Origin of the sequence: Chelatococcus sp. GCM10030263 (assembly GCF_042666455.1) — a bacterium.
Classification (GTDB): Bacteria; Pseudomonadota; Alphaproteobacteria; order Rhizobiales; family Beijerinckiaceae; genus Chelatococcus.
Genome location: NZ_JBHTDB010000008.1, coordinates 229445 through 284864 on the forward strand (window position 1 = coordinate 229445; position 55420 = coordinate 284864).

Sequence of the window (55420 nt, forward strand, 5' to 3'; positions counted from 1 at the left end):
CTCAACGAATACAAGTCCGAGGCGTTCCAGCTGTTCGATGGCCTCATCGGCCGGCTGCGCGAGCAGGTGACGGCACAGCTCATGCGCGTCGAAGTGATGTTCACGCCGCCACCGGAAGCAGAGCTTCCGCCCATGGAAGCGCACCACCTCAACCCCTTCAGCGGTGAAGAGGAATTCGTCGGCGACGATGCCGATACGCTAGTTGCTCAGCGCCGGCCACGGGTTGCCGTCGATGCCTCCGACCCTTCCACCTGGGGCAAGGTCGGGCGTAACGACCCCTGCCCCTGCGGCTCGGGCAAGAAGTTCAAGCACTGCCACGGCCGTTTCGTGTGAGGCGGCCCGCCGGCTTCCTCACTGCATGATGCGCAGGGTGGAGGCGGTGACCTTGCTGGAGAGGGCGCGCATGCGCGCGTCATAGGCCGCCCAGTTGACGCGGCTCTTGCGGCCCCGCGCCAGAGCCTTGCGCCCTCCGCCGCGCCCGGCGACAACCGGATCGCCGAAGGTCGGCTTCGGCACCTCGCCCGTTACCGGATAGCCCTGGGCCGTGAGAATGGCGCGCACCCGCTGGCAATAGTCGACGGAGCGGTAGGAGAAGCGCGTCTCGCCGTGCCCGGCGCGATATTTCATCACCGTCGTGCAGACATCACCCTTGGCGAGCCGCCACGCCCCGAAGAGATAAGCGACGCCATAGCGGATATTCGTCGCGGGGTCGGCGAGTTCGGCGAGCGTGCCCCCGAAGCCGAGAAGGCGCGCCGTGGACGGCAGCACCTGCATCAGTCCCACTTCGCCATAGCTCCCTGACGCGCGCGGGTTATAGGCACTCTCGACCTCGGCAACCGCATCGGCGATCTGGGGCGGCAGGCCGGCACGCAGGGCGTGCTCCCGGACCATGACCCTGAGATCGAGCCGATCCGGTGTCGCGGGAGTGGCGGCCGGAGGCTTCGGCGGATCCTCGGCCAAGGCCGGGCTCGCCCCGACCAGGACGCTCAAGAGAACGGCACCGATCCGCAAGACGGCGACCGTCCACCGCGCAGGCGAGCCCTTGCCTGCCACAGGCCGTGCCATAGGTGCAAGGACAGCAATCGGGGTTCCGGTTTCGTCGATCCACATGGTCTTTCAACACGCCTCTGCGCAGAACAGGCCTCACAGCAACGCGGCTGGAACTGGAATGGTCCGGCTCGCGTTCACCGATGCGACGATTTCCGGCGCATGAAGCCGATGGCCGGCGAGTACCGCAACGAGCGGACCGGCGGTTTCTGCTCCTGGTCGGAAGGCTTCGCGCGCCTGGCGGACGAGCCGGAGGCCGGCTTTGTCAGACGACCTAGCGCGATCATAACAGAATGGGCCGGCTCTGCCTCGCTCTCGGGCATTATTCCGCATGGACCTGCGTCTTCACAGGCGGCGTCTCCCGCTGGCCGCGGCCAAGGATAACCACGCCAACGGCGACGGCGATGTGGCCGAGCGTGATCTGACGCCGGTCTGGGACGGCGCCATGCGGCTCGCCGTCATCGGCATTTTCATCATCATGCTGGGTGCCGCGCTGATGGTGACCCGCGATATCACCGCCCCTGTCGTTGCGGCGCTCATCGTCGGCAGCATTCTCGGCCCGCTCGTCGAACGTATGGCGCGATGGGGCGTTCCGCCTTTCGCCGGCGCCATTCTCGTCCTCCTCCTTCTGATCGCCGCCCTCTACGGCCTCGGGATCGCGTTCTCCAGCCAGCTCGCGATCTGGATGCAGCGGACGCCCGAGATCGGGGCCACCCTCCACGAGCGCTTCCAGGACCTGCGCGAGCCGCTCGGCGTTCTCAAACGGCTCGAGGACATGATCAATTCCCTGCGTGGCACCGAGGCCGGCGGCATCCCCGTCGATGTCCGCCAGGGCACCATGATCGAGACGGTGATCTCGGCGATGACCCCTGCCGTCACACAGCTCGTGCTCTTCCTTGGCTCGCTGCTCTTCTTCCTGGCCGGCCGGGCACAGATGCGACGCAAATTCATCGTCGGCTTCATGACCCGCGAGGGGCGGCTGCTGGCGCTGCGCGTCGTCAGCGATATCGAGCGGCGTCTGGGCGCCTATCTCGGCACGGTGACCGTCATCAATGCAGGCCTCGGCATCATCACCGCTTTTCTGATGTGGGTCTCCGGCCTGCCCAACCCGGCCCTTTGGGGCATGCTGGCCTTCGTGCTCAACTACATCCCGTTCCTCGGGCCGATCCTCATGCTGGTCGTGCTCTTCTTCGTGAGCGTGCTGAGCTTCGCCACGCTGGCGCACGCGCTTCTCCCGGTCGCGCTTTATTTCGCCGCGCATATCCTGGAGGGGCAGATCGTCACGCCGAACATCGTGGGGCGGCGGCTCACCTTGAATCCCTTCCTCGTCTTTCTGGCGCTCGCCTTCTGGACGTGGATCTGGGGACCGATCGGCGCCTTCATGGCCGTCCCCCTGCTCGTCGTCGGCGTCGTCGTGGTCGATCAGCTCATGCCGCGCGAAGAGGTCGCGCTGCCCGGCTGACCGATACACGGCGACGCATGTCAGAACATGGAGAGCGGCCAGATGCGCTTCGGTGCCGCCTGAGCGGGTGCCGTCTCAGGTGTCGGTTGCGGCCGTGCCGCGAGTTCCGCCCGCTGGTCGGCCCCTGCGGAGCCGCGCTGCGGCGGAAGCGGCACCGCGGTTGGCGCGGCAGCAGTTCCACCCGTCGCGGCCGGCTTCGATGCTTCGGACCACGAGAACACGCGCCGGAGGAGAGACGGCTTCTCGCCCGGCCCGGCCGCAGCCGAGGCGAGGATGGGGGCCGGTGCCTCTTCCGCCTTGATGGCTTGGGTGACTGGGGCGCTGTTCAAGGCTGCGCCTGCTGCGGGCTGGACGGCCGCGACCGCCGTCGCAGGCGCCGCCGCCCTGCCGCCGTCATCGAGCACGATCTCCTGCGGCCCCGCTTCCAGCGCTTCCGGCCGGCTCACTTCGAGCTGCTTGGCCGGCCGTGCCGAGGCGAACATCATCGCCCGTCCGCTTCCGTCGTCAGCCGAGGAGGAGGCCGTGCGGAACTTGGGGTTCTGACCGCCGTCCTGGTAGACGAGGCGGATGGCCGGAACGCCTTCGCGCACGAGTTCCGCAACTTTCGCCTCGTCCTGGCGCTCCTTGGCATTGACCGCCGCGGCGACCGCCTCTTCCTCGCGCAGCGGCGGGCAAGTGGCGACCGGATCGAGGCGCAGGCCGTTGGCGGAGACGGCATTGAAGACGTAGCGCCGGCCGCACACGCCGACCTTGGGCTCCTCGCGCGTCACCTCGAAATAGTCGGAGCCGCGCTTGAGCATCCGCCAGAAGGCGATGTTCGGGTCTTTGCGGTGCTTGGCGAGGTTCTCCGGCGTCATCCGGAACGGAAAAGCCTGGAACTGGAAGGACCGCTGGCCGCCGGCGAAAGCCTCGCGGGCGACGGCGTAGATCTCGGCGATCTGCTCGTCGGTCATGGAATAGCAGCCACGCGAAGAGCAGGCGCCATGGACCATGAGGAAGGAGCCGGTAAATCCGTTCGCGCGGTCGTAGGCGTTCGGGAAGCCGGTATCGAACGACAGGAAGTAGTTCGAGTTCGGATTCATCTGCGCCGGCGTGATCGTATAGAAGCCCTCCGGCGCCTGGCGATCGCCTTCGCGCACCTTGGGGCCGAGCTGGCCGGACCAGCGACAGATCGGGTAGCTCTTCAGGAGCGCGTATCGGCCGGAATTGTCCTTCTTCCAGATCTCGAGCTCCGCCTCCTTCTTATAGGCGCGGATGAGGATCGGAGCGCTCTTCGTCATACCCTTCTCGGACATGAGTGCGAGCGTAGCCGGAGGGACGGGTACATAGGCCCGGGCGCTGCGCCCATAGTTGCCTCCCTCCTGGCAGGAGGCGAGCCCTAGCCCCACGATCACGAGCATGGCGACGCGCATCAACATCAGGCACCCATTATCTTGGCGGGATGAAATTTGCCGGTTGATAAGTTTTACGCCCTCAGCCTTACCCTAATCTTACCGAAAGACGGCGGCAGGAGGGCGCAGCTCCGAAGACGGACGCCACGCAAGTTGACCCCAGCCGCGGCGATCTTGCCGCAATTGCGCGGGTTTCACAACTGTCTGCCGATGGCGAGGAATTTCTCGGCGCGCAAACGACGGACATCTTCAGGGGCGAGCCCGGCGAGATCCTGCAGGCCTGCGGCGATTGCATCGCCCGTTGCAGTGATCGCCTGCACCGGATCGCGATGGGCGCCGCCCGAGGGTTCGGGGATGATGGCGTCGATGACACCGAATCTCAGAAGGTCCTGGGCGGTGATCTTCATGCCGGTCGCGGCATCCTGCGCCCGCGACGAATCGCGCCACAGAATCGAGGCGGCGCCTTCGGGCGAGATCACCGAATAGATGGAATGTTCGAGCATCAGGACCTTGTTGGCGGTCGCCAGCGCGATCGCCCCGCCTGATCCGCCCTCGCCGATGATCACCGACACGCTCGGCGCCGGCAGCGCCAGGCAAGCCTCTGTTGAGCGGGCGATCGCCTCCGCCTGGCCGCGCTCCTCGGCATTGATGCCGGGATAGGCGCCTGCCGTATCGACGAAAGTAATGAGCGGCAGATTGAAACGGCCGGCGAGTTCCATCAAGCGCACAGCCTTGCGATAGCCTTCCGGCTTCGCCATCCCGAAATTGTGACGGATGCGCGTTTCGGTCGTGGAGCCCTTCTCCTGACCGATGACGCAGACGCTCTCGCCGCGGAAGCGGCCGAAGCCACCGACGATCGCCTCGTCCTCACCGTATTTACGGTCGCCGGCGAGCGGCGTGAAGTCCTCGATCAGCGCCGTGCAGTAGTCGATGAAATGCGGCCGCTGAGGATGTCGCGCGACAAGTGCCTTCTGCCAGGGCGTCAGCGCCGCATAGAGCTCTTCGAGCGCACGCTCGGCCTTGGCCTCGAGCCGCCCGATCTCGTCGCCGATGGCGACGGCATCGCCCGACTGGGCAAGGGCGCGCAGCTCCTCGACCTTGGCTTCGAGTTCGGCGACGGGTTTTTCGAAATCGAGATAGCTACGCATCAACTCATCGAATGAGGGGGTCGGGACAACAGCTCCGCCCCTGGGGCGATGGGACCGACCAATCCGCCCGCCGGGGGCGACGGCGGCGGGACCTTGGCGCCCTGGGCGGGCCAAGTCAAGCGCGGCAGCCAAGTGGAGCTGCGCGACATTGTGGGGCTGCGCGACGTTGTGGGGCTGCGCGACATGGGAACGTCCGAGCGAACGCTCATGTCGGCTGATCCCTGTCGCAGCCCCGGCTCGCGGTCCGGCATAGGGACCGGCCGGTCGCCACCGGTGGGCCGGGGCTCGGCAAGAGGACGGGGCTGAGCTTGCGGGATGCACGAACCGGCCGCACGGTCACGGGGCGATGCAGTTGCTTGGCGGCCTCGATCACATGCACGCCGGCGAAGGGCAGCGACAGGCGTGCGCCCGCCCGCTCCCAGGCGACAGCAGCCCGCAGGAAGAGCTTGCGCTGCAGAGGTGGTACATAGAGCGCCTCGCCCCAGTTCTCCGGCGAGAACAGCGTGCGCCGCATGAGGCCGGTAAGCTGGGAACGGCTATAGGGCAGCCCCTGGCCGAAGGGCGTCGTGTCCATCCGCGCCCACAGGCCGCGGCGATTGGGCGCGACCACGATCATGCGGCCGCCCGGCGTCAGGATGCGCCAGACCTCGGAAAGAAGCTCCTCCGGCGCATCGCTCGTCTCGAGCGCATGCACCACCAGCACCCGGTCCATGGAGGCATCCTCCAGGGGCTGCATGGTCGGGTCGACCAGCGCCGAGGACGAGACGCCCGGGGACGGCCAGTTCACGACGCCCTGCATCGCCGGCATGAAGGCGAGTGTGCGCTCCATGCGCGCCCGGAAAGGAGAGATATACGGTGTCGCATAGCCGATGCCGAGGAGGCGCTGGCGATCGATGTCGCCCCACAGGCGCTCGATGGCGCGCCCGACCAGACGGCGCGCCACGACACCGAGCGGCGTTCCGTAAAAGGCCTTGAGATCAACGACGTCGACCGCCATCGCGCACCAGCTTACCCCCCTGTCTCCTGCAATGATGGGGTCGTGTCACCCCCCATACAAGTCGCGACCCGCGGTTCCGAGCAGGCCTCGGCCGTGATAACCATGGCCGAAGGCGCTGCGGCAGGACGATCGCCGCTGCCCCCGCCCCATCAGACGGAGCTAGCCAATGGCCGCCGAGATCGACGTTTTCCTGAGCCGCAGCGACAATATCGGCGTGCTCATGCACGATCCGAAGACCGGCGCTACCGCCACCGTGGACGTGCCCGACGCCGAAGCCTTGCTGGCGGCGCTCGCCCGCACCGGCTGGAGCCTCACCGACATTCTGGTGACCCATAAGCATGGGGACCATATCGAGGGCATACCGGCCGTGAAGGCGCGCACCGGTGCCCGCGTCGTCGGCCCGCGGGCCGAGGCGGCCGCCATTCCCGACCTCGATGCGACGGTCGTCGAAGGCGACGAGGTGATCGTCGGCTCGTTCAAGGCCAAGGTCATCGCGACGCCGGGGCATACCGCCGGCCATATCGCCTATTGGTTCGCCGAGGAGCACGCGCTTTTTGCCGGCGACACGCTGTTTGCGATGGGCTGCGGACGGCTGTTCGAGGAGACACCCGCCAAAATGTGGGACTCGCTCCAGAAGCTCGCCGCGCTCCCCGACGACACCCGCCTTTACTGCGGCCATGAATATACCCAGTCGAATGCCCGCTTCGCGCTCGCCGTGACGCCGGACGACCCGGCCGTCGTCAGCCGCGCCAAGCAGATCGACGAGACGCGCACCGCCGGCCGGCTGACCATTCCCTCGACGCTCGGCGAGGAAAAGGCGACCAATCCCTTCCTGCGCGCCGGCGACCCGGCGCTTGCCAGGGCGGTCGACCTCGACGGCAGCGAGCCCGCCGCCGTATTCGCAGCGCTGAGAGCCTGGAAGGACCGGTTCTGAGCTCATGGCGGGGGAACTGACGAACGGGCTCACCGCAGCCGAGGTCATCTCGCTCCTCGGCCTCGAACCGCATCCCGAGGGCGGCGCCTTTCGCGAGACCTTTCGCGATCCGGCCGGGAATGGCGACCGGGCACATTCCACGGCCATCTACTATCTGCTGGCCGCCGGCGAGCGCTCCCATTGGCACCGGGTCGATGCGGCCGAGGTCTGGCACTGGTACGCCGGCGCGCCGTTGCGCCTCGCGCTGTCGCCGGACGGCGTGACCCGCGAGACCCGCAGCCTCGGCCCGGATCTGAGGGCGGGCGAGCGCCCGCAGCAGGTGGTGCCGGCCGGCTGGTGGCAAGCGGCCGAGAGCCTGGGCGCATGGACTCTCGTCGGCTGCACGGTGGCGCCAGGTTTCAGCTTTGCGGGGTTCGAGATGGCGCCGGCCGGCTGGCAGCCCGGGAGGCCGTGAAGGCGCCCGCAACGATCAGGGCGCAGGCGAGCGCGAGCGATAAGGTGGGCTCGGCAAAGCCGCCCGCCACGAGCAGGAGCGTCGACAGCACTGGCGCCGCATAGGCGGCGACGCCGAGAAAGCGGATGTCGCCGCGCTTGACGCCGATATCCCAGAGATAGAAGGCAAGGCCCACCGGCCCCAGGCCGAGCCCGGCAATGGCGAGCCACTGCCACCCGTCGTCCGGCCAGACCGTCTGCTCGAAGAGCATATGGCAGACGAGACTCAGCACGGAGGTCGCGAGGCAAAAGCCCGCGACCGCATCGGTCGGCACGGCCCCGAAGACGCGCGACAGCACCGAATAGCCGGCCCAGAAGAAGGCCGCCGCGAAGGCGCAGACAAAACCCGGCAGATAGGCGCCGCCCAGCGAAAGGTCTCCCCGGCCAAGGAAGAGCGTGACGACCCCGCCGAAGCCGATGATGGCACCGGCGATCTGCCCGGCCCGCAGCCGCTCGCCCGGCAGAAGCGCCGAAAAGAGCACGATGAGCAGCGGCCAGAGATAATTGATGAGCCCGGCCTCCGCGGGCGGGGCGAGCCTCAGCGCCGCGAAATAGAGCGCGTGATAGCCGAAGAGCCCGCCGACCCCGACGAGCCATACGAGCGGTGGCTGATGCAGCGCCTTCATGCGACGCGGCTCAAGGACCCAGGCCGCGACGCCGACAAGCCCGCCGAAGGCGAAGGTGATGGACGCCAGCTGGAAGGCCGGCATGCGGCCGGAGGCGGCGGTGAGTAGCGCAAGGAGCGACCATAGCCCGATCGCACCGAGCCCGAGACGCGTGGCAGACCGTGTCGTCATCGCCGCCGCTCCGCGCGAGGAAGGCCAACCGCACTTGCGGCTATGGTCGCCTCTCCCCCTTGGCGGCAGGGCAGTCGCCTATGAAAGTAGCGCGGGCGTGATCCTCCCCTGGAGGGGGAGGTGGCGCCACAAAGTGGCGACGGAGGGGGACATCCGGCTGTCTTGCACCCCACCCGTCTCCGAGCTTCGGTCGGATCCACCCTCCCCTGAGGGAGGGATCGGCGCTTGACCTTCCAAATGCGATTGCCCTGCCATTTGCGGGAAAAGGGACAGGGTGAGAGGCATGACTTCGGTCGCAAGAATGCCCCCTCACCCGGCCACTTCGCGTCCGAACCCCTTCCCGCATGCCGCAAGAGGTAATCGCGTTCGCCGATCATATGTGATCGGCCAGCCCGGCACGCGACATCGTTAAAGGCGGCGTCATGCGCGAACCGTCAGCCGTTGGCTAAATATTGGGCACCATTGATGGTGAGCACGGAACCGGTGATGAAGCCCGCTTTTTCAGAGGCGAGGTAAAGCACGGCCTCCGCGACCTCCTCGGCCTTGCCGAGGCGACCGACCGGTATGCCCGCAACGATTTTGGCGAGCGTTTCGGGCGGCACGGCCGCGACCATGTCGGTATCGATATAGCCGGGGCAGATGCAGTTCACGGTGATGCCCTTCGGCGCATTCTCCTGCGCGAGCGCCTTGGTGAAGCCGATGGCGCCAGCCTTGGCGGCGGAATAATTGACCTGCCCAACCTGCCCCTTCTGGCCGTTGATGGAGGAGATATTGATGATCCGGCCAAAGCCCCGCGTGCGCATGCCCTCGATCACCGGCCGCGTCATGCAGAAGAGGCTGTCGAGATCGGCCCGCATGACCGACGACCACTGGTCGAAGGTCATGCGGTGGAACATGGAATCGCGGGTGATGCCCGCGTTGTTCACCAACACCTCGATCGGGCCGAGATCCTCCGCCACGCGGGCAAGGCCCGTCGAGCAGGCCTCCGGATCGCCGACGTCCCATCGGTACGCCGGGATGCCGCTCTCGGCCGTGAAGGCGGAGGCCGCCTGCTCGTTGCCGACATAGGTCGCAGCCACCCTGTAGCCGGCCGTGTGCAAGGCTTTCGAGATGGCAGCACCGATCCCCCGCGTGCCGCCACTCACGACCGCTACCCTCGCCATGTCACCTCCCGTCACTCCAACCGCTCGTTCTCGGACGAGTCTTCACGCGTTATGCCACAGGACCCGCCGGCACGCCGGGCCAAAAAAGGCCGGCGTCAACGCTCCACGGTCAAAGCAATCCCCATGCCGCCGCCGATGCAAAGCGTCGCAAGCCCTTTCTTGGCGTCCCGGCGCTGCATCTCGTGGAGGAGCGTGACGAGAATGCGTGTTCCCGACGCGCCGATCGGATGTCCGATCGCGATCGCCCCACCATTGACATTGACCTTGTCCGTATCCCACCCGAGGTCGCGATTGACGGCGATAGCCTGCGCGGCAAAGGCCTCATTGGCCTCGATGAGGTCGAGATCACCCACGTTCCAGCCCGCCTTGGCAAGAGCCTTGCGGGCGGCGGGAATGGGGCCCGAGCCCATGACGGCGGGTTCGACACCCGCCGTCGCCCAGCTCGCGATACGGGCGAGCGGCTTCAGATCGCGCCGGGCCGCCGCCGCCGCGGTCATCAGCACGACGGCGGCCGCACCGTCGTTGAGACCGGACGCATTGGCAGCGGTCACCGTGCCCTCCTTGGCGAATGCCGGCTTCAGCTTGGCCATAGCGTCATAGGTCGCCCCATCCCGGATATATTCGTCGGTGTCGACGACGATATCGCCCTTGCGCGTCGAAAGGGTGACAGGCGCGATCTCCTCCCGGAAGCGTCCCTCCTTGCGAGCCGCCTCCGCCTTGTTCTGCGAGCCGACCGCGAAGTGGTCCTGCTCCTCGCGCGAAATCTGCCACTTGGTCGCGACATTCTCCGCCGTCACGCCCATGTGATAGCCGTGGAAAGCATCCCACAGCCCGTCTTTGATCATCGTGTCGATGAAGTCGATGTTGCCGAATTTCGTGCCGGCCCGGAGATGCGCCGCATGCGGCGCAAGGCTCATGGATTCCTGGCCGCCGGCGACGATGATGTCGGCATCGCCATTGGCGATCTGCTGCATGCCGATCGCCACGGCGCGCAGCCCCGAGCCGCAGACCTGATTGAGCCCCCAGGCCGTCTTTTCGACGGGAATGCCCGCCTTCATCGCCGCCTGGCGGGCCGGGTTCTGTCCCTGTGCGGCCGCAAGCACCTGGCCGAGAATGACCTCGTCCACCTCCGCGACGGCAACGCCCGCCCGTTCCAGCGCAGCGGTGATCGCTACCGCGCCGAGCTCGTGGGCGGCCATGCTGGCGAAGGCTCCGTTGAAGGAGCCGACCGCGGTGCGGGCCGCGCCCACGATGACGATGTCGTCTGAGGCCATGGTGCAAGTCTCCCGTGGTGCTGATTATGTGCGCCGCAAAAATTTGCTCTTGCCCTGTATTTGGCGAGTGCGGGTCCCAACCGTCAAGCGGCTTCCCTCGATCCAGGGCGCTTCGCCAAGACTGTCGCGAACAAATGAGTTTCCGACACTGCTATTACGTCATATCCTTTCTCTGGGGAGCCGCCGCAACGCAGCATCCGAACCGGGGAGGGCGGCGCGTGCGGGCTGAATCGCATCGGACAAAGGCAGCCATGTCGAGTGAAACGAAGCCGGTCGTCATCAAGAAATACGCAAATCGACGCCTCTATCACACAGGATCCAGCACCTATGTGACATTGGAAGATCTGGCCGCGATGGTCCGCACGGGTGAGGATTTCGTCGTTTTCGATGCAAAGACCGGCGAGGATATTACCCGGTCCGTCCTGACGCAGATCATATTCGAAGAAGAGAACAAGCAGGGCCAGCACCTCCTGCCCGTCACCTTCCTGCGCCAGCTCATTCGTTTCTACGGCGACAGCATGCAGGCGCTGGTGCCGCGGTATCTGGAATTCTCCATCGATAATCTGACCCGCGACCAGCAGAAGCTCCGCGAGACCATGAGCCAGACCTTCGGCCCGGCCGCCGCCTTTCAGGCGATGGAGGAGCAGGTGCGTGCCAATATGGTCATGTTCAGCGAGGCTTTGCGGCTGTTCACGCCCTTCACCGGCGCAGCCGGCGGCGCCCCGCACAGCACCGGCAACGGCGCGGCCAACGGCACCGCGGAGCCTGCGCCTGCCCCTACGCAGCCCCCCAGCACGGACGACCTTACGGAATTGAAGCGGCAAGTCTCGGAGATGCAGGCGCGTCTCGACCGGCTCGGCAAGGAATAGGCACGCTCAGCCGTCAGCTTGCGTGTCGCTGGACCACCGGTCCGAACTTCGTCCTGCGCCGGTCGCGCGCCAGGGGCCTTTCGACCTCCCACAATTGGGCCGGGCCGATATGATCGCCCTGGAGATAGGTCACGCCCCAATCGGTGAGCGTTCTCGCCGTGTCCTCGTCGCCGACCCATTCGGCAACCGTCTCGATGCCGAGATGCTGCGCGAGTTCCACCAGCATCCGCGTGAAATAGCGGTCTTCGCGCGAATGCGCCAGATTGGCGACGAAGCTGCCGTCGATCTTGAGAATATCGACCGGGAAGCTGCGCAGATGGCGAAATGAGGTGTGGCCGGAGCCGAAATCGTCGATGGCGATCGTCACGCCCAGGCGCTTCAGGGCTGCGAGCCGTCCCCGGACTCCCGTGGGGTCCTCGATCGCCGCCGTTTCGGTGAGTTCGATGATGAGCCGCTCGGCAAGCGCCGCATGGGCGCCGAGATGGGCCGTGAAAGCGGTCCACGAGCCGGCATCGCATAGTGTCAGCGGCGACATATTGATGGCGAGCCGCGTGCCCGGATTGCGGTTGAGGTGATCGATGGCGAGCTGCAGCACCCGGTAGTCAAACAGGGGAATGACCCCGTGCCGCTCGGCGAGCGGCACCGCCTCGGCGGCGCCCATGATCGGGCCCTCGGCCAGACGGACCCGAACCAGCGCTTCATGAAAGGCGATGCTGCGATCCGTCGCCGACACGATCGGCTGTCCCGCGAGCATCAGCCGCTGTTCGTTGAGAAGCTGCACGGGGTCGATCGCGTCGTTCTGCCGCTCGACCAACCGCACCCGCGCGACGTTCAAGGCGGAACCATGAGCCACCAGCGCGCGGTCGCCCGGCGCGTTCTTGGCGGCCCGGAGCGCGTCGCGGGCATGGCGCGACACGGTTTCGGCATCCGCGGCTTGGTCCGACACCTCTGCAGCCCCCATCCGCAGCCGCACTCGGACAGAGCCATGCGGCGTGGTCACCGGCGTCCGTTCGACGGCGCGCGCCATGCGCTCGGCCACTCCGCCGACCTCAGCCACAGGGCATGACCGGAGAAGGACCGCAAAGCGGTTGCCGGCATAGCGGATAATGCGATCGCGTCGCCGGACGGCGCGCGCGAGCTTCACCGCGACCGCGCCGAGGACGTCATCGGCATCGCGGCTGCCGACCTCGCGGTTGATCTCGTCGAGATTGTCGATGGCCAGGATGAGCAGTGTAAGGGGCGTGCGCGCCTTGGCAGCCTCGCGCAGGTCGGCGTCGACTGCGCTGACGAGGGTCGGCCAGCCGGTAACGGCGCCGACCGGGCCGGCGGCGGTTTCCCCGGTCGGCCTGAGGTCACCTGCCTGCGCCATCGATGCGCGGTTGAAAGCCGTCGTCATGGGCTGCACTGCTTCAGTCCCCCGCGCGATGCAAACCTCACGAAGATCTGCGCCCGAGCGGGTCGGAGGCATTATAGGCAATGCTCCGCCAAAATGGTTAACAAAGGCTCAACGGAGGGGCGCCCGGTACTGCGATATGCACAATTTGGCAGAGCCCGCCACGGCCGCTCACTGGGAGAACGGCACGCGGCGCCGTAGGTTCCCCAACGCGAAAAGCTCGGCCGCAGGCCGAGCTTTTCAGTGGTCACGAATGACGGGATTGTGAGCCGCTTAGGCCTCGGCGCGCGGCTTCAGCACCTGGCGGCCGCGATACATGCCGGTCTTGAGGTCGACATGGTGCGGGCGGCGCAGTTCGCCCGAATCCTTGTCCTCGACATAGGTCGGCTTCTTCAGCGCATCGGCGGACCGGCGCATGCCGCGCTTCGACGGCGAGGTTTTTCTCTTCGGAACGGCCATGGCAGAACTCCGGTCGATGAGCCGTGGATTCGCGCGAGCCGCGCGTTGCTCCCGGATCATCCAGAAATCATGGGATGGCGGCTTATACAGGCTGGGCTACGCCGTGACTAGCCCCGCTCGGCAGGAAATTGTCGGGCCGTGTCACTGGGCGAGGCAGCTCACATCCGTGCCGCGCATGCGGGCGCCGATTCGGCCGGCATAGACCGTCATGTAGCGCGAGGGTCGTCGCGGGTTGCGGGTGAAGGGATTGGGCAGGGCGGCGGCCAGGAGCGCCGCCTCGCGGCGGGTGAGCTGGCGGGCATTCTTGCCGAAATGATGACGCGCCGCCGCCTGCGCTCCGAAAATGCCGTCCCCCCATTCGGCGACATTGAGATAGACCTCCAGCGTGCGGCGCTTCGGCCAGAGCGCATCGGCAACGAGCGCGAGAGGGATCTCCAGCCCTTTGCGCACATAGGAGCGGCCGGGCCAGAGAAAGACGTTCTTGACCGTTTGCATGGTGATCGTCGAAGCGCCGCGAGAGGGCCCGTCGTCGCCCGCATCCGCCAGAACGTCGTTGAGCGCCACCCAATCGACGCCATGATGGCGGCAGAACCGGGCATCTTCCGCGGCAACGACCGCGCGCGCCAGATCGGGCGCAATCTCCGACAACGGCACCCACTGGCGGTCGACTTGCTCGAAAGCCAGCCAGCGCGCCAACATCAAGGTGGAGACGGGAGGCACGAAGCGATAGACGAGCGCAAGCACGATCGGCAAGAGCACCAGAACGGCGACGATCCGCCAGAGGATCCCACGGATGCCGAGGCGCCTCGCTCGTTTTCCCTTCGCCTGCCCCATCGAGGTCGCCGTCGCCTTCTCGTCCGAGGTCGCTGCCCGTCCCGCGCCCAAGCTGAGGCTCCTCCAAAGTCTCGGCGATCGAGATCCGCAGCTTAGAGCGGGCGACCGAAAAAGTGGAATCCGGTTATCCACCGGCACGAGGCTTAAATGTCTCGAATCGAGAGGATTTCCCGTCCCGGCTGGCAGCTTCGCCGAAACCGGTGACGATCACGATAACGGCTTTGCTGGAAAACGGCACCGATTCGGCGCACAAGGCTGCCCATTCGCCAGCCGCTGGCCCAACAGAGCCAAGGCGGATAGAGGCAAGGGTGAGGCGCATGACTTTTTCCGACCGGCTTTCCGCCTCGGCGGCCATGGTAGAGGCGGCGCTCGAGGAATTGCTCGACTCCACGGTGCATGTGGGCGAGACGGCACGCCCGCCGCGGCTGATGGCGGCGATGCGCCACGCGGTGCTCGGTGGCGGCAAACGGCTGAGACCCTTTCTCGTCATCGAGACGGCCCGGCTTCTCGGCCGCGAGGGCCCCGGTGTCGTCAAGGCGGCCTGCGCGCTCGAACTCGTCCACTGCTATTCGCTCGTCCATGACGACTTGCCGGCGATGGACGACGACGATCTGCGCCGCGGTCGTCCCACTGTTCACAAAGCCTTCGACGAGGCGACCGCCATCCTCGCCGGCGACGCGCTGCTGACGCTCGCCTTCGAGGTGGCGGCAGCGCCCGCGCCGGGTGTGGTTGCGGCAGCCCAGCTCGAGCTCGTGCGCGGGCTTGCCCGCGCCGCCGGGCTCGGCGGCATGGTCGGCGGCCAGAGCCTCGATCTCGCCGCCGAGGGGCGTTACGGCGACACCCCGCCGGACGAGGCCGGCATCCGTGTCCTGCAGGCGATGAAAACCGGCGCGCTTCTCGCCTTCTCGGTGGAGGCGGGTGCAATTCTGGGGCAAGCCGCTCCCGAGACCCGGCGCGCGCTGGTCAGCTATGGCCGGGCGCTCGGCGCGGCTTTCCAGATCGCCGACGATCTGCTCGACCGCGAGGCGGACACCGCCGCCCTCGGCAAGAGAGCGGCCAAGGATGCGGACAAGGGCAAGGCGACGCTCGTCGATGCGCTCGGCCTCGCCGACGCCCGCGCCATGCGCGACAAGGCAGCCGCCGAGGCGATCGCCGCCCTCGCGCTGCTTGGGGCCGAGGCCGATGGTCTGCGCGAAGCCGCCCGCTTCACCGCCGAGCGGCGGAGCTAGACGGCGACCTGGGTGCCGACCTCGACCACGCGGCCGGTCGGAATCTGGAAAAAGTCCGTGGCATCGCTCGCATTGCGCGCAAGCGCGATGAACAGCCGATCCTGCCAGACCGGCATGCCCGACTGCGCCGACGGCCGGATGGAACGCCGCGACAGGAAGAACGAGGTCGACATGATGTCGAACTTGAAGCCTAGCTTGCGCAGGATAGCGAGACCGCGCGGCACGTTCGGCATTTCCATGTAGCCGTAGGTCATCTCGACGCGCCAGAAGCTGTCGGCCACATGCTCGATGGTGACCCGCTCCTCGTCCATCACCCGCGGCGTGTCGGCCGTGCGCACCGTCAGCACCACATTCTTCTCGTGCAGCACCTTGTTGTGCTTGAGATTGTGAAGGAGGCAGGAGGGCGCCGTGTCGGGATCGCTCGTCAGGAACACGGCGGTGCCCTTCACCCGGTGTGGCGGGCTCTTCTCCAACATCGCCACGAGCTCGTCGAGCATGACATCCGCTTTGCGCGTCTTGGCGTAGAGGATGGCGCTGCCCCTCACCCAGGTCCACATCACCAGGATCAGCAGGGAGGCGAGCATCAGGGGCACGAAGCCGCCGGAAAAGAGCTTCAGCAGATTGGCGGAGAAGAAGGCGATGTCGATCGACAGGAAGGGCAGCATGAGCGCCAGGGCGCCGAGGAGGCCCCAGCGCCAGCCCTTCCAGATGAAGAGGATGGCGAGGATGCCGTCGACGACCATCGCGCCAAAGACCGAGATGCCATAGGCATGCGACAGGGCGCTCGATGAGCCGAACAGCGCGACCAGCAGAAGCACGCCGATGAGCAGCAGCGCATTCACCCGCGGCATGTAGAACTGGCCGGAATGCGACGCCGAGGTGAAGCGGATCGCAAGCCGCGGCAAGAGGCCGAGCTGGATCGCCTGACGCGACAGCGAAAAAGCCCCGGTGATCACCGCCTGGCTGGCGATGATGGTGGCAAGCGTCGCAAGCCCGACGAAGGGCAGCAGCAGCCAGCCCGGGACCATGCGGTAGAAGGGGTTCTCGACTGCTGTCGGATCGCTCAGCACGAGCGCGCCCTGGCCGAAATAGTTCAGGACGAGCGCCGGGAAGACGAAGACGAGCCAGGCGGTGCGGATCGGCCCGCGGCCGAAATGGCCGAGATCAGCATAGAGCGCCTCGGCCCCAGTGACGGAAAGGCAGACGGCGCCGAGAATGAAAAGCGAGATGTCCGCGTGGCGGATCAGGAAGCGGATGCCGTGGCTCGGATTGACCGCCTGAAAGACCTGCGGCTGATCGGCGATATGCATGATCCCGAGCCCGGCGAGCCCGATGAACCACACCGCCATCACCGGGCCGAACAAGGCGGCGACCTTGCCCGTGCCGCGGCTCTGCACCGCAAACAGCGCGATCAGGATCACCACGGTGATCGGCACGACATAGGCTTCCAACGCCGGCGTCGCGAGCTTCACGCCCTCGACCGCCGACAAGACGGAGATGGCCGGCGTGATCACCGCGTCGCCATAGAAGAGGGCGGCGCCCACCGCCCCGAGCATGAGGATGGCGCCCCGCCCCCGCTTCATGGAGCGTTGCGCCAGCGCGACCAGCGTGAGGGTGCCGCCCTCGCCGTTGTTGTCGGCGCGCAGCAGGATCAGCACATATTTGAAGGTCACCACGAGGACGAGCGACCATAGGATGAGCGACAGCACGCCGAGCACGGTCTCGTGCAGCGAAACCTGCGAGCCGCCCATGGCGACACCGATCGCCTCGCGCAGAGCGTAGAGAGGGCTCGTTCCGATATCGCCGAAGACCACGCCGATCGAGCCCAGCACGAGCGCCCGGTAACTCGCCGGCTGGACGTGGTGCTCGCCCTCGTCCAGGGCCGGAACGCCACGGTCCTTGTGGCTTGCGGCCGTGTTGATCGGGTCCTGGGCGGACGCCGGGATATCACTCATCTGGCGCAAGCCCGCTCTTGGCCCATTGCTCGTTGAAGGCAAGGCCGGTTGGCATGAAGAACGCCCGACTAGCTGAGCCGTTCCACACGATCGGATTGCATCCCGCGCAGGATCTCGCGGCTAACGGCTTGCGCCGACAATGCTTTGGTTCAAGGCAGGCAGCCTCGACCACCGTTGCTGTATTGACCATCATTCGGCCGCGCGGCGTTCCCCAGCGCCAAATCGACGCTCGATATACTCGCAGACCATTGTCTTGAAATCCGCAGCCAGCGTCGGGCCGCGCAGTGTCGCGACCTTCTCCCCGTCGACGAAGACGGGCGCAGACGGCATCTCACCCGTGCCCGGCAGAGAAATGCCGATATCGGCATGTTTCGATTCACCGGGGCCGTTGACGATGCAGCCCATGACCGCGACGTTCAGCGTCTCGACACCGGGATAGCGCGCTTTCCAGTCCGGCATGGAGTCGGTGATCCATGTCTGGATGTCGCGGGCGAGCTCCTGGAAGACCGTCGAGGTCGTGCGGCCGCAACCCGGGCAGGCCGCGACCAGCGGCACGAAGGTGCGGAAACCCATGGTCTGCAGGAGCTCCTGCGCGGCCTTGACCTCCACGGTGCGGTCGCCACCGGGCTCCGGCGTCAGCGAATAGCGGATGGTGTCGCCAATGCCCTCCTGCAGCAGAATGCCGAGCGCCGCCGAGGACGAGACGATGCCCTTCGAGCCCATGCCCGCCTCGGTGAGGCCGAGATGCAGCGCATAATCGGAGCGGCGTGCGAGCTCGCGATAGACCGCGATGAGGTCCTGAATGGCGGAGACCTTCGCCGAGAGAATGATGCGGTTCCGCGCAAGGCCGATCTCCTCGGCGCGCTCGGCCGAGAGGAGCGCGGAGCGGACCATCGCCTCCTGGGTCACGGCACGGGCCGGCAAAGGCCGTGGCGCGCGGGCATTCTCATCCATAAGCGCCGTCAGCAGTTCCTGGTCGAGCGAGCCCCAATTGGCGCCGATCCGCACGGCCTTGCCGCGGCGGGCCGCTTCCTCGACGATCATGCCGAACTGCCGGTCCTTCTTTTCCTTGAAGCCGACATTGCCGGGATTGATGCGATATTTGTCGAGTGCCTCGGCGCAGGCCGGATGATCGGCGAGCAGCTTGTGCCCGATGAAGTGGAAATCGCCGACGATCGGCACGGTGACGCCGCGTGACCGGAGCTTGTCGCGGATATGGGGCACGGCCCGCGCCGCCTCGCCGCGATCGACGGTGATGCGCACGAGCTCCGAACCGGCGCGCGCCAGCGCGGCGATCTGCGCGACCGTCCCGTCAATATCGGCCGTATCGGTATTGGTCATCGACTGCACGACGATGGGCGCGCCGCCACCGACCATGACATTGCCCACGGCAACGCCGACGGTGCTGTGCCGCGGTCGCGGCCCGCTCGCCTCGGGAATTCTGTCGGACACGATCGTAGGCGCGAAGGTCATGCGTCGAAACTCTTATCCGCCGAGGGATCGCACTTCAAGGTGGCGTGAGCTGGACAGAACGAGAACGATCAGGCGGCCTTGCAGTGGCCGCAGGTACCGGTGATTTCCATGACTTCCGCGCGCGGCATAAAGTCGGCCTTGCGTCGGATACGCTGCATGGCGGCGCCGAGTTCCGGCGAGGAAACCTCGTCGACGCCCCCACAGATCTCGCAGATGAGAAAGATGACAACTTCGTCGGAAGCATGTCGGTGAGGGCAGGCCACGAAGGCATTCTGCGTCGCGAGCTTGTGAATAAGCCCCTGTTCGAGCAGAAAATCCAGCGCGCGATAGATCGTGATCGGCGCCATGCGGCGCTTGTTGCGCCGGGCGAGTTCTTCCGCCAGGTCATAGGCGCCGAGCGGTCGGTGGGTCGCATGCAGCGCCTCGAGCACATCGCGACGGATGGGCGTGAGCCTGAGCCCCCGGCTCCGGCATAAGGCCTCAGCCTCGGCCAGGGCCTGCGGCGCCTGGGCCGCCCGCTCCTGCGCATGGCCGCAGCCGCTCCCGTGATCGTGCAGATGATCATGCGGCCCGGCGACATGGACGGCATGAGGCGTTGAAGCTTCGCCGTGGCCACCGCCCTCTGCCTGAGGCGCGTCAGTTTGGCGCAGGTCCGGACCTGTCGCTTTCCCGACGGACACGCCGCGCACCGCTCCTTGCTGCCTGGAAACCGTCACAGCGGCAACCCTAGCCCCTCAATCCTGGCCTGTCGTGAACGATCATAGCCCTCCGGCGCCTCTCGCTCCAGGGTACTCGTCCGAAATTCATGGACGACGCCTCGCAAACTAAGCGGGTCGTAGCACTGTCCACCTCCCCTTAGATGTGCATGCGTGCCGAAAATGTCATGACGTCCTGTCATCTCATGGTGACGCAGGACCGTTTAATTTTCGGCTGCGCTCGCGCTTCGCGGCGGATAGCTTTCCCGAAGGCCAGAAGCGATAGTGGCTGGCGGCCTTCTCATTGCGTGCAGGCTCACCCTACGGGAGTAAGATCATGTCGCTGAAATCGCGTACGGCCGTCGTGACCGGCTCAACGAGTGGCATCGGCCTCGCCATTGCACGAGCGCTTGCCAGCGACGGCGCCAATGTCGTGATCAACGGTTTCGGCGATGCCGATGCGATCGAGAAGGAGCGGGCCGGCATCGAGAAGGATTTCGGGGTCAAGGCGGCTTATGTCGCCGCCGACCTCACCAAAGCTGAGGATTGCGAAAAGCTGATCGCCGCGGCCACCGAGACCTTCGGCTCCGTGGACGTCCTCGTCAACAACGCCGGGGTGCAGTATGTGGCGCCGATCGAGGAGTTCCCCGTCGACAAGTGGAACATGATCATCGCCCTCAACCTGTCGGCGGCTTTCCATGCCACCCGCGCCGCCGTGCCCGGCATGAAGGCTCGCAAATGGGGGCGCATCATCAACACGGCCTCCGCCCATGCCCTCGTCGCCTCCCCTTTCAAGGCCGCCTATGTCGCGGCTAAGCACGGCATCGCCGGCTTGACCAAGGTGGTGGCGCTGGAGACGGCGACCTTCGGCATCACCGCCAATGCCATCTGCCCCGGCTATGTGTGGACGCCGCTCGTCGAGAAGCAGATTCCCGACCAGGCCAAGGCCCGCGGCATCAGCGAACAGGAGGCGAAGAACATCCTTCTCGCCGCTCAGCCGACCAAGGAATTCGTGACGGTCGAGCAGGTCGCGGCCTTCGCGCTCTTCCTCACGAGCGATGCGGCTGCCGCCATCACCGGCTCGATCCTGCCGATCGACGGCGGCTGGACGGCGGAATGAGCAAGCCCGTGCCGGCACGCGGCCCACTCCACAGCGTGCTCTACATCCCGGCGAGCAACCAGCGCGCCTTGGATAAAGCACGGTCGCTGCCGGCCGACGCCTTCATTCTCGACCTCGAAGATGCGGTCGCGCCTGCCATGAAGGGCCTCGCCCGCCGGCAGATGCAGGACGCCCTCGCCGATGGCGGGGCGCTTTCGGGGTGCACGGTGGTCGTGCGCATCAACGGCTTCGATACGCCTTATGCCGAGGAAGATCTCGCCGCCTTGGCGGCTGCGCCCCGTTGGCCCGATGCCGTGCTCGTGCCGAAAGTCTCCGAACCGTCGGATCTCGAACGGGTCGCGGCGGCGCTCGCCGCGCATGGCGCGCCGGCGGAGGTGCGTCTCTGGGCCATGATCGAGACGCCGGCCGCAATCGTCAATCTGAAGGAGATCGCCGGGTCTGCGCCGCGGACGGGGCTCGATTGCCTCGTCGTGGGCGCCAACGACATCGCCAAGGACATGCGGCTGCGGGTGAAGCCCGGCCGCGCCACCCTGCTGCCGATTCTCTCGACGATCGTCGTCACGGCCCGGGCCTATGGGCTCGCCGTGCTCGACGCCGTCTATAATGCGATCGGCGACAGCGAGGGCTTTCGGGCCGAGTGCATCGACGGCCGCGACTGGGGCTTCGACGGCAAGACGGTGATCCACCCCAGCCAGATCGCCATAGCGCGTGAGGCCTTCGCGCCGACGCCGGACGAAATCGCCGAGGCGGAAGCCATCGTCGCCGCCTTCGCCCGACCAGAGAATGCCGAAGCCGGCGCCATTTCACTCAACGGTCAGATGGTGGAGCGCCTCCACCTCGCCATCGCTGAGCGCGTGCTGGCGAGCCGGCGGGACTGAACTGCCCGCGCGGAGCCCTCCCGCAGGAACAATCTGCGTGCCCTTGAGGGCAGGGCAATCCCATTTGGAGGCCCAGCGCCGATCCCTCCCCTCAGGGGAGGGTGGATCTGCGCGACCGAAGTCGGATTTATCCGACTTCGGTTACTATCGAACTCGGCAAATCGAGTTCGATAGCGCGGAGACGGGTGGGGTCAAGCCTGCTGACTACCCCCCTCCGTCACCACTTCGTGGCGCCACCTCCCCCTTCAGGGGAGGATCACGTCCGCGCGCCTCTCACATGCCGTTGCCCTGCAGCAAGAGGAGGGTAAGGGCCTTGTGCTCACTCACCCGCCGTTTTGGCGCGTTCGATCGCCTCGAGAATGAGCTTCTTGGCCTCGTCGGCGTCACCCCAGCGGGCGATCTTCACCCACTTGCCAGGCTCGAGATCCTTGTAGTGCTCGAAGAAATGCTCGATCTGCTTGAGCGTGATCTCGGGCAGGTCCTCATAGCTCTGAACCCGGTCATAGCGCTTGGTGAGCTTGTGGATCGGCACCGCGATGATCTTTTCGTCGCCGCCGGATTCGTCCTCCATCATCAGCACGCCGACGGGCCGGCAGGCCATGATGGCGCCGGGGACGATCGCCCGCGTGTTGGCCACCAGCACGTCGCAGGGATCGCCGTCGTCTGAGAGCGTGTGCGGGATGAAGCCGTAATTGCCCGGATAGCGCATGGCCGTATAGAGGAAGCGGTCCACGACCAGCGTGCCCGCGGCTTTGTCGAGCTCGTATTTGATCGGCTCACCGCCGATAGGCACCTCGATGACGACATTGACCTCATCGGGGGGATTGGGACCGATCTTGACGGCCTCGAGACGCATGACCACCTCTTGACGCTTTATTGCACCGCACCATGCGGCGGCGTTTCATAGCCGGCCAGGGTCCATTGCGGCAAGTCCCATTGCGGCAAGTCCCATTAGAGCTTCGGTTGCCACGGGGCAGCGCCGGCCAATGCGGGAGGTTGCGAGGAGCGTCACCGTCTCCTTCGGCGCTCGACGCGCGGCAGAACATATCGACCTGCCGCGACGGTCGCGGGTCAGGCGAAGGTATAGGCCACCTTCTCGAGCGTGACGCCACTGAACCGGGCAGGCGCCGTCGCCGCGCGCCGACCGCCGAGCCGCTCGTAGAACTGGCAGGCGCGTATGTTGTCCGCGAGCGCCCAGACGACGAGGCCCTTCAGGCCGTTCGAGGCGAGATCCCGGCGCGCGGTCGCAAAGAGCTTGGTACCGAAGCCGAGGCCCTGAAAGAGAGGATCGAGATAGAGCTCGTCGATTTCACCGCGCTGCGGCAGCACGAGCGTACGGCTGGGGCCATAGCTTACATAGCCGCCGATGCGATCGCCGAGGTCCAGGACGAGAATGGGCCGCTGCCGTTTGATCGTGGCGTGCCACCAACCGGGGCCGCGTCTTGCGATCATCCGCTCCAAGGCCAAACCCGGCAGGAGGCCGCGATAGGCCTCGCGCCAAGCTGCGTCGTGCACGTCCGTCAAGCCCACCGCATCGGCGGGTACTGGGCGGCGGATGCTGACGACGAGCTCTCTCATTGCTCGATTCTAAGCCGAGACAGGCTGGTTCCACAAGTCCGGCGTCACCATCTCCTCAACGAGGCGTGAATTTCGCATCAAATGATCGGGACCGTCGCCTTCACGCGCCCGCAACCTTGGTCGGGGCTCCGGCCAGCCGCGGCAGGATTGCCCGCCCGCCGTCGGCCTGCTATGGCCCCAGCGAACGAGACATTTTTCGAGGATCCGTGCTCAACCGTCTCTTGAAGCCCGAACTGCGCTATGCCCGTCGCATGCAGCGCGCCGCCCGGTGGGACCGCCCCATCGTGGGCCTCGCCCATCGGTTCGGCGCGGTCACGAACATGCTGTTCGTCGACCACGGCGTATTTCGCGTCATCTATCTTAACCGTCACCGGGTGACGGACCGGTTCTGGCGGTCCGCACAGCCGGCTCCGCACGACATCCAGGCCTTTGCGCGGTTGGGTATTCGCACGGTGGTCAATCTGCGCGGCGGGCGCGATTATGGCTCCTGGCCTCTGGAGCGGGAGGCCTGCGCGGCGGCGGGTCTCGTCCTGAAGGAATTCGTGCTGCGCTCGCGTGAAGCGCCCGACCGGCAATCGCTGCTCGCGATCCGCGACCTGCTGGCGACCATCACCTATCCCGTGCTGGTGCATTGCAAGTCGGGCGCCGATCGCGCCGGTTTCATGGCAGCGCTCTATCTTCTCGTCGCGGAGAAACGGCCGGCCGCCGAGGCCAAGCGCCAGCTGTCGGCCCGCTACGGCCATTTCCGCTTCGCCAAGACCGGCATTCTCGACGCCTTCCTCGATCTCTACGAGCGCGAGGGCGAGGCGCGCGGCATCGAGTTCTACGCCTGGGTGGAGCACCACTACGATCCGGAACGGCTGAAGCGCGAGTTCCATTCGCGCTTCTGGGCCGATCTTATTGTGGATCGCCTGATCCGGCGCGAGTAAGCGGCGGTTCGGCATCGAGCGGCAGCGCGCCATCATCGGCGAGCTGCAGCCGGTGGAAATTGGCGTAAAGCCCGCCCGCGGCGATCAGCGCGTCGTGGCGCCCCGTCTCGACCACGCGACCGCCATCCATGACCACGATGAGATCCGCCTTGCGCACCGTCGACAGGCGATGGGCGATGACGAGCGTGGTGCGACCGACCATGAGCTTGGCCAGGGCATCCTGCACGAGCCGCTCCGATTCCGCATCGAGCGCCGAGGTCGCCTCGTCTAGAAGAAGGATCGGCGCATCCTTCAGGATGGCGCGTGCCAAGGACAGCCGCTGGCGTTCGCCTCCGGAAAAGCGCGAGCCGCGGTCGCCCGCGCGGGTATCGTAGCCTTCCGGCAGGCGCATGATGAAGTCGTGCGCAGCCGCCGCCTTGGCAGCCGCGACGATTTCCTCGTCACTCGCACCTGCCCTACCGAAAGCGATATTGGCACGCACCGTGTCGTCGAAGATGACCACATCCTGGCTGACGACCGCAACCGCCGCCCTGAGGCTCGCGAGCGACACGTCACGCACATCCTGGCCGTCGATGCGAACGGCACCGTCGGTCACGTCATAGAGCCGCGGCACGAGCGCCATGAGGGTCGACTTGCCTGAACCGGAGCGGCCGACCAGCGCGGTCATGCGGCCCGGCGAGAGCGCGAGGTCGATGCCGCCGAGGGCGAGCGCATCGCCGCTATAGCTGAAGCGGACGCTGGAAAAGACCACCTCGCCCTTGGTCAGAGCGAGCGGCGGCGCGCCCGGCCTGTCGATGATGGTGGCCTTGAGATCCATGAGCGCGTAGTAGCGCCTGAGCGCCGCCATCGCCTCCTGCACGACGGCATTGAGATTGCCGAGGGTGCGGATGGGCTGCGCGGCCATGAGGAGCGCCGCCACGAAGCCCGTAAAATCGCCGACCGTGCTCGTGCCGGCGAGAATGCGCCAGCCGGTGTAGACGAGGACGGCAGCCACCGCGAGGCCACCGGCGATCTCGAGCAGCGGATCGAGCCGGCCGCGCGCATTGGCTGCCTTCATCTTGAGCCGCCGCACCCGCTCGAAGGCTTCGCGCGCCCGGCCCTTGAGATAGCCTTCGAGCGAGAAGGTCTTGGCGACGCGTATGCCCCCCAAGCTCTCCGAGACGAGGCTCGCCATGGCGCCCACCTCCTCCTGGGTGGAGGTCGCGACCCGGCGCAGCCGCCGGCCGAGATCGGCAATCGGGCGGCTCGCGAAGGGAGCGACCACCCCGGCGATCAAGGTCAGTACCGGGTCGATCCACAGCATGGCGAGAACGAGAGCGATCACGGTGGCGCCGTCGCGCAGGAGCACCGTGAAGACGCGCGTCATCGCCTCCTTGATATAGGTGAAATCGGTCGTGAAACGCTGGGTCAGCGTGGCCGGACTTTCGCGCGCGAGCTGTGCCAGGTCGGCATCGATGAGATGCGCATAGAGCGCGCTCTGCATGTCCGCCTCGATGCGCGTGACAACCCGGTTGGTCAGCACCGTCTGGCCGTACATGGCAAATCCGCGCACCATCGTCGCCACGATCACGAAGATGGGCGCGAGCAGCACCGCACGCTCGTCGCGCGCCGCAAAAGCGTCGAAGGCCTTGTTGATGAGCAGCGGATAGCTGCCGGTCGTCGCCGCCACCACGACGACGAGGGCCAGCGAAACGGCGAGCGTCGGCCAGTGCGGCCTCACCCATTCGCGCCACAGGCGCAGAAGCATCGGCACCGTGTCGCCGGGCAGGGAGGCTAAGCTGATCCTCTTCATCACGACGGCGCTAACACAGGGCCGGTTTCGACACAACGGCCGCCGGCCGCCGCCCCGAGGCGGCGATGCCGCAGTGGCGCACTAATCGCCCGGCACGGTCGCGAGCCTCGCCGGAGCCGGGGCGTCGGCGAGAGCCTGGGCCGTGCCCTCCCCCGCCTTGCCCTCCCCGGCCTTGCCCTCCTCCGCGCCCGCCCGGCGCCGGTGGAGCTCATAGACGAGTGCGGCCGCGAGCGTCAGCGCGATGAGCACGAGGCCGAGCGCATTGACGGCCGGCGTGATGCCGATGCGCACCTTGGTTGCGATATAGACCGTGAGCGTGTTCTCGATGCCGCGCACGAAGAGCGTCGTGTTGTAATTCTCGAAGCTCTGCAGGAAGGCGACGAGGGCGGCGGCGAGCAGCGTCGGCCTGAGATAGGGCAAGGTGATGTGGCGGAAGACCTGCAGATGGCTGGCGCCGAGATCGAGCGCCGCCTCCTCCAGCGTGCGGTCGAAGCGTTGCAGGCGTGCCGTCACCATCAGCATCACATAGGCGATGATGAAGCTCGACTGGGCGAGGACGGTCAGCAGAATGCCGCCCTGGACGCCGAAGCGCTGCCAGAAGATGAGCGTGGAAATGCCGATGATCACACCCGGCATGAGGAGCGGCGAGACCATCAGGCCGTAGAGCAGGCTGCGCGCCCGCGCATGCACCGAGCCGAGGAGCAGCGCCGCGGCAAGCCCCACTGGCAGCGACAATGCGATGACGCCGAGCCCGATGACGATGCTCGTCCGCAGCGCCTGCCACATGGCGCCATCCGCCCACAGTGCCGCGAACCAGGCGAGCGTCGTGCCCTGCCACGGCGTCACCGTCGGGAAGCGGCTCGCGTTGAAGGTCGCAGCGCTCATGATGACGAGCGGCAGGAAGAGATAAATGAAGAAGATCGCGAGATAGCCGCGGATCAGGAGCCGGGGCAGGCGCTCTCTCATCGCGCAATGTCTCCCAGGCCGACGCGGAAGACCCTGAGGACGACGAGAATGAAGGCGATGCAGAGGACGAGGAGCACCATGGCATAGGCGGCGCCAATGTTCCAGTTTCCGCCCTCGAAGAACCAGTTGTAGATGATTTCGGTGAACCAGCGACTGCTCGGGGAGCCGAGCAGCGCCGGCACCGCATAGCTGCCGGCCGCCAGCATGAAAGTCATGATCCCGCCGGTGGCGATCCCGGGCTTGGCATGGGGAATGACCACACGCCAGTGGATGCGCCACCAGGGTGCACCGAGGTCGCGCGCCGCCTCGATCTGGTTGCGGTCAAGCGTCTCGATGGCGTTGTAGAGCGGAAAGACCATGAAGAGCACATAGGCGTAGACCATGCCGAGGATCACGCCCGCATTGCCATACCAGCGCACGGGCTGGTCGAGAATGCCGAGCGTGACGAGAACGCCGTTGAGCGGACCGTTCAAGGCAAGCACGATGTACCAGGCGAAGGTGCGCAGGACCTCGTTGATCCAGAAGGGCACGATCAGCATGAGCAGAAGGAGCGGCGCTTCCTTCGGCGGAGCCACCTGCGCGAGATAGAAGGCCACCGGATAGCAGACAACGAAGGTGATCACCGTAACGAGCACGCTCGCCCAGATCGTCTTGACGAAGATGCCGAGGTGGATCGCATTCGTCCACAGGACGGCGTAGTTGGCGAGCGTCAGCACGTCCTCGGCCCCGCCGATCTTCGACGGCGGCAGGTTCGGACGGAAGGAGTACTCGACCATCAGGAACTGCGGCAGCAGAACGAGGAGCACGAGCCACAGGACGACGACGCCGAGGATCAGCGCCGAAAGCGCCCCGCCGTACCGGCGCAGGAGCTCAGCCACGGGCGGCGCCCGTCTCTTTCAGCACGACCGCATGGTCGGGACGGAAGGCAAGCCCGATGGTCTCGCCCGGCTTAAGCGGCGGTAGGTCGCCGGTATTTGTGAGCTGCACCGTAATCGGCTCGCCGCGTGGGCCCTCCGCGACGAGATGCACGAAGGATCCCTCGAAATTGCGGTGGCTCACCCGGGCGGACAGCCCCGCCGCGTCAAGCACGAGACGCTCCGGCCTGATGAAGATCGAAGCACGGTCGCCGACCGCAACCCGCGCCAGATTGCGCCCGACGAGCGGCCCGAGTGGCGTGTCGAGCCGCGCCTCGTCGCCCTCCACGGCGACCACATGGCCGGCGAAGCAATTGGTTTCGCCGACGAAGGAGGCGACGAAAGGCGTGCTCGGCCGCTCGTAGATGTCCTCGGGCGCGGCGACCTGCTGCACGACACCGCCGCTCATCACGGCGATGCGGTCGGACATGGTGAGGGCCTCGCCCTGGTCGTGGGTGATATAGATGAAGGTCACGCCCGTGCGCTTCTGGATGGCGCGAAGCTCCGCGCGCATATGCTGGCGCAGCTTGAGGTCGAGCGCCGAGAGCGGCTCGTCCAGGAGCAGCACCTGCGGCTCGACGGCGAGCGCACGGGCGATGGCGACCCTCTGCCTCTGCCCACCGGAAAGCTGGCTCACCATCTTCTCGCCATAGCCCGGCAAGGCAATGAGGGCGAGGAGCTCCTCGGCGCGGCGCCGGCGCTCGGCACGCGGCACGCCGCGCACCTCGAGCCCGAAGGCGATGTTCTCCGCAACCGTCATGAGCGGAAAGAGGGCGAGGTTCTGGAAGATCATGGCGGTTGGCCGGCGATTGGCGCCGATGCCGCGCATATCCCGCCCGCCGATGCGGATGCTGCCCGCAGTCGGCTCGGCGAAGCCGCAGACGAGCCGCAGGATCGTCGTCTTGCCGCAACCCGAAGGGCCGAGCACGCTGAAGAATTCGCCCGCGCGGATTTCAAGATTGACGTCGCGCACGGCCGCCACGTCACCGAAGCGCATGGTGACGTGATCGAGTTCGACGCTGTGGCTCATGGCGTCCCCCGGTCGCCCGCGGGCGGACCGCGGCCCGCCCCGTTCGGCCCTGAGCTGGTCAGGCCGACAGGAAGCGGTCCTGATATTCGTTGCGCTTCGACACGAACCAATTGTCCTGGATCGGCCACCACCAGAGCTTGTCCAGCGCGTCGCCGGGGTAGGACTGGGCGAAGAAGGCCTTCTTCTCCGGGCTCAGCAGCGGTTCGACGCCCGCCGTGGCGGTGTTGAAGCCGTTCGCGTTGGCGAACATCGCGCCGCCCTCGGGCGTCAGCAGCCAGTTGATGAAGGCATAGGCATTGTCGAGATTGCTCGCCCCACGCGGAATGCTGATGCCTTCGAGCCAGGCGAGCGCACCCTCTTTCGGCGCGACATAGCGCACCGGCGCGCCGTCCTTGGCGAGGGCCGCGGCCGTCGTGTCCCAGTTCTGGCCGATGACGCAGCCGTTGGTGCGGAAGGCACCCTGCGCCTCGTTCTCGTTGGTCCAGAACTGGCCGACCTTCTTCTTGTTGGCAATCGCCGTCTTGATGATCACGTCGTAATTGGCGACCATTGTCGCCTCGTCCTTGAAGCTGTCACGCATGGGATGGGGCAGCTTGCCCTCGGCCTCGAGCCACAGGCCGATGCCGACGAGCGCGGTATGGCCACGCACCGTCACCTTGCCGGCGAAGTCGTCCCGCCACAGATCGCCGTAGCTCGCCTTGCCATATTCCAGCTTGGCGTCGTTGCTGTTGAAGGCGATGGCTTCCGTGCCCCAGTCGGTGGGCACCTGGTATCGCTTGCCGCCGACGATCGCGCCGATTGAGCCCGAACCGTCGAGAATGGATTTCACGACGCCGTCCCAGTGCACCTTGCTTTCGTCGATCGGCTGGATCAGCTCGAGCTCGACGTAATTGGGCACGCGGTCGACGGTCGGCCAGACGATGTCGAAGCCGCTGCCCTGCGTCGCCTTGAGCTGATTGAGCAGTTCGTCGTTGGTGCCGAATTCCGTACGGACCGGGGTGATGCCCGTCTTCGCCTCGAAGGCCTTGAGCAGGTCGTCCTTCAGATAGCCGGCCCAGGAGAAGATGCGCAGCTCGCTCGCCGCCCGCGCAGGCCGCAGGAGCGCCGGGGCGAAAACTGCCGCGCCGGCTGCCACGCCTGCCCCTTTAAGGAGCGTGCGGCGGCTGGTGAGGCCCAGTTGTCCGGTGCCGCGGCCGCCCGTCGACGAAGCCATCCATGTCGCCATGTCGAGACCCTTCCTGCCGGCGGCCGAAGGGCCGCCCGGTGATCAACAATCGGCGCGACCTTAGCGAGGGATTGTGTAGCTCATGTAACGGCCGGATTCTCGGAAAGACTCTTCCATTTCAGTGACTTACGGAAACTCCCGAAGCGACCACACCGAAGACCGCTTGATCTCGCTGTCTTCCAAGGTCCGCGTCACCGGCACCTGATAGCTCGCCACTTCGTCGAGCTGGTCCTTGGGGAGGTAGCTCCGTCCGGGATCGCCGATCAGCACGCCCGCACCGCGACCTGCGAGGCTGAGCAACCAGTCGGTAACGCGCGCCGCTAGGTCGCGCTCGTAGAAGATGTCACCGGCGAGCACCACGTCCCAGCCTTCGTCGGAGCCGAGGATGTCGCCGGCACAAGCCGCCACGTCGACACCGTTGGCGGCGGCGTTGAGACGAATGGCCGCGATCGCGAAAGCGTCGATGTCGGCACAGATGACCTGTCCGGCGCCGGCGCGGGCAGCGGCGATGCCGACGAGGCCGGAGCCGGCGGCGAAATCGAGCACACGGCGGCCGCGAACCAGGTCCGGATGGTCGAGGACATAGCGCGCGAGCGCCTGCCCGCCGGCCCAGGCGAAGGCCCAGAAGGGCGGCGGCAGGCCGATGGTGCCGATTTCCTCTTCGGTCTTGTGCCAGAGTGCCGTCGCCTCGTCGGCGACATAGAGGCTGATTTCCGGCGCATGCGGCACGGGTGTGAGGCGCGTATGGGCCGTGATGAAGGCCTGCGCGTCATCGATCACGCCGGCACCTCCGCGAGAAGCCCCGCATAGAGCCGGCCGACCCCATCCATGACGTGCTGCTCTGTAAAGCCCTCGAGGACGCGCTCGCGTGCCGCCGTGCCGAGCCGTGCGACGAGCGCCGGATCGGCCGCGAGCCTGTGGATCGCCTCTGCCAGAGCCCCGACATCGGGCGGCACGACGATGCCCTCGACACCGTCGCGCACGAGGCTGCGGCAGCCCGGCACATTAGTGGTGAGCACGGCCCGGCCCGACACGGCCCCTTCGAGGAGACTGCGCGGCAGGCCCTCTCCGCCGCGCGAGGGAAGACAGCAGACGTGGTGGTCGCGCCAGACGGCGGCGACATCCGCCGTGCGCCCGTGCCATTCGATGCCCTTATGCGTCGCCCAGGCCCTGAGGCGCTCCTCCGGAATCGCTTTCGGGTTCGAGGCATCCGGCGCGCCGTAAAGCGAGAGAGTCACATCGGCACCCTCGGCGCGCGCCCGGCGCACGGCCTCCACGGCAAGGTCGACGCCCTTCGACCAGAGCATGCGCGCCACGACCGCGATCTTCAGCGGCGGCATCACCGGCAGCGGCGCGGCAGGATAGGCGTCGGGATCGACGCCGGCGCCTCCGACGACGAGAACCTCGGCGCCTTTCGGGTCAAGCCCGAGCGCCGCGGCATCATCCTCGTTCTCGAAGAGAAAGCGCGTCCCCGGCCCGTCGAGCGGTCCGCGCAAGACGCCGCGCAGCATGGCGCGCGCGGTGCGGCCGACGAGATCACGCCGCGCGCCGAAGAAGCCGAACCCGGTCAAGGCATAGACCCGGTTGCGCATACCGGCGAAGCGCGCCGCAATGCCGCCGACGAGGATCGGCCTGAGCGCGATGCAATGGAGGATCGCCGGCCTTTCCTTCTTGAGGATGCGCGCCAGCGCCGCGAGCTGACCGACGACCGCGAGCGGATTGAGGCTCTTGCGCTCGGCCTCCAGCGGAATGACGCGCGCGCCCGTTGCCTCGATCGCCTCGCGATGATTGCGCACACGCGTCACCACCAGCACGTCGAGCCCCATGGCGCGCGCCTGCCGCGCCATCGGCAGGAAATGCGAGGCGAAAAACCAATCTTCGGTGACGAGGAAGAGGAGGGAGGGCACGCCGCTGCTGTCTCTCAGGTCCAATCTTGACGATCAGCTGCGGCTTCGATCCAGAGCAGAACCGCGTCTTCCTGCGGATCGTCTCTCACCAGCAGCGACTGACTGCGACACAGCTCGACGAAGTCCAAGGGCGTTGCCGTATCGTCCCCGGCGCTCGCACCGCGGTTCAGCTGTCGCCCGTCATGATCCAGCCTGGTGGTGTTCATCCGGCGAATGCATAAAGCAAAATGACCTGGGGAGCCACGGCGAGGCCGACCAATCTCGGTGCGATTTCAGCTCTCGCCGGGCGGAAGCGTGGGCCTGCGAAGGTTTAAGAGATGGCGCCCTCACATGGTCGCGCCGATCTGCCAGGGCACGAATTCGGCGTCGCCATAGCCGTTCTCCTCGGATTTCGAGCGCTCACCCGAGGCAACCCGCAGGATCTTTTCGAAGATCTCGCGGCCCTTCTCCTCGATGGACACCCCGTCGAGCACATCGCCGCAATTGATGTCCATGTCGTCGATCATGTGCTGGTACATCACCGTATTGGTGGCGAGCTTGATCGACGGCGTCGGCTTGCAGCCATAGGCGGAGCCGCGGCCGGTGGTGAAGCAGAGCACATTGGCACCGCCGGCCACCTGCCCCGTGGCCGACACCGGGTCATAGCCGGGGGTGTCCATATAGACAAAGCCGTGCCGGTCGATCGGCTCGGCATAGTGGTAGACGCCCTTGAGCGTCGTCGTGCCGCCCTTGGCGGCCGCCCCGAGCGACTTCTCCAGGATGGTCGTGAGCCCGCCCGCCTTGTTGCCGGGCGACGGATTGTTATTCATCTCCATCTTGTTGCGGGCGGTATAGTCCTCCCACCAACGGATCATGGAGACGAGCTTCTCGCCGGTCGCGCGGTCGACGGCGCGGCGCGTCAGAAGGTGCTCTGCGCCGTAGATCTCCGGCGTCTCGGAGAGGATCGCCGTGCCGCCGTGGCGCACGAGAAGATCGGCCGCGGCGCCGAGCGCCGGGTTAGCGGTGATGCCGGAATAGCCGTCCGAGCCGCCGCATTGCAGGGCGAGCATGAGCTCCGAGGCAGGCACCGTCGTGCGCTTCGCCTGGGCCACAATGGGCAGCATGTCACGCACCGCAGCGACCCCCGCAACCACCGTCTTCTTGGTGCCGCCGACCTCCTGGATGGTCATGGTGCGGAAGGTGTCACTTTCGCCGACGCCATAGGCCTCCTTCCAGCGGCCGATCTGGAAGCCCTCGCAGCCGAGCCCGACCATGAGCACGCCCGCCATGTTGGGGTTGGTGGCATAGCCCCATTGGGTGCGCTTCAGAACCTCATAGCCCTCGCCCTTCACGTCGAGCGCGCAGCCGCCGCCGTGCACGAGCGGAATGACCCCGTCGATATTGGGATAGTCGTTCAGCATGCCGGAGCGCTCGACCTCGATCGCGATATAGCGCGCGACCGTCGCCGAGCAGTTCACGGAGGTGAGAATGCCGATGTAGTTGCGCGTACCGACCTTACCGTTGGCGCGGCGATAGCCCTCGAAGGTCGCCTGCTGCTCGATCGGCAGCACCGGCTCTTCGCGAGCCTCCTCCGCGAAGCGGTAGTCGCGCGCGAAGTCGTGCATGACCACATTATGCTCGTGCACCCACTCGCCCGGCGCGACGGGCTTGGACGCGAAACCGATGATCTGCCCGAACTTGCGTACCGGCTCGCCCTCGGCGATGGGCACCACCGCCATCTTATGACCGCGCGGAACGCGATTGGCCGCCGCTACCCCTTCCACCACGGCACCGGGCTCGATGGGGTCGACTGCGACGACGACATTGTCGGCCATGTTGAGGCGGATCGTCCGTGGCGCGGCGACTTTGTCCAAGACTGCCTGGTTCATGATGAATTCCGTAAGCTCCGGGCGCGGCTTTCTGTTCGCACCATACTGTTCCTGAGGTCGTGAAGGCTAGAACGATACGCAAGAGATAGATCGCGGCGACATGTCGCCGCCATACGTCACTCAGCGAGAATGACGCCCTTGCGGATGAGGAAGCAGCCATAGGCGCGGGCATCGCCCGCCTGCACGACCGCAAAGCTCTTCTTGGCTGCCGCATAGAAGGCAAAGCGTTCGACACCGTGCACCGTGACGGGGCGCCCGGCTGCGGCATCGATCTCGGCCTTCACTTCCCGCTGCACCGTCGGGATCACTGTGGCATCGCCGACCACTTCCATGCGCCGCACGGGATCCTCGACGAAATCGTCGATCGGCAGGACCGACAGAACCGCACGCGCCGCCTGCGCGACGCTCAACCCCGGCAGGCGCACGATCTTGCTGGAGACCGTTTCGCGCGCCACCGCCTCGGCGGGAAAATTGGCATCGACCAGCGCGAGATCGTCGCCATGACCCATGGCCCGCAGAATCCACAGAAGATCCGGCGTCAGCAGCGGATCGATGCCCTTGAGCATGCGTTGCGTCCTTCCCACCCGATTTTCTGATTGCGCCTTCTTCAGGCCGGCACCGGCACCTGCGGCGCAAGAAGCCCTTCCGCCTTCAGATCCGCCCATAGCTCCGCAGGCGCAGGCGACGCAAGCGCTGCAATATTGGCGCTCACCTCCGCAGGCGTTACTCCGCCGAGCACGAGGGTGGCGACCGCTGGGTGACCGAGCGCGAACTGCATGGCAGCGGCCGCGAGCGGCACGCCATGGGCCTGGCACACAGCCTCGATGCGCGCGACCCGCGCCAGGATTTCGGCCGGCGCCGGCTGGTAATTGTAACGCGCGCGGGGCACCGCACCGGTCGCCAGAATGCCGGAATTGAACACGCCGCCGAGCATCACGCCGATCTTGCGCTCCTGCGCGAGCGGCAGAAAGTGGTCGAGTGCCGGCTGCTCCAGGAGCGAGTAGCGGCCGGCCAGCAGCACGCAATCGAGATCGGCCATGCTCACAAGGCGCTCCGCCATCTCCGCCTCGTTGATGCCCACGCCGATGGCCTTGACCACGCCTTCGTCGCGCAAGCGCTGCAGGGCTGGATAGCTGCCGGCCATCACCTCGCGCACGCGTCCCTCGATGGCGTCAGGTCCATGCGTCCAGACGTCGACGTCATGGATCAGAGCAATCTCGACATGATCCATTCCGAGCCGCAGCAGCGACTGCTCGAGCGCGCGCATGGTGCCATCATAGGAATAGTCGAAGACGGCCCGATGCGGCAGCCCACCGGCAAAGCCTGGCGCGGCCGTTGCGGGCTTTGCCGCCGTAGCCGAAGAGGCCGAGGCCTTGCGCCACGGATCCATCCATCGCCCGACCTTCGTCGAGATGACGAGATCCTCGCGTACGGCTCCGCGCAGGCCGGTGCCGAGCCGATGCTCGGCAAGCCCGCTACCATAGAGCGGCGATGTGTCGAAAAGCCTGATGCCGCCGTCGAGCGCCGCAGCGATCGTGGCGAGCGCCACCGTCTCGTCGAGCCGCTCGTAGAGGTCGCCGAGAGGCGCCGTGCCGAAGCCGAGGATCGATACTTTGAGACCGCTGCGGCCCAGCGAGCGCTTTGCCAGGGGCGCTGCCGCAGCAGCAGATTCATGCGTCTGGTCATTCGCCGAAGTGATCATGATCCCTGCCGATGGAAATAGCGTCGTTCTCAACACGACATATCAGATACCGGCAGCAACGGATTCGCAAATCTCTTGGGTGGCGGCCTCTTCCAGGGATGCTCGCTTGTCGCCACGCCATGCCGCCAAAGCGCTGGCTGCCAGCGAGAGAGCGCGCGATTCTTTGCGATTGCGTTGGTTCGATAAGCATAGGGGATTATGAATAAAAGCAGTTTCGACATGTTGCCAGTCGCAGAACATCGACCCTATCATCTTACGTCGAGAATCAGCTGCAGATCTATCAAGCGCATCTGATTAAGTTTTCATTAATCATTTGATGTTGTTTCTTTTACCAACAGGCAAGAGCGTGCAATGGGCAATGATTGGCCGGGAGCTCTCTCCCCACCGGCGGTGCCGTATCCAACCGGCGACGCCGAGGTCGACAGTGAGGACGCGACGGATGTGTTCACCTGGGTTTTCCCGGTGGTGCACGACATCGTCAGGCCTGTCTACCGTCACCTCATGCCGCAGGATCCGACGAAAGCCGAGCAGGTCAGCAAACTGCATGGCGCGGCGGTGATGATGCTCCTGGCCGATAGGGCTGATGCCGACCGAAGCGCAATCGTCGCTTATCTGCGGGACGCCTGCGGCCATGTCGGCCTCGACCAGGCGAGCTTCGCCGCACTTCACAAGATCGTCTTGGCGGAACTGACCACCGTGATCAACACGCGCAACCGCCAGTCGCCCCGTCGGCGCGCCGCCTTCGAAGCGCTGATCCTCGCCCGGCTCGGGGCTTTGGCCGTGAGAACGGCAGCGCCGCCGCCTTACGTGCGGGTGGCGGCCTGACGATCAAAGTACTCTTCGCGCTTAAAATGCCTTGAATGTAATCAAGGTCCGCGTATCGGCGATTTCCGGAATATTCTGCACCCTTTCGGCAACGAAATGCCCGATGTCGACGTCAGCGTCGACGTGAAATTTAGCCAGGATGTCGAAGTCGCCAGCGATCGAATAGATCTCCGACGCGATATCGCGATCGGCGAGAGCGCTCGCGACTTCGTAGGTCTTTCCGAGCTTGCACTTGATCTGAACGAAGAAGGTCTGCATCAGTTCGCTCCATGAGAGCACGATCCGGTTCAGGTCTTCGGATCGAGTCGGCTCAATTACACCAGATGGAATGACCGCGCGACGCGCAATCATCCCACTCCGAAGCCCACATGACGATCAGCTCGCCTCGGTGAAGCGCGAGGGCTCGAGCCGCCGCGCCGCCTCCGCCACGCAGCCGGCGGCAAAAGCCTTGATGAGATCACCGGGTAGAAAGACGAGGGTGCCGAGCGTGGCCCGGCTCACGCCCAGGCCGGCGGCATAGGATAGCCAGGCGATCCCGAACAGATAGTCGACGGCAATGCCGCCGACCACCGAGGCCAGCACGCCCGCTGCCAGAACCGGAAGGCGGGACAGCCTGCCCATCAACCAGCCGGCGACGGCCGCGCCCGGAATCCAGCCGATGAAGAAGCCGGCCGTCGGCCCGGCGAGCACGCCGATGCCGCCCCGCCCCCCGGCGAGAAGCGGGGCCCCCAGAAGCACGACGAAGGCGAAGAGAAGAACGGCCAGCGTGCCGTGACGCGGGCCGAGAAGCACGCCCGCCAGCATCACGCCGAGGCTCTGCATCGTGATCGGCACGCCACCGGCGATCGGAACATCGAATTTCGGGAAAAGGCCGAGCACGGCGAGAAGCGCTGCAAAAAGCGCGATTCGGACGAGTACGCGGGTCTCCATCAGTCATCCTTTTGCTGAAGATCGGCTTTCATTTGTGCTTTGCGCGAAGATGGACGTCTCGAGAAGCCCCGCGCATCGAGTGATTCGGCGACATGATCGGCCATGACGAGCGTTTCCGCCACGAAGAGTGCGACAAGGCGGAGCGGCATGCGCCGGCTGGTGCGAGCGCGCCAGGCTTCTTCCCGCCCCTGCCATTGGGCGAGCAGGACCGGCACGAAGCGCAGCACCAACGCCACCGCGAGCGACAGGCGCTCGGGATCGAGGCCGAGGTGGCGCAGCGGTCGAAGGAGTGGCGCGATCGCCGCCATCATCGCCCGCAAGGTTGTCGTCATCGTCACGAGATCGGCGACGAGAACCATGAGCACGAGCCGCAACATGGAGACCGCGCCGGCCTGCCAGCCGTCCGCGAATCCCTGAATGGCCCCAATGACGACGATCACCGGCAAAAGCGGTCGCAAGGTGGTGATCCGCTGGAGCGCCTCACGGCCGAGGCTGCCGTAGACCAGCACGGCCGCGGCAAGCCCCGATGCCAGCAGCCGCCAATCGTTGATGGGCAGCACGAGCACGCTCAGGACTGCGACGGCTGCGAGCTTCGGCCCCGCCGGGACGCGGTGCAGCCATGTCGGCCGCGCGAGATAGGAGGAGATCACGGGACCAACGCCGCAGCCGGCGCGCCGAGCACGGCCTCCGCCCGCGCTTCTGCGGCGGCCCGATAGGTCGGAAGAACACGATCCGGCGGCCCGTCGGCGCGGATCCGGCCGCGCTCCAGCCAGAGAATGCGTTCGAAATCGTTCATCAGCTCGAGATCATGGCTCGCCATGATGATTTGCTGCGGCAGGCCGAGGACGAGACGCCGGAAAGCGAGCCGCGAGGGCAGGTCGAGGCTGGCGAATGGCTCGTCGAGAAGAAGAACCGACGGCCGCGCCGCAAGGACGCTCAGGATGGCCACGCGCTGCCGTTCGCCGCCCGACAGTTCGTGCACGGCGCGGTCCGCCCAGCCGGCGCAGCCGTGCGCGGCGAGAAAAGCGACGGCCTCCTCCTCGGCAGCACGCCCGGCAAAACCGCGGTTGCCGAAGCCGAAGGCGATCTCCTCGCCGACAGTCGGGAAGATGATCTGGTGATCCGGATTCTGGAAGACGAAGCCGACCTCGCCAGGCAGGTCTTTGCGGTGACGGCGCGTTTCGCGGCCATGGACCATGACCTCTCCAGCCTCAGGCAGAATGAGACCATTGACGAGGCGCAGCAGCGAACTCTTGCCGGAGCCGTTATCGCCGACGAGGCCTATTCTGGCCTCGGCAAGGACGACATCGAGCCCGTCGAACAACGGCCGTCCGCCACGCAGCAGCCGCACTGTCCGAAAGGCGATGGTCCGGTCGGGCAACTCAGCCATCGCCGTGCCTATCTCCACATCCGCGCGGCGTCGGAATAACAAAAAAGCCGACAGCAGGCCAACCGGGCTGGAGCAAGCCGTTGCATGGCGGCCCATTCCCGCGGCGGAGCGGAACGCTAGCCGCTGGTCCGCGACTTTGCAATTGCCGCAGCTCGAGTCGGAGCTACCGAGGCTGTCCGGCCGTCATCCTAGTCACGAACGGCTGGCGGGTGCCACGAGGTCCGCCGCCAGACATATGCGCAGAGGCGAGCGCGGATGGACAAGAAGCAGAAGCGTTCCGCCGAGGCTCGCGATGCCGATCGAGGCAACGGAGATCGCATGGGCGACCGACCATCCCGGTTGTTCGAAGGCACGGCTTTGAAACAGCGCCGGAATGTTGAACAACCGTTGGTGCGACGCGATCAAAAGCGCGAATAGGTTATTGCCGAAGTGGATCCCCATAGCGGCGCCGAGATCGCCCGTGAGATAGGTGACCAACAAAGCCGCCGTGCCGAAGCCCGCGATACTGACGAGGATGGCCGCATTCATTGCACCCGATGCCCCCGGTTCCCAATGCAGGAAAGCGAAGACGATCGTCGGCGGAAACGCCCAGATCCAGGGGTTGCGAAACCGCGCGGCCAAGGACTGCACCAGATAGCCGCGGAACAGCAGTTCCTCGGCCGAGCTTTGCGCCATCAGCGCAAGGGCAAAGGGTACGAGCCAGCTCAGCCAATCACCGATGGGGACCTGGCTGCGGTGCAGTGACGGGTCGATCACGTAAAAGGCGATCTCACCGGCCACGCCCATGATGAGAGCGGCCTGCAAGCCGCGCGCGAAATGCGCGCCGGACAACCGGCAGTCGGCCCCCAGCAGACAAGCGAGCGGACGCCGCTGCAGCCCCACGACGGCGACCCACACACCGATCCAGATTGCGCCGATGGAGCCGATCCGGAACAGGCTACCGGTCCATGAGCCGAGGGAGGCAGCGGCGATCCTCCAAGCCTCCCCGATCGCAAGATCGCTGTTCGTCTTCGCTTCGACCACCAGTGTCAGGGTCGCCAGCGCCCAGGAGACGATCATCTGGCTGAGCATGGCGATGCCGATGATCAGGATGACGCCGCCTGCGAGGCGCCATAGGCCCAACCGGCCCCCACGGGCCTTGTTGACATAGCGATCGAAGGGATGTTGCGATTTCATGGTAGAGCAAAATATCAAATAAAATCAAAAGCTAACGATAAAAAGTTAGGCGAGCACGACATTATGGTCGAGCTTATAAAGCCTTCGTGAGCCGACGTCTCGCAAAAAATCAGCTAACGCCGCATGCGGCGACGGTTGGCACGTGCTGTCGTGATCGTCGTTCCAGCATCCGTGACGGGGCAAAGGTCTGCAGGGTCATCGGTAAACGACGTCATTCGGCCAGGATCGCATCGATCAGCCTGCGGGTGGCGAGGATATCGGCGCCGCTCACCGCCGGATCGCGCCCCTCATCGAGCGCGGTGAAAAAATCGGCGATCAGTGCGCGGTGGGCGTCGCGCGGAAAGGCCATGGGATCGGCACCGCTGCCGAGAGCCTGCTCTTCACCCAGGCGCTCCTGCTGCCCATCATGATGAAACAGCGCGAGGCTGCCCCCCTCGATCCGCGCCGTCGCCCGGGCGAAGACGAGATCGATACGCTCCGGGAAGCCGGGGTGGAAGGCGGTCGATGCCATGATGGTGCCGGGCGCATGCCCGCCGAGATCGACGAGTGCGGCGGCATAGTCCTCCGTCTCCATGCGATGGAGCGCGGTCGTCGCGGTGCGGGCGGCGACAACCTCCACGGTGCCGACCAGGGCGCGCAACAGGTCGAGGACGTGTATCGCCTGCGTCAACAGCACGCCGCCGCCGTCGCGGGCGAGCGTGCCGCGGCCGGGCTCGTCGTAGTAGCTCTGCGGCCGCCACCAGGGCACGAGGCATTGCCCCGCGCAAAGCGGCCCGAGCGCACCTGATGCGATGAGTGCGCCGAGGCGCAGCGCCGCCGGACGAAAGCGGTGCTGCAGCACCACGCCGAGCCGTCGGCCGGTTGCGCCGGCGAGGTCGACGAGTTCCGCCGTCTCTGCCGTGGTGAGCCCCACGGGCTTTTCGACAAGAAGGTGCTTGCCCGCCTTCAGCGCCGCTCGGCCGAGGGCGAGATGACTTGCCGGCGGCGTGAGCAGGACGACCGTCTCGACGCGATCGTCGGCGATGGCCCGGTCGATATCGCTGGTCACCGGAAAGGGAAACCGCGCGGCAAAAGCCTGGCAGCGGGCCTCGGAGCGGCTCGCCGCCCAGACGACCTCGGCCCGATCGGCGAGATCGAGAAAGCTGCCGGCATGGGGCGTGACCGCCATGCCGAGCCCGATGATTGCGACGCCGTGACGAGGCATGGGAGGCTCCCTATGACGAAGAGATCGCAGATCGCCCCCGGCACCGGTCGGCGGCGGACAGCCGGGAAAGATCGTAAATCGAGGCGCTCATGGCATGCCATTTGATGCCACAAGTCGCGCAAAGTACAGCGACACGGCTTGCCCGCTGACGGGCCGTCCACCGTTGGCGAAGGCGCCAGCAACGCGGCCCGAGAAGCGCGCGAGACAGCCCGAGCACGGATGCCCGCCATGGTGAAGCAGGCGCCGCTCGTGAGGCTCGGCGGCTGCGCCTGTGAGGCCGTGAAGGAGATTGCTAAACCTATATCTTGGCTTTAACTTACGGCTGCTGAATCGAAGGGCACGGAAGCGATCGTGAAAGACAGTATTGTTCACCGATCGCACCGGATGGCGATGGCCTTCGGTGCGGCATTCCTGCTGAGCGGCTGCAATCTACGCAGCGCACCCGTTCTGGATCCTGCCGGCCCGATCGCGCAGGCCGAGCGCGATCTTCTTTTCACCGCCGTCGTCCTGATGTTGATCGTCGTCATTCCGGTCTTCATCATGGCCTTTCTTTTCGCCTGGCGGTATCGGGCCAAGAACGGCAAGGGGCGGTATACGCCGGATTGGTCCTATTCGGCCGGCATCGACGCGGTCATCTGGCTCGTCCCGGCGGTGATCGTGGTTGCGCTAGGGCTTCTCCTATGGGGCGCGACCCACAGGCTCGATCCTTACAAGCCGCTCGCTTCCAATCTCCCGCCGACCGAAGTTCAGGTTGTCGCGCAGGACTGGAAATGGCTGTTCATCTACCCGGAACAGCGGATTGCAGTGGTCAACCAGCTGGTTTTCCCCAGCGGACGGCCGCTCAGCCTGAAGATAACATCCGACACGGTGATGAACTCCTTCTACATCCCCGCGCTCGGCGGCCAGATCTATGCCATGGCGGGCATGCAGACGCGACTGCATCTCTTGGCTGATGCACCCGGGCGCTTCATGGGCAGGAATTCGCAATACAGCGGCCGCGGCTTCTCCGATCAGCATTTCGAGGCGCTCGCAACATCGGACGAAGACTTCGAAGCCTGGGTGGCGAAGGTGAAACAATCGCCCGACAGGCTGGATGCACCTGCCTACCAAGCCCTGGCGGCGCCCAGCATCGCCCATCCGGTGACCTATTATTCGACCGTCGAACCTGATCTGTTCGACCAGACCATCGCGAAATACACCCATGGCCCGGCGAGCGCCGGCCATGCTGCCCACCGCTAGGCCAGCCCGGAGGTTTGAACATGCTCGGAAGGCTGACCATCGACGCATTGCCGTTCTACAGCTGGGTGGCGATGAGCGGCGCCCTCGTGACGGTGCTCGGCGGGCTAGCCGTCGTTGGCACGATCACCTGGCTCGGGCAGTGGCGCTATATCTGGAGCGAGTGGCTGACCAGCGTCGACCACAAGCGCATCGGCGTCATGTATGTACTGCTCGCGCTGGTCATGCTCATGCGCGGCTTCGTCGACGCGCTCATGATGCGCGCCCAGCAGGCGTTCGCCTTGAATTCAGACGGCTATCTGCCGCCCGGCCATTTTGATCAGATCTTCAGCTCACACGGCACCATCATGATCTTCTTCATGGCGATGCCGTTCCTCACCGGGCTCATCAATATCGTCGTGCCGCAGCAGATCGGAGCGCGCGACGTCGCTTTTCCCTTCCTGAATTCCGTCAGCCTCTGGCTCACCACCGCCGGCGCCGGGCTGGTGCTGATTTCGCTCGTCATCGGGACGTTTTCGACCGCCGGCTGGACCGGCTATCCGCCCTATTCCGGCGTCGCCTACAGCCCCAGTGTCGGCGTCGATTATTGGCTATGGGCCATCCTGATCGGCGGTGTCGGCACCACATTGACCGGCATCAATTTCGTCGTGACGATCTTCAAATGCCGTTGCCCCGGCATGAAGCTGATGCGCATGCCGATGTTCACCTGGACGGCCTTTTGCACCAGCATTCTGATGATCTTCGCTTTTCCCGCCCTGACCGTCGTCTGCGCCATGCTGGCGCTCGACCGCATCGTCGGCATGCACTTCTTCACGAACGACGGCGGCGGCAATATGATGAACTATATCAATCTGTTCTGGATATGGGGGCATCCGGAAGTCTATATCCTGATCCTGCCCGCTTTCGGCATCTATTCCGAGGTCGTCGCCACCTTTTCGGCCAAGCGCCTGTTCGGCTACGCATCGCTGGTCTATGCGACGGCGGTGATCGCGCTTCTCTCCTTCACGGTGTGGCTCCACCACTTCTTCACCATGGGCTCGAGCGCCAATGTCAATGCCTTCTTCGGCATTGCGACCATGGTCATCGCCGTCCCCACGGGCGTGAAGATCTTTGACTGGCTGCTCACCCTCTATCGCGGCCGCATCGAATTCCATCCGTCGATGCTGTGGACGCTCGGCTTCATCGTGACATTCGTCATCGGCGGCATGACTGGCGTGCTGCTCGCCATGCCGCCCGCCGATTATCTGATGCACAACACGACCTTCCTGGTCGCGCATTTCCATAACATGCTGATCCCCGGCGCGCTGTTCGGCTACTTCGCCGGCTATATGTACTGGTTCCCGAAGGCCTTCGGCTTCACGCTGGACAGGCAGTGGGGCGTGCGCGCCTTCTGGTGCTGGATCATCGGCTTTTATCTCGCCTTCATGCCGCTCTATGCGCTCGGTTTCATGGGCATGCCGCGGCGCATGGAACATTATAATCTTGCCGACTGGCAGCCCCTTCTGATCGTTGCCGCCTTCGGCGCGCTCGTCATCCTTGCCGGCATCGCCTGTCTCGTCGTGCAACTGGCCGTCAGCATAAACCGGCGGCGTGAGGCGCTCGACTTCAGCGGCGATCCTTGGAACGGGCGCACGTTGGAATGGCTGACATCCTCGCCGCCGGCACCGTACAATTTCGCCGTGCTACCTGAGGTGCGGGACATCGACGCCTTCTACGACATGAAGCAGGGCGGCATCGCTTATCGGCGGCCGGAGCGCTACGATCCCATCTTCATGCCCAAGCCAACGAGCGTCGGCGCCGTTCTCGGGGCACTCGCCTTCCTGCTCGGCTTCGCCATGGTCTGGCATATCTGGTGGATCGCGGCTCTGTCGGCGCTCGCCATTTGGGCGGTCATCATCGCCCGGGCCTCCAACGACGACACCGAATTTCACCTCTCCGCCGCCGAGGTGAAAGCTATCGAGGATCATCGATACCAGATGCTGGCAAAGGCCCCGCGCCTGGGCGGCGCGGACGGCCTCATCCCCGCAACGCAGCCGCTGAAGGCCTGAGATGACGGACGCATCCCTCACGACCGCCGCACCGGCGCACGAAGAAGCGACCGAGGCTTTCGAGCAGAGGGCCTTCGGCTTCTGGCTCTATCTGATGAGCGACGCGATCATCTTCGCGCTGCTCTTTGCGACTTATGCCGTGATGGTCGGCAACACGGCCGGCGGCCCGAACGGCCAGACCCTGTTCAGCCTGTCGCATGCCTTCGGTGAAACCCTGATGCTGCTCGTCAGCAGCATCACCTTCGGCTTTGCCACCGCTGCAATGACGGCCGGCAACCGCACGGCGCTGATCCGCTGGCTCCTGGTGACCTTCGTGCTCGGTGTCATCTTCGTCGCAATGGAGATCAGTGAATTCTCCGGGATGGTCGCAGTCGGCGCGGGGCCGGACCGCAGCGGCTTCCTTTCGGCCTTCTTCACGCTCGTCGGAACCCACGGGCTCCATGTCAGCGCGGGCCTTATCTGGATCCTCGTGATGGCGGCTCAGGTCATGATCAAGGGTCTGACGCCACCGGTCGTCTCCCGCCTCTTGCGCCTTGGCCTGTTCTGGCACTTTCTCGACATCGTCTGGATCGGCATCTTCTCGGTCGTCTATCTCCCAGGGGTCCTGTGAATGGCACAATCAGTCACCGGCAAGGACCATGGTCTGAGGTCCTATCTGACGGGCTTCATGCTCGCCCTCATTCTGACGGCGATCCCCTTCGCAATGGTCGCGACGAAGCTCTTGTCCGGGCCGGCAACGCTGATCGTCATCGCGCTGGCGGCCGTCATCCAGATCCTGGTGCATTTGCGCTATTTCCTGCATCTGGACCTCACATCCACGCCGCGCGAGAACCTCCTGGCGATCGCCTTCACCGTGGTCCTCATCCTGATCATGCTCGGCGGCAGCTTCTGGATCATGTTCGATCTGCACCATCGCATGTCGATGTGACCGCGCTTTTTCGCGAACAGCACGGCAACGGCCGGCCGCGTCAGGATTTTCCGAGCATCAGCCGCCCGAGCATGGCCGCGGCCTGATCTCTCTCGCCCGCGGAGAGCGCTGCGACCAACCACCGTTCAATGTCGGTCGCGCGCGGCCTCAAAGCCCCGCCAGGCGCCGGAGGTCCCGGCGCCTGAGACAGCTGAAAAACCGCGGGCCTATTCGCTCGCGAAGAGGCCCCTTGCCCGCCGCGGCTCGCAACGCAGATATTGATTGGGCGCGCGGACCTGGCCGCCGAGTTCAGCAGCCGCATGCCAGGGCCAGCGCGGGTCATAGAGAATCGTGCGCGCCAGCGCGATCATGTCGGCATCGCCGGTCGCAATGATCGCCTCCGCCTGTTCGAAACCGGTGATCAGCCCGACGGCCACGACCGGAATCCGAACGGCCGATTTGACGGCGCGGGCGAGCGGAACCTGATAGCTCGGCCCGATCGGGATCTGCTGGGCGGGGCTCACGCCGCCGCTCGATACGTGGATCGCATCGCAGCCGCGGGCCGCGAGCCTCTCGGCGAAGGCGATGGTCTGCTCCACATCCCAGCCGCCCGCAACCCAGTCCGTGCCCGACACCCGCATGGTAACGGGCTTGTCGCTCGGAAAGGCTTCACGCACCGCGTCGAAGACCTCGAGTGGAAAGCGCATCCGGTTTTCGAGGGAGCCGCCGTATTCGTCATCGCGCTGATTGGACAGCGGCGACAGGAATTGATGGAGGAGATAGCCGTGGGCCCCATGGAGCTGGACCGCATCGATCCCGAGGCGGGCGGCGCGGACAGCAGCGGCAGCAAAGGCCTCGCGTACCCGCCGCAACCCGTCCCGATCGAGCGCCGCCGGGGCAACCTGTCCATCGGCAAAGGGAACGGCCGAAGGCGCCTGCGTCTGCCAACCATGCGGATGGCTCGGCGCGATCTGCGCGCCGCCCTTCCATGGCACGTCGGTGGAGGCCTTGCGGCCGGCATGGGCGAGCTGAACGGCGATCGGCATCGACGACCAGCGCCGCACGCTCTCCAGCGTGCGGCCCATGGCGGCCTCGGTCTCGTCGTTCCACAGCCCGACATCCGCGTAGGTGATGCGGCCCTCCGGGAGAACCGCCGTCGCCTCGATGGTGAGCAGCGCCGCGCCGGAGAGGGCAAGCTGGCCGAGATGGATGAGATGCCAGTCGGTCATGCATCCGTCTTCGGCGGAATATTGGCACATCGGTGCGATCACGATCCGGTTCGCCAGATCGAGATTGCGAACCCGGACGGGCGTGAACAAAGCGGGTTGGGCCACATTGAACTCCTTTGCGCGGCAATGGGGGAAGCGCGCGGCTGCTGTGTCGAGCCCTCGCGGTGAGACGTTCCGTGAGACAGACCGGATCCGGTCTACCTCCTCCCTGACGGGTGCTACTTCTTCTTTGAAGCAAGGCAGGTTGCAAGAGACCAATGGTCGCTCGACCGCAAGGCCTCAAGGGAGCCCCAGCGGCAGGACGGGCGCCAGATCGATGCACTCCACCAGAAACGGCTTCCGCGGTGAGATATGCGCGCCTCTGCAAGAATGGAGAACGGACGGCCATCACAAGCGCGCTACCGGAGGCGAGGCCCGTAGCCGGCAGGAGCCGATCGGGGCGAATCACGAGCCTTATCAAGAATCAAATCGCCGCCGGCGCGAGTAGCCGGCGGCGATGAGCATGGCCGGCGAAAAAACGCCGCCATGGGGGGACAAGCATAAATGCGCGGCGGCAGCGGCCGCCATCGGCGGCTCAGGCGGCGGCCGAGTCCGTCTCGGGCGTCACCGTCTGAATCACCTCGAAGCCCTCGAATTGGGGATGGCCGATATAGAGCTTGCCGGACTGGCCAGCCCCCTTATGCGCCATGCGAAAGGCCTCCGAGCGCGTCCAGTTCTCGAAATCGGCCTTGCTGCGCCAGATTGTGTGGGAGGAATAGAGCACGTGGTCGTCGGCGCGCGGACCACGCAGCAGGTGGAACTCGACGAAGCCCGGCAGGTCCTTGAGATGGGTGTCGCGTGACAGCCACACCTCCTCGAACGCCGCCTCCGATCCGTGCGGAACCTTGAAGCGATTCATGGCGATAAACATGGAGTTCTCCTGCCTCGTTTGTCTGTAGGCTGCGAAGGGCGGCGACCCCCGGCCATCGGAACCGCCGCCCGTCGTCTTGTCCAGCGCCGTGGCGCTATTTGCTGGCGAACCTGACCGTCAGCGCGAATTTGGCGGTGAGACCGGGGCTCGGCTCGCTGTTGAGATATTGCGTATAGCGGCGGTCGAACAGGTTCTGGATCACCAGATCGCCGCGAATATCGTCGTTGTACTGATAAGACGCGAAGAGGTCGACGAGGCCATAGCCGGGTTCCGGATTGGTGACGGTGCGCTTGGTGCTGTCCACAAGCGTCAGGCGCGTGCCGACCGTCAGCTTCTCATCGAAGAAGCGGAAGCCCAGTGTCGAGGAAACCCGGCTCGGTGGGACGGTGTTGAGCGGGCCGCCGGTGATGTCGTTCTTGCCGTCGATGAGCGTGCCGGCCACGGTGGCGAAGCCCCAGCGCCAGTCATAGGCGGCCTCCAGCTCCACGCCCTGGATCTTGGCCTTGGCGATATTGACATATTGATAGGAAGAGATCGGGAAGCAGAGCCGTGGCGCGCGGTTGCAGACGCTGACCGGCATGCCCGGAATGAACGGCACGAGCGTAAAGTCGCCCGTCTCCTCCATGTCAATATAGTCGTCTATCTTCGTGAGGAAGGCCGTCGCCTTGGCACGGAAGGTGTCGCCCGGCTTGAGGACGTCGTTATACTTGAGGTTGACGCCACCCTCGATGCTGCGGGCGACCTCCGGCTTGAGGTCGGGATTGGGCAGGATGGTGAAGGCCGGGAAAGGATGCTGGCCGGCGATCAGCGTCTCGGTGATCGAGGGGGCGCGGTAACCCTCGGCGTAGGTGCCGTAGAACTCGATGCCTTTGATCGGGGTAACGCCGACCGTGAGCTTCGGCGACAGCCGGCTGCCGCTCGATTCATATCCGCCGCCGTTGAGGCTGTATTCGTCGTAGCGCAACGCGCCGATCACCCTGAGCCAGCCGTTGTAGCTCACCTCGTCCTGGATGAAGGCGCCGGTGAGGCGACGCCTGCCGGACGGCGTCAGCGCCGAGATATAGCCACCGGCATTGTCCACCGTCGTCACCGAATCCCAGGCCGCGTCGGCGCCATAGGTCAAGGCATGGTCGAGCGGGCCCGTCGCGAAACGCGAGGTGTTGTGGAGGTCGAAGCCGTAGGTCCGGATGCGATCGGACAGCGGGTCGCCGGGCTCGACGCCGAGCGCCTCGTAAGTCTCGTCCGGAACGAGCGCCGTCTGCCGCAGGCGGGTGTTGGTGTAATAGCCCTTGATGCTGAGATCGAGCCAAGGCACGTCCGGCCGGCTGAAGGTATAGCCAAGCGTATAAGTGCCGGTCTCGGCCTTGTTGCGCCAGCGCGTACCCTCGCCGCTCGTGCCGTTGTTGGAGAAGTCGTAGCTTTGCTGCAAGGCGCTGAGGCTGAACTGATGCCCGTCGGCCGGACGGATATTGAATTTCAGCAAGCCGGCAACGAGCTCCGAGCCGGTATCGAGCACCTTTTGGCCGGAGCCATCCTCGTAATTATTGGTATTGCGAAAGACGAACTGACCGAAGAGATCGGCTGATGTGCCGAGCCGCACGCCCATGGAGGACGAGTTGAGGAAGCCCGCGCCATTGGTTCCGACGCCGACTTTCTGCTCCATGCCCCAGGTCTCGTCCGGCTTCAGGATCTCGTCGATGGTGCGTGTGCGGAAGGAGGCGACGCCGCCGATGGCGCCCGAGCCATAGATGGTGGACACGGGCCCGCGCACGATATCGATTTGCCCGACGAGCTCGGGGTCGAGATAAAAGGTGCCGTTGGAGTTATGGCCGGAGATCTGGAAATCCTGGCGGGCGCCGTCGACCAGCACATTCACTCGGCCGAAATCCTGCAGGCCGCGGATGTTGATGGACTGCGCGGGATCATTCATCGCCTGCGGCGCCACCACACCCGGTACGCCGATCAGCGTATCGGCGATGGTCGATGATTGGAAACGGGTGATGTCCTCGCGCGACACCACGCTCGCTCCGGCAAGGGCGTCGACCACTGATTCCGCGGTTTTCGTCGGCGTCACCGTGATCGTATCGAGCGTCACGGCGTCGAGCGGCTCGGCTTGGCCGACCGTCGCCGCTCCGCTTGCCGGAGGCGGTGGTGATCCGGGTCCCGATTGCTGGGCTTGCGCCGCCGTGACGGCTGCAAGCGATAGGAAGGTTAAAACTGGCAGTTTCGTTGCCCGAACCATCGTCAACGCCCCCGAGGGTCGCTCTGCGACCTGCAAAACGGTGATGCTGGCTGGCGTCGCGCGCGGCGTAAAAGCGCTCGGGCTGGCTCGCGTGAAAGAGACGGGCGCAACCGCACCCGGCGTTGCGTTTGGTAAATACCTAATTTACACGTGTCAATATAATCGAATTCGCAGTTTCATCTTCTTCTAAACTACGAGTTCGAACGAATAGGGCAATCTTACATTTGAATAATCCGAAAATGACATCCGATCGCGAGCGCCCCCTTTCCTCTGCCACCGCACCTGCCGCGGCATCCGCCCAGCCGCCGGCCGGTGATCCGCCGCTGCTGGATGCGCGACAATTGTTCGGCGGCCGGCGCGAGCTGGTGATCCTTCACAACGGCGCGCAGTACCGCTTGCGCATCACTGCCAATGACAAGCTGATCCTGACGAAATGACCCATTCCGTCCGCCCGCTTCCGACCCGGCGCGCCGTTCTCGGCGCCGCCCTTATCCTCTTCGGCGCGCAGCCCTGGCGCGCCTTCGCGGCCGAGCCGGCCGGCGCGCGCATCGTCGCCATCGGCGGCGCCGTCACCGAGATCGTCTATGCGCTCGGCCTCGCCGACCGGCTCCTGGGGGTCGATACCACAAGCCTCTATCCGCCCGAGGCGCTGAAGGAGCACCCGAATGTCGGTTATATGCGGGCATTGTCCGCCGAGGGCATTCTGTCGCTCAAACCGGATCTCGTGGTCGCGATGGCGGGCTCCGGCCCGCCGGCAGTCTTGAAGCTGGTGGAGGAGGCCGGCGTCAGGCTGGTGACGATCCCCGACAATCCGACACCTGAGGGCGCCGCCGAGAAGATCCGGATGATCGGCCGGCTGCTCGGCGCGGAAGCTCGGGCCGACAAGCTGGCCACCGACGTCGAGCGGCGCTTCGCCGCCGTCGCGGCCGCGCGCAAGACGGTGACGACGCCGGTCCGCGCCCTCTTCGTGCTCACCCTGCAAGGTGGGCGGCCACTCGTGGCGGGCACCAAGACCGCCGCCGACGGGATGATTGCGCTCGCCGGTGCAACCAATGTCGGCGCCGGCTTCGAAGGCTACAAGGCGATGACCGACGAGGCGATCATAGCGGCCGCACCCGAGGTCGTGGTGATGATGGCCAATGGCGGCGCGCTGCCGACGCCGGACACGGTATTCGCCCTGCCCGCGCTCGCGGCGACCCCGGCCGGCGCCGCCCGCCGGCTGGTCAGCGCGGACGGGCTGTGGCTCCTCGGCTTCGGGCCCCGCACGCCGGAGGCCGCCGGCTTCCTCTTCAGAGCCTTCTATCCGGATCTGCCGGTGCCGGCGGGGCTCGACCTGCCGCAACCGTCGGCGACCAGCAAGCCGTGAGCGCCCAAAGGTGAATGGGCTCACGGCCGAGCCGGCCGAAATTCTGCGCTTCGCGCTCGCTCGCCAGCGGCGGCGCGTGGCGCTCGCCTTCCTCCTCCTGGCCCTTTTGGCAACCGCAGCGGCGATCGCGTCGCTCGGCCTCGGCGCGGTCGCGATCCCGCCCGGCCGCACGCTCGCAGTACTCTGGAGCTGGGCAACGGGAGCGCCGCTCGACCCTACGGCGGTGCGCGACTCGATCGTCATCGTCAATATCCGCCTGCCGCGTATGCTGCTCGGCCTGATGGTCGGCGCGGCGCTCGCCGTCTGTGGCACACTCATGCAGGGGCTCTTCCGCAACCCGCTCGCCGATCCCGGCCTCGTCGGCGTGTCGAGCGGCGCGGCGCTGGCCGCCGCTGCCGTCATCGTCCTCGGCGAAGCCGTGATGCCTTCCCTGCCGGTCGCGCAATTCCCCTTCGCGGTTCTGCCGGCCGCGGCCTTTCTCGGCGGGCTCGCCTTCACCGCCGTGCTCTATTTCCTCTCCTCGGGGGCGGGGCGTACCTCGGTCGCAACCCTGCTGCTCGCGGGCGTCGCGCTCGGGGCCTTGGCCGGCGCCCTCACCGGCCTCATCTCCTTCATCAGCACCGACCAGCAATTGCGCGATCTCACCTTCTGGATGCTGGGCAGCCTCGGCGGCGCGACCTGGACGAAGGTGGCCACCATCGCCCCGGCCATGCTGCCGGTCGCGATCGCCATGCCCTTCATGGGACGCGGCCTCAATGCGCTCGCGCTGGGTGAGGCGGAGGCTTTTCATCTCGGGCTCGCGGTCGAGCGCATCAAACGGACCACCATCCTGGTGGTAGCCCTCGCCGTGGGGGCGGCGGTGGCGGCCTCCGGCGTAATCGGCTTCGTGGGTATCGTCGTGCCGCATCTGCTGCGGCTTTTCATCGGCGCCGACCATCGCGTGCTGCTGCCGGCCAGTGCGTTGCTCGGTGCCGCACTCCTCGTCGGCTCGGACATCGTGGCGCGGCTCGTGGTGGCACCGGCGGAACTGCCCATCGGCATTCTGACAGCGATGATCGGCGCGCCGTTCTTCCTCTGGCTCCTGCTGGCACGCCGCCGGACACTGCCATGACGACGCCGCTGATCGAGGCCGCGGGCATCGGCTTTGCCGCCCGCGGCGTGGACATTCTGAGCGACGTGACACTGAGGCTGATGCCCGGCCGCTTCACGATCGCGGTCGGCCCGAACGGCGCGGGTAAATCGACGCTGCTGAAGCTCCTCGTCGGCGAACTGACGCCGAGCCGGGGCCATGTGCTCTACGACGGCGAGCCGCTGGCGAAGATCCCAGCCTGGCGGCTTGCCGCCAAGCGCGCGGTGCTGCCGCAATCCGGCGGTGTCACCTTTCCTTTCACCGTCCACGAGGTGGTCGCCCTCGGACTCGCGAGTTTCGGCGCAGCCTCGAGCCGTCAGGCCGAGACTCTTGTGGCGGAGGCGCTCATGGCCGCCGACACCGGCCATCTCGCCGAGCGCAGCTTTCCCACGCTCTCGGGCGGCGAGCAGCAGCGCGTGCAATTCGCGCGCGTTCTCTGCCAGCTGCGGGCCGGGAGAACCCGCGAGGAGCGGCAGACCCTTTTTCTCGACGAGCCGATCGCCGGGCTCGACCTCGCCCATCAGATCGCGGTGCTGGAGACGGCGCGCGGGCTCACACGCCAGGGAATCGGCGTCTTCGCCATTCTGCATGACCTCAACCTCGCCGCAGCCTATGCGGACGAGCTCGTGGTGATCAGCGGCGGCCGGATGATCAAACGGGGCGCGCCCGAAACCGTCGTGACCGACGTACTGGTGAAGGAGACCTTCGGGGTCGACCTGCCGGTGCGGGCAGTACCCCCACCGCCGATGCCCTTCGTGCTGCCCCAGCGCCGCAGGGCCGAATAGCCGACCCAGTCCCTGACCGGACCACGCACGGCGCCGTATCCGCCATATCCCCTCGGCTGGAAGCGAATACCAGCGGCCACAGCTGTGGACGAAAGCCTTGGGCGCAGGACTGTTCAGGCACCTCATATTACCTTATGCATGGCGTCGACAACGGCGACTTAACGTTATGAACCGCCTGCTCGGACTTATACTGAGACTGCCCGGCATCCATGACTGACAGCCTGGGGCGCGAGGGATAATGCCGGAATTGTTGCGAGCGAGAGCTCGCGAGGCCGAACGCGGGAGGTCTTCCGCCCGATGATTGGGATATGCGACATGAATTCGCTCCGCTCGCCTGCCTCGCTGATCAGCAGTTTCAAGATCTTTGTCGGTTCATGGGGCGTCGCGGCCGCCATCCTTCTGCAGCCCGCGCCGAGCTTCGCGGCGGAAGAGCTGCCACCTCCGGAGACGCCCGGCGTCGATATTCCAAGCGGTCAGATCGACAAGGCCATCGGACAGCTCGACAGCCTGGCGGCAACGATCCGCGAACGCAGCGGTGTTCCCGGAATGGCGGTGGTGGTCGTTCGCGACGGGAAGATCGTCTATGCGAAGGGCTTCGGCATCCGCAAAGTCGGCGAGCCTGCCCTGGTCGACGCCGATACGGTGTTCCAGATCGCATCACTGTCGAAATCCCTCAGCGCGACAGTGGTCGCGCAGCAGATCGGCGCCGGGGTGATCAACTGGGATACCCCTGTCGTCAAACATCTTCCCTGGTTCAAGCTCAGCGACCCTTATGTGACGGCCCATGCAACGGTCGCCGATTTCTTTGCGCACCGTTCCGGCCTGCCGGATCACGCAGGCGACGACCTCGAGGATTTGGGGTTTGATCGCCGGCAAGTGCTGGAGCGGCTCAGCCTGCTGCCGCTCAGTCCGTTCCGCATCACCTATGCCTATACCAATTTCGGTCTGACGGCAGCTGCGGAAGCGGTGGCCACCGCCGCCGGCAAGGATTGGGCGACGCTCTCCGAGGACGTGCTCTTCAAGCCGCTCGGCATGAGCGCGACCAGCGCACGCTTCGCGGAATTCGAAAAGCGCGAGAACAAAGCCTATGGGCATGTCAAGATCGCCGGGACTTACGAGGCGAAATACCAACGGCAGCCTGATGCGCAAGCACCCGCCGGCGGCGTGAGTTCGTCGGCTAACGATCTCGGCAAGTGGTTGGCTTTGGTGCTGCAGAACGGCAGGTATGACGGCAAGGAGATCATCCCGGCGGCTGCGCTTCTGCCCGCCATGACGGCCGAAATCGTCGCGTCGCCGTCCTATTCGGTCGCGGCGCGCCCGGGCTTTTACGGCTATGGCTTCAATGTCGGCGTAACAGCCGCCGGTCGCATGGAAATCAGCCACTCCGGGGCTTTTGCGCAGGGCGCCGGCACCAACTTTGCGCTCCTCCCCTCTGCGAATATCGGCATTGCGGTCCTGACGAACGCATCGCCGACGGGAGCCGCGGAGTCGGTCGCGCACGAGTTCCTGGATCTCGTACAATTCGGCAGGATCAATCGCGACTGGTTCGCGACCTACAATCCCCTCCTCGCCCAAATGATGGCGCCAACCGGTGAACGGCTCGGCAAAGCGCCGCCAGAGAACCCCACGCCGGCCGCTCCGTCGGCTGCCTATGTCGGCACCTATAAGAGCGACTATTATGGCGAGGCGTCCATCGGGGAGAATAAAGGCGCCCTGACGCTGACGATCGGTCCCGCTAAAATCGAATATACGCTTACGCATTTGGACGGTAATACCTTCGTCTTCTATCCGACGAGCGAAAACCAAAACTATGGTTCGGTCTCGACGCTGCGCTTCAGCGCTCCCAAGAACGAAGTCTACACCGCTATGAACATCGAATACCTCGAATTCGATCAGGGCCGGTTCAATCGGTAGTTCATAGACTGCGCCCAACCACAACGAACCTGCCCTGACGGGTTCGTCGTTCGGCCCCAGGAAAAGCTCTCCATGAATATCAACCGCCGTCGTGCGCTGGCTCTCGCGGTTTCAGCCCTGGGCGCCCCCGCCATCATCCAGAGTGCCGCGGCAGCGGAGGCGAGCCCGGGCTTGCAGGCGGCCGTTGGCCGCTTTTCCAGCCTGCCGGGAACCTCGAGCTGTCTGGTCGTCGCCGGCCATCCCGAGGTCCGCTGGCAGGTCGGTCACAATCCCGGCACCCGCCTATTCATCGCGAGTGCCTTCAAGACCTTCGTATTGGCCCAATTCCTGCGCGAGGTCGAAGCCGGCCGCCTCTCGGAAGAGACACAAGAGGCGATCGACGACGCCGTACGCACGCAAGGCAGCGCCGTCTTCGTCAATCTCACCGGGACGACCACGGCGCGCAGCGTCCTCGAAGCGATGATAACCCACAGCGACAACACCGCCGCGGATATCGCGCTGGCTGCCGCCGGTCCCGATCGCGTCCGTGCTCTGATCACGGAGGCCGGACTGACCAAGACCCAGATCCCGGATTCGACCCGCCGCATGGTCTCCTATCTCGTCGGCGC

56 protein-coding genes (2 of these 56 cut by a window edge) are annotated in these 55420 nt (G+C 65.9%); 20 read left to right on the forward strand and 36 right to left on the reverse strand.

The window, feature by feature from the left end; genetic code table 11:
- Window positions 1-333, forward strand: the 3' portion of a protein-coding gene (secA, locus tag ACFQU1_RS18565) for a preprotein translocase subunit SecA (RefSeq protein ID WP_378135380.1). 2448 nt of this gene lie to the left of the window's left edge; only the last 333 of its 2781 coding nucleotides appear in the window; its start codon lies off the left edge, out of view; it ends in the stop codon at window positions 331-333.
- 18 nt (window positions 334-351) lie between these two features.
- Here secA and ACFQU1_RS18570 read toward each other — a convergent pair whose 3' ends face one another.
- On the reverse strand, window positions 352-1110 hold the full coding sequence (locus ACFQU1_RS18570; protein ID WP_378135382.1) for a lytic transglycosylase domain-containing protein: 759 nt from the start codon (window positions 1108-1110) through the stop codon (window positions 352-354).
- 268 nt (window positions 1111-1378) lie between these two features.
- Here ACFQU1_RS18570 and ACFQU1_RS18575 point away from each other — a divergent pair, with 268 nt between their 5' ends.
- Window positions 1379-2509, forward strand: a complete 1131-nt coding sequence (locus ACFQU1_RS18575; RefSeq protein ID WP_378135384.1) for an AI-2E family transporter — start codon at window positions 1379-1381, stop codon at window positions 2507-2509.
- 20 nt (window positions 2510-2529) lie between these two features.
- Here the strand turns inward: ACFQU1_RS18575 and ACFQU1_RS18580 are convergent, their stop codons facing one another.
- From ACFQU1_RS18580 to ACFQU1_RS18590, 3 genes are all read right to left on the reverse strand, one after another.
- Window positions 2530-3927: a L,D-transpeptidase family protein gene (locus ACFQU1_RS18580; RefSeq protein ID WP_378135386.1), complete on the reverse strand. Its 1398-nt coding sequence runs from the start codon at window positions 3925-3927 to the stop codon at window positions 2530-2532.
- A 167-nt stretch (window positions 3928-4094) separates the two neighbouring features.
- The gene (locus ACFQU1_RS18585; protein ID WP_378135388.1) at window positions 4095-5048 is read right to left on the reverse strand and encodes an acetyl-CoA carboxylase carboxyltransferase subunit alpha; all 954 of its coding nucleotides are present in this window, start codon (window positions 5046-5048) and stop codon (window positions 4095-4097) included.
- Between the two features lie 205 nt (window positions 5049-5253).
- Window positions 5254-6045, reverse strand: coding sequence for a class I SAM-dependent methyltransferase (locus ACFQU1_RS18590; protein ID WP_378135390.1), 792 nt, complete (start codon window positions 6043-6045; stop codon window positions 5254-5256).
- A gap of 166 nt (window positions 6046-6211) precedes the next feature.
- Between ACFQU1_RS18590 and gloB the strand changes: the two genes are divergently transcribed.
- Together gloB and ACFQU1_RS18600 are read left to right on the forward strand one after the other, a co-directional pair.
- On the forward strand, window positions 6212-6979 hold the full coding sequence (gloB, locus tag ACFQU1_RS18595; RefSeq protein ID WP_378135392.1) for a hydroxyacylglutathione hydrolase: 768 nt from the start codon (window positions 6212-6214) through the stop codon (window positions 6977-6979).
- A gap of 4 nt (window positions 6980-6983) precedes the next feature.
- Entirely contained in the window at window positions 6984-7433 is a 450-nt protein-coding gene (locus ACFQU1_RS18600) for a cupin domain-containing protein (RefSeq protein ID WP_378135394.1), read from the forward strand.
- Here ACFQU1_RS18600 and ACFQU1_RS18605 read toward each other — a convergent pair.
- The 3 genes from ACFQU1_RS18605 to ACFQU1_RS18615 all read right to left on the reverse strand — a co-directional run bounded on the left by ACFQU1_RS18605 (window position 7378) and on the right by ACFQU1_RS18615 (window position 10705).
- The gene (locus ACFQU1_RS18605; protein ID WP_378135396.1) at window positions 7378-8268 is read right to left on the reverse strand and encodes a DMT family transporter; all 891 of its coding nucleotides are present in this window, start codon (window positions 8266-8268) and stop codon (window positions 7378-7380) included. The two genes, ACFQU1_RS18600 and ACFQU1_RS18605, sit on opposite strands and share 56 nt — an antisense overlap.
- 434 nt (window positions 8269-8702) lie before the next feature.
- The gene (phbB, locus tag ACFQU1_RS18610; RefSeq protein ID WP_378135398.1) at window positions 8703-9431 is read right to left on the reverse strand and encodes an acetoacetyl-CoA reductase; all 729 of its coding nucleotides are present in this window, start codon (window positions 9429-9431) and stop codon (window positions 8703-8705) included.
- A 95-nt stretch (window positions 9432-9526) separates the two neighbouring features.
- Window positions 9527-10705: an acetyl-CoA C-acetyltransferase gene (locus tag ACFQU1_RS18615; RefSeq protein WP_378135400.1), complete on the reverse strand. Its 1179-nt coding sequence runs from the start codon at window positions 10703-10705 to the stop codon at window positions 9527-9529.
- 251 nt (window positions 10706-10956) lie between these two features.
- Here ACFQU1_RS18615 and phaR point away from each other — a divergent pair, with 251 nt between their 5' ends.
- On the forward strand, window positions 10957-11574 hold the full coding sequence (phaR, locus tag ACFQU1_RS18620) for a polyhydroxyalkanoate synthesis repressor PhaR (RefSeq protein WP_378135402.1): 618 nt from the start codon (window positions 10957-10959) through the stop codon (window positions 11572-11574).
- Window positions 11575-11587: 13 nt separating this feature from the next.
- Here phaR and ACFQU1_RS18625 read toward each other — a convergent pair whose 3' ends face one another.
- The 4 genes from ACFQU1_RS18625 to ACFQU1_RS18640 all read right to left on the reverse strand — a co-directional run bounded on the left by ACFQU1_RS18625 (window position 11588) and on the right by ACFQU1_RS18640 (window position 14579).
- On the reverse strand, window positions 11588-12970 hold the full coding sequence (locus tag ACFQU1_RS18625; protein ID WP_378135404.1) for an EAL domain-containing protein: 1383 nt from the start codon (window positions 12968-12970) through the stop codon (window positions 11588-11590).
- Between the two features lie 270 nt (window positions 12971-13240).
- A complete protein-coding gene (gene rpmF / locus ACFQU1_RS18630; RefSeq protein ID WP_378135406.1) occupies window positions 13241-13426 on the reverse strand; it encodes a 50S ribosomal protein L32 in 186 nt (61 codons plus the stop codon).
- A 141-nt stretch (window positions 13427-13567) separates the two neighbouring features.
- Window positions 13568-14260: a monofunctional biosynthetic peptidoglycan transglycosylase gene (mtgA, locus tag ACFQU1_RS18635; protein WP_378135520.1), complete on the reverse strand. Its 693-nt coding sequence runs from the start codon at window positions 14258-14260 to the stop codon at window positions 13568-13570.
- Window positions 14261-14384: 124 nt separating this feature from the next.
- Window positions 14385-14579: a hypothetical protein gene (locus tag ACFQU1_RS18640; protein ID WP_378135408.1), complete on the reverse strand. Its 195-nt coding sequence runs from the start codon at window positions 14577-14579 to the stop codon at window positions 14385-14387.
- Here ACFQU1_RS18640 and ACFQU1_RS18645 point away from each other — a divergent pair.
- Complete coding sequence (locus ACFQU1_RS18645; RefSeq protein WP_378135410.1) at window positions 14578-15489, forward strand: polyprenyl synthetase family protein; 912 nt, start codon at window positions 14578-14580, stop codon at window positions 15487-15489. The genes ACFQU1_RS18640 and ACFQU1_RS18645 overlap by 2 nt on opposite strands.
- On the opposite strand, the gene ACFQU1_RS18650 is transcribed toward ACFQU1_RS18645, so the two are convergent.
- The 3 genes from ACFQU1_RS18650 to ACFQU1_RS18660 form a co-directional block, all read right to left on the reverse strand.
- Window positions 15486-17444: a potassium transporter Kup gene (locus tag ACFQU1_RS18650; protein ID WP_378135412.1), complete on the reverse strand. Its 1959-nt coding sequence runs from the start codon at window positions 17442-17444 to the stop codon at window positions 15486-15488. The genes ACFQU1_RS18645 and ACFQU1_RS18650 overlap by 4 nt on opposite strands.
- 189 nt (window positions 17445-17633) lie before the next feature.
- On the reverse strand, window positions 17634-18917 hold the full coding sequence (ispG, locus tag ACFQU1_RS18655; RefSeq protein ID WP_378135414.1) for a flavodoxin-dependent (E)-4-hydroxy-3-methylbut-2-enyl-diphosphate synthase: 1284 nt from the start codon (window positions 18915-18917) through the stop codon (window positions 17634-17636).
- Window positions 18918-18985: 68 nt separating this feature from the next.
- A complete protein-coding gene (locus ACFQU1_RS18660; RefSeq protein WP_378135416.1) occupies window positions 18986-19597 on the reverse strand; it encodes a Fur family transcriptional regulator in 612 nt (203 codons plus the stop codon).
- 352 nt (window positions 19598-19949) lie between these two features.
- Between ACFQU1_RS18660 and ACFQU1_RS18665 the strand changes: the two genes are divergently transcribed.
- Both ACFQU1_RS18665 and ACFQU1_RS18670 read left to right on the forward strand, forming a co-directional pair.
- Entirely contained in the window at window positions 19950-20732 is a 783-nt protein-coding gene (locus ACFQU1_RS18665; protein ID WP_378135418.1) for a 3-hydroxybutyrate dehydrogenase, read from the forward strand.
- A complete protein-coding gene (locus ACFQU1_RS18670; protein ID WP_378135420.1) occupies window positions 20729-21610 on the forward strand; it encodes an HpcH/HpaI aldolase/citrate lyase family protein in 882 nt (293 codons plus the stop codon). The genes ACFQU1_RS18665 and ACFQU1_RS18670 overlap by 4 nt, the downstream gene beginning before the upstream one ends.
- Window positions 21611-21929: 319 nt before the next feature.
- Here ACFQU1_RS18670 and ppa read toward each other — a convergent pair whose 3' ends face one another.
- Window positions 21930-22466, reverse strand: a complete 537-nt coding sequence (gene ppa, locus ACFQU1_RS18675; protein WP_378135423.1) for an inorganic diphosphatase — start codon at window positions 22464-22466, stop codon at window positions 21930-21932.
- 215 nt (window positions 22467-22681) lie between these two features.
- Window positions 22682-23188, reverse strand: coding sequence for a GNAT family N-acetyltransferase (locus ACFQU1_RS18680; RefSeq protein ID WP_378135425.1), 507 nt, complete (start codon window positions 23186-23188; stop codon window positions 22682-22684).
- A gap of 206 nt (window positions 23189-23394) precedes the next feature.
- Between ACFQU1_RS18680 and ACFQU1_RS18685 the strand changes: the two genes are divergently transcribed.
- Window positions 23395-24117, forward strand: a complete 723-nt coding sequence (locus tag ACFQU1_RS18685) for a tyrosine-protein phosphatase (protein WP_378135427.1) — start codon at window positions 23395-23397, stop codon at window positions 24115-24117.
- Here the strand turns inward: ACFQU1_RS18685 and ACFQU1_RS18690 are convergent.
- The 11 genes from ACFQU1_RS18690 to ACFQU1_RS18740 form a co-directional block, all read right to left on the reverse strand.
- Window positions 24086-25909 carry an ABC transporter ATP-binding protein gene (locus ACFQU1_RS18690; protein WP_378135429.1) on the reverse strand — a complete coding sequence of 608 codons (1824 nt, stop codon included), beginning with the start codon at window positions 25907-25909 and terminating at the stop codon, window positions 24086-24088. The genes ACFQU1_RS18685 and ACFQU1_RS18690 overlap by 32 nt on opposite strands.
- An 81-nt stretch (window positions 25910-25990) precedes the next feature.
- Window positions 25991-26875 carry an ABC transporter permease gene (locus ACFQU1_RS18695; protein ID WP_378135431.1) on the reverse strand — a complete coding sequence of 295 codons (885 nt, stop codon included), beginning with the start codon at window positions 26873-26875 and terminating at the stop codon, window positions 25991-25993.
- Entirely contained in the window at window positions 26872-27753 is an 882-nt protein-coding gene (locus ACFQU1_RS18700; RefSeq protein WP_378135433.1) for an ABC transporter permease, read from the reverse strand. Before ACFQU1_RS18700 ends, ACFQU1_RS18695 begins: the two co-directional genes overlap by 4 nt.
- Complete coding sequence (locus tag ACFQU1_RS18705; RefSeq protein ID WP_378135435.1) at window positions 27746-28819, reverse strand: ABC transporter ATP-binding protein; 1074 nt, start codon at window positions 28817-28819, stop codon at window positions 27746-27748. Before ACFQU1_RS18705 ends, ACFQU1_RS18700 begins: the two co-directional genes overlap by 8 nt.
- Before the next feature lie 58 nt (window positions 28820-28877).
- On the reverse strand, window positions 28878-30032 hold the full coding sequence (locus ACFQU1_RS18710) for an extracellular solute-binding protein (RefSeq protein WP_378135437.1): 1155 nt from the start codon (window positions 30030-30032) through the stop codon (window positions 28878-28880).
- A gap of 138 nt (window positions 30033-30170) precedes the next feature.
- Window positions 30171-30824 carry a class I SAM-dependent methyltransferase gene (locus ACFQU1_RS18715; protein ID WP_378135439.1) on the reverse strand — a complete coding sequence of 218 codons (654 nt, stop codon included), beginning with the start codon at window positions 30822-30824 and terminating at the stop codon, window positions 30171-30173.
- On the reverse strand, window positions 30821-31975 hold the full coding sequence (locus tag ACFQU1_RS18720) for a glycosyltransferase family 4 protein (protein ID WP_378135441.1): 1155 nt from the start codon (window positions 31973-31975) through the stop codon (window positions 30821-30823). The genes ACFQU1_RS18715 and ACFQU1_RS18720 overlap by 4 nt, the downstream gene beginning before the upstream one ends.
- Window positions 31966-32157, reverse strand: coding sequence for an antitoxin MazE-like protein (locus ACFQU1_RS18725; protein ID WP_378135443.1), 192 nt, complete (start codon window positions 32155-32157; stop codon window positions 31966-31968). Before ACFQU1_RS18725 ends, ACFQU1_RS18720 begins: the two co-directional genes overlap by 10 nt.
- Before the next feature lie 120 nt (window positions 32158-32277).
- Window positions 32278-33819: a UxaA family hydrolase gene (locus ACFQU1_RS18730; protein ID WP_378135445.1), complete on the reverse strand. Its 1542-nt coding sequence runs from the start codon at window positions 33817-33819 to the stop codon at window positions 32278-32280.
- A 116-nt stretch (window positions 33820-33935) separates the two neighbouring features.
- On the reverse strand, window positions 33936-34385 hold the full coding sequence (locus ACFQU1_RS18735) for an RbsD/FucU family protein (protein WP_378135447.1): 450 nt from the start codon (window positions 34383-34385) through the stop codon (window positions 33936-33938).
- 41 nt (window positions 34386-34426) lie between these two features.
- Window positions 34427-35521, reverse strand: coding sequence for an aldo/keto reductase (locus tag ACFQU1_RS18740; protein ID WP_378135449.1), 1095 nt, complete (start codon window positions 35519-35521; stop codon window positions 34427-34429).
- Between the two features lie 351 nt (window positions 35522-35872).
- Between ACFQU1_RS18740 and ACFQU1_RS18745 the strand changes: the two genes are divergently transcribed.
- On the forward strand, window positions 35873-36346 hold the full coding sequence (locus tag ACFQU1_RS18745) for a hypothetical protein (RefSeq protein ID WP_378135451.1): 474 nt from the start codon (window positions 35873-35875) through the stop codon (window positions 36344-36346).
- Between the two features lie 21 nt (window positions 36347-36367).
- Here the strand turns inward: ACFQU1_RS18745 and ACFQU1_RS18750 are convergent, their stop codons facing one another.
- The 6 genes from ACFQU1_RS18750 to ACFQU1_RS18775 all read right to left on the reverse strand — a co-directional run bounded on the left by ACFQU1_RS18750 (window position 36368) and on the right by ACFQU1_RS18775 (window position 41046).
- A complete protein-coding gene (locus tag ACFQU1_RS18750; protein WP_378135522.1) occupies window positions 36368-36604 on the reverse strand; it encodes an Lrp/AsnC ligand binding domain-containing protein in 237 nt (78 codons plus the stop codon).
- A gap of 117 nt (window positions 36605-36721) precedes the next feature.
- Window positions 36722-37276 carry a biotin transporter BioY gene (locus ACFQU1_RS18755; RefSeq protein ID WP_378135453.1) on the reverse strand — a complete coding sequence of 185 codons (555 nt, stop codon included), beginning with the start codon at window positions 37274-37276 and terminating at the stop codon, window positions 36722-36724.
- Entirely contained in the window at window positions 37276-37926 is a 651-nt protein-coding gene (locus tag ACFQU1_RS18760; RefSeq protein WP_378135455.1) for an energy-coupling factor transporter transmembrane component T family protein, read from the reverse strand. Before ACFQU1_RS18760 ends, ACFQU1_RS18755 begins: the two co-directional genes overlap by 1 nt.
- Window positions 37923-38666 (reverse strand): energy-coupling factor ABC transporter ATP-binding protein, encoded by a 744-nt coding sequence (locus ACFQU1_RS18765; protein WP_378135457.1) that lies wholly within the window; start codon window positions 38664-38666, stop codon window positions 37923-37925. Before ACFQU1_RS18765 ends, ACFQU1_RS18760 begins: the two co-directional genes overlap by 4 nt.
- 192 nt (window positions 38667-38858) lie before the next feature.
- Window positions 38859-39842, reverse strand: a complete 984-nt coding sequence (locus ACFQU1_RS18770; RefSeq protein WP_378135459.1) for a CPBP family intramembrane glutamic endopeptidase — start codon at window positions 39840-39842, stop codon at window positions 38859-38861.
- Between the two features lie 211 nt (window positions 39843-40053).
- Complete coding sequence (locus ACFQU1_RS18775; protein ID WP_378135461.1) at window positions 40054-41046, reverse strand: Gfo/Idh/MocA family protein; 993 nt, start codon at window positions 41044-41046, stop codon at window positions 40054-40056.
- Window positions 41047-41397: 351 nt separating this feature from the next.
- On the opposite strand from ACFQU1_RS18775, the gene cyoA reads away from it, so the two are divergent.
- The 4 genes from cyoA to cyoD are packed head-to-tail and all read left to right on the forward strand — an operon-like array spanning window position 41398 to window position 45258.
- Window positions 41398-42285, forward strand: a complete 888-nt coding sequence (cyoA, locus tag ACFQU1_RS18780) for a ubiquinol oxidase subunit II (protein WP_378135463.1) — start codon at window positions 41398-41400, stop codon at window positions 42283-42285.
- 20 nt (window positions 42286-42305) lie between these two features.
- Complete coding sequence (gene cyoB / locus ACFQU1_RS18785) at window positions 42306-44330, forward strand: cytochrome o ubiquinol oxidase subunit I (RefSeq protein WP_378135465.1); 2025 nt, start codon at window positions 42306-42308, stop codon at window positions 44328-44330.
- A 1-nt stretch (window position 44331) separates the two neighbouring features.
- Entirely contained in the window at window positions 44332-44940 is a 609-nt protein-coding gene (gene cyoC, locus ACFQU1_RS18790; protein ID WP_378135467.1) for a cytochrome o ubiquinol oxidase subunit III, read from the forward strand.
- Entirely contained in the window at window positions 44941-45258 is a 318-nt protein-coding gene (cyoD, locus tag ACFQU1_RS18795) for a cytochrome o ubiquinol oxidase subunit IV (protein WP_378135469.1), read from the forward strand.
- Between the two features lie 206 nt (window positions 45259-45464).
- Here the strand turns inward: cyoD and ACFQU1_RS18800 are convergent, their stop codons facing one another.
- The 3 genes from ACFQU1_RS18800 to ACFQU1_RS18810 form a co-directional block, all read right to left on the reverse strand.
- Window positions 45465-46571 (reverse strand): NADH:flavin oxidoreductase/NADH oxidase, encoded by a 1107-nt coding sequence (locus tag ACFQU1_RS18800; protein WP_378135471.1) that lies wholly within the window; start codon window positions 46569-46571, stop codon window positions 45465-45467.
- A gap of 469 nt (window positions 46572-47040) precedes the next feature.
- Window positions 47041-47376 carry an antibiotic biosynthesis monooxygenase family protein gene (locus ACFQU1_RS18805; protein WP_378135473.1) on the reverse strand — a complete coding sequence of 112 codons (336 nt, stop codon included), beginning with the start codon at window positions 47374-47376 and terminating at the stop codon, window positions 47041-47043.
- A gap of 94 nt (window positions 47377-47470) precedes the next feature.
- A complete protein-coding gene (locus ACFQU1_RS18810) occupies window positions 47471-49618 on the reverse strand; it encodes a TonB-dependent hemoglobin/transferrin/lactoferrin family receptor (RefSeq protein ID WP_378135475.1) in 2148 nt (715 codons plus the stop codon).
- Window positions 49619-49857: 239 nt separating this feature from the next.
- Here ACFQU1_RS18810 and hemP point away from each other — a divergent pair, with 239 nt between their 5' ends.
- The 6 genes from hemP to ACFQU1_RS18840 all read left to right on the forward strand — a co-directional run.
- Window positions 49858-50055 (forward strand): hemin uptake protein HemP, encoded by a 198-nt coding sequence (gene hemP / locus ACFQU1_RS18815; RefSeq protein ID WP_378135477.1) that lies wholly within the window; start codon window positions 49858-49860, stop codon window positions 50053-50055.
- Window positions 50052-50984, forward strand: coding sequence for a hemin ABC transporter substrate-binding protein (locus tag ACFQU1_RS18820; RefSeq protein ID WP_378135479.1), 933 nt, complete (start codon window positions 50052-50054; stop codon window positions 50982-50984). The genes hemP and ACFQU1_RS18820 overlap by 4 nt, the downstream gene beginning before the upstream one ends.
- Window positions 50985-50994: 10 nt before the next feature.
- Window positions 50995-52095, forward strand: coding sequence for a FecCD family ABC transporter permease (locus ACFQU1_RS18825; RefSeq protein ID WP_378135481.1), 1101 nt, complete (start codon window positions 50995-50997; stop codon window positions 52093-52095).
- Entirely contained in the window at window positions 52092-52898 is an 807-nt protein-coding gene (locus ACFQU1_RS18830; RefSeq protein WP_378135483.1) for a heme ABC transporter ATP-binding protein, read from the forward strand. The genes ACFQU1_RS18825 and ACFQU1_RS18830 overlap by 4 nt, the downstream gene beginning before the upstream one ends.
- A gap of 315 nt (window positions 52899-53213) precedes the next feature.
- Window positions 53214-54812 (forward strand): serine hydrolase, encoded by a 1599-nt coding sequence (locus ACFQU1_RS18835; protein ID WP_378135485.1) that lies wholly within the window; start codon window positions 53214-53216, stop codon window positions 54810-54812.
- 72 nt (window positions 54813-54884) lie between these two features.
- Window positions 54885-55420, forward strand: the 5' portion of a protein-coding gene (locus ACFQU1_RS18840) for a serine hydrolase (protein WP_378135487.1). 448 nt of this gene lie beyond the right edge of the window; the window shows 536 of its 984 coding nt (coding positions 1-536); it begins with the start codon at window positions 54885-54887; its stop codon lies beyond the right edge, outside the window.

Coding starts and splice junctions, on each gene's coding strand:
- ACFQU1_RS18690 (WP_378135429.1), bottom strand. CDS start 25,909: ATGAAGAGGATCAGCTTAGCCTCCCTGCCCGGCGACACGGTGCCGATG.
- mtgA (WP_378135520.1), bottom strand. CDS start 14,260: ATGGGGCAGGCGAAGGGAAAACGAGCGAGGCGCCTCGGCATCCGTGGG.
- ACFQU1_RS18730 (WP_378135445.1), bottom strand. CDS start 33,819: ATGAACCAGGCAGTCTTGGACAAAGTCGCCGCGCCACGGACGATCCGC.
- ACFQU1_RS18615 (WP_378135400.1), bottom strand. CDS start 10,705: ATGGCCTCAGACGACATCGTCATCGTGGGCGCGGCCCGCACCGCGGTC.
- ACFQU1_RS18585 (WP_378135388.1), bottom strand. CDS start 5,048: ATGCGTAGCTATCTCGATTTCGAAAAACCCGTCGCCGAACTCGAAGCC.
- ACFQU1_RS18570 (WP_378135382.1), bottom strand. CDS start 1,110: ATGTGGATCGACGAAACCGGAACCCCGATTGCTGTCCTTGCACCTATG.
- ACFQU1_RS18645 (WP_378135410.1), top strand. CDS start 14,578: ATGACTTTTTCCGACCGGCTTTCCGCCTCGGCGGCCATGGTAGAGGCG.
- ACFQU1_RS18625 (WP_378135404.1), bottom strand. CDS start 12,970: ATGACGACGGCTTTCAACCGCGCATCGATGGCGCAGGCAGGTGACCTC.
- ACFQU1_RS18740 (WP_378135449.1), bottom strand. CDS start 35,521: ATGATCACTTCGGCGAATGACCAGACGCATGAATCTGCTGCTGCGGCA.
- ppa (WP_378135423.1), bottom strand. CDS start 22,466: ATGCGTCTCGAGGCCGTCAAGATCGGTCCCAATCCCCCCGATGAGGTC.
- ACFQU1_RS18580 (WP_378135386.1), bottom strand. CDS start 3,927: ATGTTGATGCGCGTCGCCATGCTCGTGATCGTGGGGCTAGGGCTCGCC.
- ACFQU1_RS18590 (WP_378135390.1), bottom strand. CDS start 6,045: ATGGCGGTCGACGTCGTTGATCTCAAGGCCTTTTACGGAACGCCGCTC.
- ACFQU1_RS18835 (WP_378135485.1), top strand. CDS start 53,214: ATGAATTCGCTCCGCTCGCCTGCCTCGCTGATCAGCAGTTTCAAGATC.
- ACFQU1_RS18750 (WP_378135522.1), bottom strand. CDS start 36,604: ATGCAGACCTTCTTCGTTCAGATCAAGTGCAAGCTCGGAAAGACCTAC.
- ACFQU1_RS18725 (WP_378135443.1), bottom strand. CDS start 32,157: ATGAACACCACCAGGCTGGATCATGACGGGCGACAGCTGAACCGCGGT.
- rpmF (WP_378135406.1), bottom strand. CDS start 13,426: ATGGCCGTTCCGAAGAGAAAAACCTCGCCGTCGAAGCGCGGCATGCGC.
- ACFQU1_RS18755 (WP_378135453.1), bottom strand. CDS start 37,276: ATGGAGACCCGCGTACTCGTCCGAATCGCGCTTTTTGCAGCGCTTCTC.
- ACFQU1_RS18805 (WP_378135473.1), bottom strand. CDS start 47,376: ATGTTTATCGCCATGAATCGCTTCAAGGTTCCGCACGGATCGGAGGCG.
- ACFQU1_RS18810 (WP_378135475.1), bottom strand. CDS start 49,618: ATGGTTCGGGCAACGAAACTGCCAGTTTTAACCTTCCTATCGCTTGCA.
- ACFQU1_RS18710 (WP_378135437.1), bottom strand. CDS start 30,032: ATGGCTTCGTCGACGGGCGGCCGCGGCACCGGACAACTGGGCCTCACC.
- phaR (WP_378135402.1), top strand. CDS start 10,957: ATGTCGAGTGAAACGAAGCCGGTCGTCATCAAGAAATACGCAAATCGA.
- ACFQU1_RS18775 (WP_378135461.1), bottom strand. CDS start 41,046: ATGCCTCGTCACGGCGTCGCAATCATCGGGCTCGGCATGGCGGTCACG.
- ispG (WP_378135414.1), bottom strand. CDS start 18,917: ATGACCTTCGCGCCTACGATCGTGTCCGACAGAATTCCCGAGGCGAGC.
- cyoC (WP_378135467.1), top strand. CDS start 44,332: ATGACGGACGCATCCCTCACGACCGCCGCACCGGCGCACGAAGAAGCG.
- gloB (WP_378135392.1), top strand. CDS start 6,212: ATGGCCGCCGAGATCGACGTTTTCCTGAGCCGCAGCGACAATATCGGC.
- ACFQU1_RS18605 (WP_378135396.1), bottom strand. CDS start 8,268: ATGACGACACGGTCTGCCACGCGTCTCGGGCTCGGTGCGATCGGGCTA.
- hemP (WP_378135477.1), top strand. CDS start 49,858: ATGACATCCGATCGCGAGCGCCCCCTTTCCTCTGCCACCGCACCTGCC.
- ACFQU1_RS18680 (WP_378135425.1), bottom strand. CDS start 23,188: ATGAGAGAGCTCGTCGTCAGCATCCGCCGCCCAGTACCCGCCGATGCG.
- ACFQU1_RS18695 (WP_378135431.1), bottom strand. CDS start 26,875: ATGAGAGAGCGCCTGCCCCGGCTCCTGATCCGCGGCTATCTCGCGATC.
- cyoD (WP_378135469.1), top strand. CDS start 44,941: ATGGCACAATCAGTCACCGGCAAGGACCATGGTCTGAGGTCCTATCTG.
- ACFQU1_RS18820 (WP_378135479.1), top strand. CDS start 50,052: ATGACCCATTCCGTCCGCCCGCTTCCGACCCGGCGCGCCGTTCTCGGC.
- ACFQU1_RS18765 (WP_378135457.1), bottom strand. CDS start 38,666: ATGGCTGAGTTGCCCGACCGGACCATCGCCTTTCGGACAGTGCGGCTG.
- ACFQU1_RS18640 (WP_378135408.1), bottom strand. CDS start 14,579: ATGCGCCTCACCCTTGCCTCTATCCGCCTTGGCTCTGTTGGGCCAGCG.
- ACFQU1_RS18830 (WP_378135483.1), top strand. CDS start 52,092: ATGACGACGCCGCTGATCGAGGCCGCGGGCATCGGCTTTGCCGCCCGC.
- ACFQU1_RS18575 (WP_378135384.1), top strand. CDS start 1,379: ATGGACCTGCGTCTTCACAGGCGGCGTCTCCCGCTGGCCGCGGCCAAG.
- phbB (WP_378135398.1), bottom strand. CDS start 9,431: ATGGCGAGGGTAGCGGTCGTGAGTGGCGGCACGCGGGGGATCGGTGCT.
- ACFQU1_RS18770 (WP_378135459.1), bottom strand. CDS start 39,842: ATGAAATCGCAACATCCCTTCGATCGCTATGTCAACAAGGCCCGTGGG.
- ACFQU1_RS18650 (WP_378135412.1), bottom strand. CDS start 17,444: ATGAGTGATATCCCGGCGTCCGCCCAGGACCCGATCAACACGGCCGCA.
- ACFQU1_RS18670 (WP_378135420.1), top strand. CDS start 20,729: ATGAGCAAGCCCGTGCCGGCACGCGGCCCACTCCACAGCGTGCTCTAC.
- ACFQU1_RS18600 (WP_378135394.1), top strand. CDS start 6,984: ATGGCGGGGGAACTGACGAACGGGCTCACCGCAGCCGAGGTCATCTCG.
- ACFQU1_RS18735 (WP_378135447.1), bottom strand. CDS start 34,385: ATGCTCAAGGGCATCGATCCGCTGCTGACGCCGGATCTTCTGTGGATT.
- ACFQU1_RS18745 (WP_378135451.1), top strand. CDS start 35,873: ATGGGCAATGATTGGCCGGGAGCTCTCTCCCCACCGGCGGTGCCGTAT.
- cyoB (WP_378135465.1), top strand. CDS start 42,306: ATGCTCGGAAGGCTGACCATCGACGCATTGCCGTTCTACAGCTGGGTG.
- ACFQU1_RS18665 (WP_378135418.1), top strand. CDS start 19,950: ATGTCGCTGAAATCGCGTACGGCCGTCGTGACCGGCTCAACGAGTGGC.
- ACFQU1_RS18705 (WP_378135435.1), bottom strand. CDS start 28,819: ATGAGCCACAGCGTCGAACTCGATCACGTCACCATGCGCTTCGGTGAC.